Source organism: Streptomyces sp. NPDC007875 (assembly GCF_042868035.1).
Classification (GTDB): domain Bacteria; phylum Actinomycetota; class Actinomycetes; order Streptomycetales; family Streptomycetaceae; genus Streptomyces; species Streptomyces antimycoticus.
The window spans coordinates 113,326-169,660 of record NZ_JBIADZ010000016.1 but is presented as its reverse complement, the minus strand read 5'-3'; the positions used below and the strand labels follow the sequence as shown (position 1 = coordinate 169,660).

Annotated in this window: 50 protein-coding genes (2 of these 50 running past the window's edge); 24 read left to right on the top strand and 26 right to left on the bottom strand. The window is 71.9% G+C overall.

Annotated elements, in window-relative coordinates; translation table 11 throughout:
- The 3 genes from ACFYOY_RS29815 to ACFYOY_RS29805 form a co-directional block, all read right to left on the bottom strand.
- Positions 1-824 carry the 5' portion of a Rieske 2Fe-2S domain-containing protein gene (locus ACFYOY_RS29815; RefSeq protein ID WP_388590609.1) on the bottom strand. It extends 733 nt beyond the left edge of the window, so 824 of the gene's 1,557 nt are visible here — the first part of the coding sequence; it begins with the start codon at positions 822-824; its stop codon lies beyond the left edge, outside the window.
- Positions 825-949: 125 nt separating this feature from the next.
- Positions 950-1,726, bottom strand: coding sequence for a CbtA family protein (locus ACFYOY_RS29810; RefSeq protein WP_351885224.1), 777 nt, complete (start codon positions 1,724-1,726; stop codon positions 950-952).
- Positions 1,727-1,781: 55 nt separating this feature from the next.
- A complete protein-coding gene (locus tag ACFYOY_RS29805; protein WP_059148283.1) occupies positions 1,782-2,006 on the bottom strand; it encodes a CbtB-domain containing protein in 225 nt (74 codons plus the stop codon).
- 259 nt (positions 2,007-2,265) lie between these two features.
- Between ACFYOY_RS29805 and ACFYOY_RS29800 the strand changes: the two genes are divergently transcribed.
- The 5 genes from ACFYOY_RS29800 to ACFYOY_RS29780 all read left to right on the top strand — a co-directional run bounded on the left by ACFYOY_RS29800 (position 2,266) and on the right by ACFYOY_RS29780 (position 7,892).
- Positions 2,266-2,871, top strand: coding sequence for a histidine phosphatase family protein (locus tag ACFYOY_RS29800; protein ID WP_351885226.1), 606 nt, complete (start codon positions 2,266-2,268; stop codon positions 2,869-2,871).
- 158 nt (positions 2,872-3,029) lie between these two features.
- A complete protein-coding gene (locus ACFYOY_RS29795) occupies positions 3,030-4,544 on the top strand; it encodes an FG-GAP repeat domain-containing protein (protein WP_388590606.1) in 1,515 nt (504 codons plus the stop codon).
- Positions 4,545-4,649: 105 nt separating this feature from the next.
- The gene (locus ACFYOY_RS29790; protein WP_388590604.1) at positions 4,650-6,071 is read left to right on the top strand and encodes a protein kinase; all 1,422 of its coding nucleotides are present in this window, start codon (positions 4,650-4,652) and stop codon (positions 6,069-6,071) included.
- On the top strand, positions 6,068-6,430 hold the full coding sequence (locus tag ACFYOY_RS29785) for a hypothetical protein (protein ID WP_351885235.1): 363 nt from the start codon (positions 6,068-6,070) through the stop codon (positions 6,428-6,430). Before ACFYOY_RS29790 ends, ACFYOY_RS29785 begins: the two co-directional genes overlap by 4 nt.
- Before the next feature lie 139 nt (positions 6,431-6,569).
- A complete protein-coding gene (locus tag ACFYOY_RS29780; RefSeq protein ID WP_388590653.1) occupies positions 6,570-7,892 on the top strand; it encodes a S1 family peptidase in 1,323 nt (440 codons plus the stop codon).
- Between the two features lie 19 nt (positions 7,893-7,911).
- Here the strand turns inward: ACFYOY_RS29780 and ACFYOY_RS29775 are convergent, their stop codons facing one another.
- The 4 genes from ACFYOY_RS29775 to ACFYOY_RS29760 form a co-directional block, all read right to left on the bottom strand.
- Positions 7,912-11,022: a glycoside hydrolase family 2 TIM barrel-domain containing protein gene (locus ACFYOY_RS29775; RefSeq protein WP_388590602.1), complete on the bottom strand. Its 3,111-nt coding sequence runs from the start codon at positions 11,020-11,022 to the stop codon at positions 7,912-7,914.
- Between the two features lie 213 nt (positions 11,023-11,235).
- Complete coding sequence (locus ACFYOY_RS29770) at positions 11,236-11,475, bottom strand: hypothetical protein (RefSeq protein ID WP_351885244.1); 240 nt, start codon at positions 11,473-11,475, stop codon at positions 11,236-11,238.
- Positions 11,476-11,550: 75 nt separating this feature from the next.
- Entirely contained in the window at positions 11,551-12,720 is a 1,170-nt protein-coding gene (locus ACFYOY_RS29765) for a cation diffusion facilitator family transporter (protein ID WP_351885247.1), read from the bottom strand.
- A 208-nt stretch (positions 12,721-12,928) separates the two neighbouring features.
- Entirely contained in the window at positions 12,929-13,501 is a 573-nt protein-coding gene (locus tag ACFYOY_RS29760) for a hypothetical protein (RefSeq protein ID WP_351885250.1), read from the bottom strand.
- Positions 13,502-13,746: 245 nt separating this feature from the next.
- Here ACFYOY_RS29760 and ACFYOY_RS29755 point away from each other — a divergent pair, with 245 nt between their 5' ends.
- Positions 13,747-15,630, top strand: coding sequence for an amino acid transporter (locus ACFYOY_RS29755; protein WP_388590651.1), 1,884 nt, complete (start codon positions 13,747-13,749; stop codon positions 15,628-15,630).
- Between the two features lie 33 nt (positions 15,631-15,663).
- Here the strand turns inward: ACFYOY_RS29755 and ACFYOY_RS29750 are convergent, their stop codons facing one another.
- Entirely contained in the window at positions 15,664-17,001 is a 1,338-nt protein-coding gene (locus ACFYOY_RS29750) for a radical SAM protein (protein ID WP_351885601.1), read from the bottom strand.
- Between the two features lie 190 nt (positions 17,002-17,191).
- On the opposite strand from ACFYOY_RS29750, the gene ACFYOY_RS29745 reads away from it, so the two are divergent.
- Genes ACFYOY_RS29745 through ACFYOY_RS29730 form a run of 4 tightly spaced genes read left to right on the top strand, consistent with a single transcriptional unit; the run spans position 17,192 to position 22,024 of the window.
- Positions 17,192-18,283, top strand: coding sequence for an NAD(+)/NADH kinase (locus ACFYOY_RS29745; RefSeq protein WP_351885256.1), 1,092 nt, complete (start codon positions 17,192-17,194; stop codon positions 18,281-18,283).
- 8 nt (positions 18,284-18,291) lie between these two features.
- Positions 18,292-18,918: a 2Fe-2S iron-sulfur cluster-binding protein gene (locus ACFYOY_RS29740; protein ID WP_351885259.1), complete on the top strand. Its 627-nt coding sequence runs from the start codon at positions 18,292-18,294 to the stop codon at positions 18,916-18,918.
- Positions 18,915-19,913, top strand: a complete 999-nt coding sequence (locus ACFYOY_RS29735) for an FAD binding domain-containing protein (RefSeq protein WP_388590598.1) — start codon at positions 18,915-18,917, stop codon at positions 19,911-19,913. The genes ACFYOY_RS29740 and ACFYOY_RS29735 overlap by 4 nt, the downstream gene beginning before the upstream one ends.
- Complete coding sequence (locus tag ACFYOY_RS29730) at positions 19,910-22,024, top strand: xanthine dehydrogenase family protein molybdopterin-binding subunit (protein ID WP_351885265.1); 2,115 nt, start codon at positions 19,910-19,912, stop codon at positions 22,022-22,024. The genes ACFYOY_RS29735 and ACFYOY_RS29730 overlap by 4 nt, the downstream gene beginning before the upstream one ends.
- 88 nt (positions 22,025-22,112) lie before the next feature.
- Here the strand turns inward: ACFYOY_RS29730 and ACFYOY_RS29725 are convergent, their stop codons facing one another.
- From ACFYOY_RS29725 to ACFYOY_RS29685, 9 genes are all read right to left on the bottom strand, one after another.
- Positions 22,113-23,309, bottom strand: a complete 1,197-nt coding sequence (locus tag ACFYOY_RS29725) for a S1 family peptidase (RefSeq protein WP_351885268.1) — start codon at positions 23,307-23,309, stop codon at positions 22,113-22,115.
- A 110-nt stretch (positions 23,310-23,419) separates the two neighbouring features.
- Positions 23,420-24,550, bottom strand: coding sequence for an LLM class flavin-dependent oxidoreductase (locus ACFYOY_RS29720; protein WP_351885271.1), 1,131 nt, complete (start codon positions 24,548-24,550; stop codon positions 23,420-23,422).
- A 42-nt stretch (positions 24,551-24,592) separates the two neighbouring features.
- A complete protein-coding gene (locus ACFYOY_RS29715; RefSeq protein ID WP_388590595.1) occupies positions 24,593-25,645 on the bottom strand; it encodes an ABC transporter ATP-binding protein in 1,053 nt (350 codons plus the stop codon).
- Positions 25,642-26,709 (bottom strand): ABC transporter ATP-binding protein, encoded by a 1,068-nt coding sequence (locus tag ACFYOY_RS29710; protein WP_388590593.1) that lies wholly within the window; start codon positions 26,707-26,709, stop codon positions 25,642-25,644. The genes ACFYOY_RS29715 and ACFYOY_RS29710 overlap by 4 nt, the downstream gene beginning before the upstream one ends.
- On the bottom strand, positions 26,687-27,610 hold the full coding sequence (locus tag ACFYOY_RS29705; RefSeq protein ID WP_388590591.1) for an ABC transporter permease: 924 nt from the start codon (positions 27,608-27,610) through the stop codon (positions 26,687-26,689). Before ACFYOY_RS29705 ends, ACFYOY_RS29710 begins: the two co-directional genes overlap by 23 nt.
- Positions 27,607-28,626 (bottom strand): ABC transporter permease, encoded by a 1,020-nt coding sequence (locus ACFYOY_RS29700; RefSeq protein WP_388590589.1) that lies wholly within the window; start codon positions 28,624-28,626, stop codon positions 27,607-27,609. Before ACFYOY_RS29700 ends, ACFYOY_RS29705 begins: the two co-directional genes overlap by 4 nt.
- Positions 28,623-30,200, bottom strand: coding sequence for an ABC transporter substrate-binding protein (locus tag ACFYOY_RS29695; protein ID WP_351885285.1), 1,578 nt, complete (start codon positions 30,198-30,200; stop codon positions 28,623-28,625). Before ACFYOY_RS29695 ends, ACFYOY_RS29700 begins: the two co-directional genes overlap by 4 nt.
- A gap of 379 nt (positions 30,201-30,579) precedes the next feature.
- The gene (locus ACFYOY_RS29690) at positions 30,580-31,515 is read right to left on the bottom strand and encodes a DsbA family protein (RefSeq protein WP_388590587.1); all 936 of its coding nucleotides are present in this window, start codon (positions 31,513-31,515) and stop codon (positions 30,580-30,582) included.
- Positions 31,512-31,922, bottom strand: coding sequence for an Rrf2 family transcriptional regulator (locus ACFYOY_RS29685; protein ID WP_351885291.1), 411 nt, complete (start codon positions 31,920-31,922; stop codon positions 31,512-31,514). Before ACFYOY_RS29685 ends, ACFYOY_RS29690 begins: the two co-directional genes overlap by 4 nt.
- A 96-nt stretch (positions 31,923-32,018) precedes the next feature.
- Between ACFYOY_RS29685 and ACFYOY_RS29680 the strand changes: the two genes are divergently transcribed.
- Positions 32,019-32,534 carry a cupin domain-containing protein gene (locus ACFYOY_RS29680; RefSeq protein ID WP_388590585.1) on the top strand — a complete coding sequence of 172 codons (516 nt, stop codon included), beginning with the start codon at positions 32,019-32,021 and terminating at the stop codon, positions 32,532-32,534.
- Positions 32,535-32,665: 131 nt separating this feature from the next.
- On the top strand, positions 32,666-32,911 hold the full coding sequence (locus ACFYOY_RS29675; RefSeq protein WP_351885293.1) for a hypothetical protein: 246 nt from the start codon (positions 32,666-32,668) through the stop codon (positions 32,909-32,911).
- Between the two features lie 28 nt (positions 32,912-32,939).
- On the opposite strand, the gene ACFYOY_RS29670 is transcribed toward ACFYOY_RS29675, so the two are convergent.
- Positions 32,940-33,536, bottom strand: coding sequence for a helix-turn-helix transcriptional regulator (locus ACFYOY_RS29670; RefSeq protein WP_351885296.1), 597 nt, complete (start codon positions 33,534-33,536; stop codon positions 32,940-32,942).
- A gap of 90 nt (positions 33,537-33,626) precedes the next feature.
- On the opposite strand from ACFYOY_RS29670, the gene ACFYOY_RS29665 reads away from it, so the two are divergent.
- The gene (locus ACFYOY_RS29665) at positions 33,627-34,274 is read left to right on the top strand and encodes a methyltransferase domain-containing protein (protein ID WP_351885299.1); all 648 of its coding nucleotides are present in this window, start codon (positions 33,627-33,629) and stop codon (positions 34,272-34,274) included.
- A 109-nt stretch (positions 34,275-34,383) separates the two neighbouring features.
- Here the strand turns inward: ACFYOY_RS29665 and ACFYOY_RS29660 are convergent, their stop codons facing one another.
- The 3 genes from ACFYOY_RS29660 to ACFYOY_RS29650 form a co-directional block, all read right to left on the bottom strand.
- Positions 34,384-35,466, bottom strand: a complete 1,083-nt coding sequence (locus ACFYOY_RS29660; RefSeq protein WP_388590582.1) for an acyltransferase family protein — start codon at positions 35,464-35,466, stop codon at positions 34,384-34,386.
- Positions 35,467-35,636: 170 nt separating this feature from the next.
- Positions 35,637-36,338 (bottom strand): DAK2 domain-containing protein, encoded by a 702-nt coding sequence (locus ACFYOY_RS29655; protein WP_351885305.1) that lies wholly within the window; start codon positions 36,336-36,338, stop codon positions 35,637-35,639.
- A 65-nt stretch (positions 36,339-36,403) separates the two neighbouring features.
- Entirely contained in the window at positions 36,404-37,402 is a 999-nt protein-coding gene (locus ACFYOY_RS29650) for a dihydroxyacetone kinase subunit DhaK (protein ID WP_351885308.1), read from the bottom strand.
- Positions 37,403-37,698: 296 nt separating this feature from the next.
- Here ACFYOY_RS29650 and ACFYOY_RS29645 point away from each other — a divergent pair, with 296 nt between their 5' ends.
- From ACFYOY_RS29645 to ACFYOY_RS29630, 4 genes are all read left to right on the top strand, one after another.
- Positions 37,699-38,706: a 1-aminocyclopropane-1-carboxylate deaminase gene (locus tag ACFYOY_RS29645; RefSeq protein WP_388590579.1), complete on the top strand. Its 1,008-nt coding sequence runs from the start codon at positions 37,699-37,701 to the stop codon at positions 38,704-38,706.
- A gap of 177 nt (positions 38,707-38,883) precedes the next feature.
- The gene (locus ACFYOY_RS29640) at positions 38,884-39,681 is read left to right on the top strand and encodes an SDR family NAD(P)-dependent oxidoreductase (RefSeq protein ID WP_351885607.1); all 798 of its coding nucleotides are present in this window, start codon (positions 38,884-38,886) and stop codon (positions 39,679-39,681) included.
- A 210-nt stretch (positions 39,682-39,891) separates the two neighbouring features.
- Complete coding sequence (locus tag ACFYOY_RS29635) at positions 39,892-41,064, top strand: sialidase family protein (protein ID WP_351885314.1); 1,173 nt, start codon at positions 39,892-39,894, stop codon at positions 41,062-41,064.
- A 712-nt stretch (positions 41,065-41,776) separates the two neighbouring features.
- The gene (locus ACFYOY_RS29630) at positions 41,777-43,795 is read left to right on the top strand and encodes a spermidine synthase (RefSeq protein WP_388590577.1); all 2,019 of its coding nucleotides are present in this window, start codon (positions 41,777-41,779) and stop codon (positions 43,793-43,795) included.
- A gap of 73 nt (positions 43,796-43,868) precedes the next feature.
- Here ACFYOY_RS29630 and ACFYOY_RS29625 read toward each other — a convergent pair whose 3' ends face one another.
- On the bottom strand, positions 43,869-44,921 hold the full coding sequence (locus tag ACFYOY_RS29625; protein ID WP_351885319.1) for a hypothetical protein: 1,053 nt from the start codon (positions 44,919-44,921) through the stop codon (positions 43,869-43,871).
- A gap of 375 nt (positions 44,922-45,296) precedes the next feature.
- Positions 45,297-46,265 (bottom strand): D-2-hydroxyacid dehydrogenase family protein, encoded by a 969-nt coding sequence (locus tag ACFYOY_RS29620; protein ID WP_351885322.1) that lies wholly within the window; start codon positions 46,263-46,265, stop codon positions 45,297-45,299.
- Between the two features lie 297 nt (positions 46,266-46,562).
- Here ACFYOY_RS29620 and ACFYOY_RS29615 point away from each other — a divergent pair, with 297 nt between their 5' ends.
- The gene (locus ACFYOY_RS29615) at positions 46,563-47,390 is read left to right on the top strand and encodes a prephenate dehydrogenase (RefSeq protein ID WP_351885325.1); all 828 of its coding nucleotides are present in this window, start codon (positions 46,563-46,565) and stop codon (positions 47,388-47,390) included.
- 8 nt (positions 47,391-47,398) lie between these two features.
- On the opposite strand, the gene ACFYOY_RS29610 is transcribed toward ACFYOY_RS29615, so the two are convergent.
- Both ACFYOY_RS29610 and ACFYOY_RS29605 read right to left on the bottom strand, forming a co-directional pair.
- On the bottom strand, positions 47,399-48,091 hold the full coding sequence (locus ACFYOY_RS29610; protein ID WP_014058093.1) for a response regulator: 693 nt from the start codon (positions 48,089-48,091) through the stop codon (positions 47,399-47,401).
- On the bottom strand, positions 48,088-49,776 hold the full coding sequence (locus ACFYOY_RS29605) for a sensor histidine kinase (RefSeq protein WP_351885328.1): 1,689 nt from the start codon (positions 49,774-49,776) through the stop codon (positions 48,088-48,090). The genes ACFYOY_RS29610 and ACFYOY_RS29605 overlap by 4 nt, the downstream gene beginning before the upstream one ends.
- Before the next feature lie 251 nt (positions 49,777-50,027).
- On the opposite strand from ACFYOY_RS29605, the gene ACFYOY_RS29600 reads away from it, so the two are divergent.
- Genes ACFYOY_RS29600 through ACFYOY_RS29590 form a run of 3 tightly spaced genes read left to right on the top strand, consistent with a single transcriptional unit; the run spans position 50,028 to position 52,787 of the window.
- On the top strand, positions 50,028-50,840 hold the full coding sequence (locus tag ACFYOY_RS29600) for an ABC transporter ATP-binding protein (RefSeq protein WP_059148246.1): 813 nt from the start codon (positions 50,028-50,030) through the stop codon (positions 50,838-50,840).
- Complete coding sequence (locus tag ACFYOY_RS29595) at positions 50,833-51,705, top strand: ABC transporter permease (RefSeq protein WP_351885332.1); 873 nt, start codon at positions 50,833-50,835, stop codon at positions 51,703-51,705. The genes ACFYOY_RS29600 and ACFYOY_RS29595 overlap by 8 nt, the downstream gene beginning before the upstream one ends.
- Before the next feature lie 50 nt (positions 51,706-51,755).
- The gene (locus ACFYOY_RS29590) at positions 51,756-52,787 is read left to right on the top strand and encodes an ABC transporter substrate-binding protein (protein ID WP_351885335.1); all 1,032 of its coding nucleotides are present in this window, start codon (positions 51,756-51,758) and stop codon (positions 52,785-52,787) included.
- Positions 52,788-53,077: 290 nt separating this feature from the next.
- Here ACFYOY_RS29590 and ACFYOY_RS29585 read toward each other — a convergent pair whose 3' ends face one another.
- Positions 53,078-54,190: a galactosyldiacylglycerol synthase gene (locus ACFYOY_RS29585; RefSeq protein WP_388590572.1), complete on the bottom strand. Its 1,113-nt coding sequence runs from the start codon at positions 54,188-54,190 to the stop codon at positions 53,078-53,080.
- Between the two features lie 135 nt (positions 54,191-54,325).
- On the opposite strand from ACFYOY_RS29585, the gene ACFYOY_RS29580 reads away from it, so the two are divergent.
- The 3 genes in view from ACFYOY_RS29580 to ACFYOY_RS29570 are tightly spaced (at most 6 nt apart) and all read left to right on the top strand, a layout consistent with a single transcriptional unit that may run on beyond the window.
- Complete coding sequence (locus ACFYOY_RS29580) at positions 54,326-55,144, top strand: SDR family NAD(P)-dependent oxidoreductase (RefSeq protein ID WP_351885341.1); 819 nt, start codon at positions 54,326-54,328, stop codon at positions 55,142-55,144.
- Positions 55,145-55,150: 6 nt separating this feature from the next.
- Positions 55,151-56,107: a DMT family transporter gene (locus ACFYOY_RS29575; protein ID WP_351885344.1), complete on the top strand. Its 957-nt coding sequence runs from the start codon at positions 55,151-55,153 to the stop codon at positions 56,105-56,107.
- Positions 56,104-56,335, top strand: the beginning of a protein-coding gene (locus tag ACFYOY_RS29570) for a polysaccharide deacetylase family protein (RefSeq protein ID WP_351885347.1). It continues 500 nt past the right edge of the window; 232 of the gene's 732 nt are visible here — the first part of the coding sequence; it begins with the start codon at positions 56,104-56,106; its stop codon lies beyond the right edge, outside the window. The genes ACFYOY_RS29575 and ACFYOY_RS29570 overlap by 4 nt, the downstream gene beginning before the upstream one ends.

The window sequence follows — 56,335 nt, the reverse complement described above, 5'->3', positions numbered from 1 at the left end:
TCCGGCTCCGCCACCGTCCCCGGCAGCAGCAGACGCGCCCGCACCCCCGGGCGCGCCCGGCCCAGCTGGCGCAGAAACTCCAGTTGGTCCACGAAGATGCTTGTCCCGTCCCGGCCGGTGCCGTTGTGCTCGAAGAGCTCGTCGTCGAGGAAGCACGGCGGGCCCGCGTTGGGGAACACATGCGTGGCCTCCACCGCGTCGATATAGCGCAGCGCCCGGTCGAACTGCCCCTGCCGCTTGCGCGCGGCGAACTCCTTCTTGGCGGAGTCCGGCAGCTGGTACACCATCGGATACCAGATCGCTCCGGAGAACTGGACGAAGTACGCGTCCACCTCGCCGAACTCCCGGATCGCCGCGATGTCCAGCGGATGGGCGTCGTTCTGGTTGAGCAGCACCGTCTCGCCGTCGTCCAGCGAGAGTGCCGAGTCGCCGATGGGGCCGTCCCCGGGGCCGGTCAGCGCGGTGATCATGATGCGCAGGCCGTCGCGCTCGACCGGTGTGCCCGCCCGGGTGTGGAGGAAGTTCGTGAAGCCGAGCGCGCTCAGCTCGCGTTCCAGCTCATCGGTGGCGAAGGCCGGAAGCAGCACGGTGATGTCCTTGCGCACGTTCCGGCGCAGATTCTCCGCGTCGAAATGGTCGCGGTGCAGATGGGAGACGTACAGATAGTCCGCCGCGCGCCCATAGTGCGCCCAGTCCAGATCGGTGTTGTCCGGGAACGGAAACCACGAGCCGAAGAAGGCGGGATTCACCCATGGATCGCAGAGCACCGTCCCCGCCGCGGTTTCGATGAACAGCCCAGCATGCCCAAGTCCGGTCACGCGCATACCACAGCACCCCAACCCGGTCGGTGATGTCCGATGTCTCCACCGTGTGGGGTTTCGTGGTGATGTGCATCTGCGGCTGCGCTTGCCGGGTGGCGGGATCCGCCACCCGGGTCACGCCGGTGTGATCAGGGCCGTTCCGCCGTGGCCAGGCCGGTGGCGCCCGTGGCCGTCACCTGGTCCGTCGCCGTGGGCCGCGGCGAGAGCAGCCGCTCGGCCAGATGCCCGAAGACCAGGCCGAACGACGCCCACAGAGTGCACTGGACCGTCAGGGCGGCCAGCCGGAACTGCCACAGCACTGACGCCGGGAATCCCTCGGGCACCTCGTTGAACGACGGCAGGAAGGCGTACGCCAGACCCACCGCCACGATGAAGGCGACCGAAGCGGCCACCGTGGCGTTCCAGTTGCCCAGCCTCGGCGCGAGCCGCTTGCCGAGGATGACCGCTGCCACGGACAGCAGCACACTGAGCACCACCATCAGGAAGTACAGCGTGGTGCGCTGGTCGAGGGTGCTCGGATCGCCGACGGCCGGTGGATTGGCGGGGTATTTGAAGAACGGCACCAGGTAGCCGGCCACCAGCGCGCCGAGCGACACCAGCGCGGCGGTGGCGCGCGGCCCGAACCGGCCGATGCGGCCGAGGGCCACACACACCGCGAGGGCCGCGATGCCGCCGAAGGCGGCACCGTAGACCAGGACGCCGGTACTCAGCCCCGCGGTGGACTGCATGGTGCGGCTGACGAGCTCGGCGCCGCCGTGCTCATGGCTGTGCGCTTCCTCGAACGCGATGGCCGAGTCCACGCGCGGCTCGCCGAGCAGATAGGCCACGGCAAGCGCCGGCAGCGCGGCGACGAGGCCCGCGAGCATGCCCCGGACGAGCAACGCCCGGACGGATATGGAGTTCATGAACGTTTCGATTCCCCTGGGGACGGGCCCTGCGACGGAAAGCGGAGGTCGAAGGTCAGTGGCAGGGGAAGCCGAGCAGATGGCGTCCGTCGTGGACCCATTCGTGCACGCCCTCGCCGGAGACGACGGCGGTGGCGCCCTGCTCGGCGCCGATGAAATACAGGAGGATCAGCATGAGGAGGCCGAAGAAGAGCGCCCACGGGGCGATGGCCTTCAGCGAGATGGGGGTGATCTCCGGCACCGGCTGAGCGCTGGGTGCGGGAATGGCGGACTGTGCCATGGCGGAACCTCCAGGGGAACACGCGTCCCGGTCGTTGGTACTCATACGACGGCGCTGGGTCTGACTCGCCCGGCGGGCGGCCCGCGTACGGGTGCTCCGCCGGACACACAGTGGCGCGACCGTGCCGGAATCTCACCGGGCTTCCGTCACGCCGTCGTCTTGTCATGAGACCGTAGCGCGCGACGGTCGTCCTCCGCTACGGCGCGGATGCCGGAATGTGCGCTTCTACGTGGGCGAATGGTACGGGTGAGGGGGTTGGGTGGTGCGGATCACGTTGGTCGCGCCCGCCGTCAACGCGGCGCTGCGGCAGGTGCGGTTCGACGACGCCCCGCCGGACCCGGCCGGGGTGCACCGGGCCGAGGCGGCGGCCGCGGCGCTGCCCCACCACGACACCGCGTTCACCGCGCCCTCCGCGCGCTGCCGCGGTACCGCCCAGGCCCTGGGACTCGACGCCGCCGTGGCGCCTGAGCTGGGCGATCTCGACGTGGGCCGCTGGCGGGGCCGTTCGCTGGACGAGGTGGGGCAGGAGGCGCCGGAGGAGGTCGCCGCGTGGCTGTCCGATCCGGCCGCCGCGCCGCACGGCGGCGAGTCGCTGCTGGAGCTGGCGGAGCGGATCGGGGCCTGGCTGGAGGCGCACCGGGAAAGCCCGTCACCGGCGGTGCCGCCCGCCCCCGCCCGCGAGGAGCGGCTGCTCGCCGTCGTGGAACCGGCCGTGGTCCGGGCCGCGCTCGTCCACGCCCTCGGCCTTCCCGCGCCCGCGTTCTGGCGACTGGACGTCGCGCCGCTGACCGCGACGGAGCTCAGCGGCCGTGCGGGCCGGTGGAATCTGCGCTGCGGACACCCACTGGCGGGGAGCGTGTCGTAAGGCGCTCTGACGGGGCGCCTGCCGTAATGCGGGGGCGCGCCCTGACGGTGCGCCTGCGCCAACGGAGGCGCGCCCTGACGGTGCGCCTGCGCCAACGGGGGTGCGCCGTAGTGGACCGCTCCGTAATGTGGCTGTGCCGTAACGAAATGATCTCTCCGATGGCGCTGCTCCACCGGATGCGCTGTCGTGGCCTGATGGCATCCCCCACCAGGCTCCGCCCCGTCACCGCCACCCTCTGCGCCGCCGCGCTGGCGCTGCTCACCGCGTGCGGCGGTGGCGGTGGAGACGATGCGAAGAAGGGCGGCGACGGGGCCGGGAACAGCACGGCCTCACCCGTCGTCACCCCCACCGCGACCGCTCCCGTCGGCCGGGGCAAGGGCAGCGCGCTGCCGGACGACCTCAACGGCGATGGCCGCCCCGAGCTCAGAATCCCGCTCGCCTCCGACCAGGAACTCGGCAGCCTGCGCCGTATCGCCTACGTGTACGGCGCGGCGAAGGGCGTCGACCCCGCCGTCCGCACCGTGCTCGGCCGTGCGGACCTCGGCCTGCCCACGGGCGCCGGGTGGCAGGAGCGCAACGCGGGCGAGATGCACTCCGCGACCACCGCGGACCTCGACGGCGACGGCTTCGCCGATGTGATCGCCATCGCCACCAAGGAGCGCGATCCGGCCGGCAGCGAGCGCGTTCACATCACCACCCAGACGCTCCCCTACATCACCTGGGGCGGCCCCGAGGGGCCGCGCCGGGGAGCCCCCGCCACTCCGGTGCGGCTGGCCGACGGCGACGACGGCCTGGAGATCCCGCGGCCCCTGACGGCGGGTGACTTCAACGGGGACGGACACCACGATCTGGCCGCCGTGCGCCAGAGCGGCAAGGACTTCCACGTGATGTACGGCCCGTTCGGCCGCGACGGCAGGGCCGCCCGCACCGAGACGTACGCCAATCCGCTCGGACCCAGCGGCCAGATCGCGGAGCTGTACGCCGACGCCATCGACGGCGACCGGCCCACCGACCTGGTGGTGCACGCACAGGGCGACGACGACCAGATGGAGTCCGCGCTCCTCACGGCGGGCCCGGACGGCCTCGCCACCACCGGCCGCACCCTTCGCAAGGGCAATGCGATCGCCTTCGGCGACTTCGACGGCGACGGGAAGCGGGATGTCGCGGTCGCCGACACCGGTAGCCGTAACGACGAACCGGGCTATGGGACCGAGCCCGCGGACGTCAGCCAGTCGGTGAGCGTGTACACCGAGCGCGCGGCCGGATCGACGCCTTCGCCGGTCAAAATCCCCGCCCTGGGCGGCGATGTCCTCGCCGCGGCCGACACCGACGGAGACGGCACCGACGAACTGGCCGTTTCGCTGCGCACCGGCGGCACCGAACTGCTGACGATCCGCCCGGACGCCCCCGGAGAGATCGCCCACCGCCGCACCCTCGACCGCACCGTCCCGGCCCGCCTGGACGGCCGTAAGGTGCCGAAGAAGCAGCGCGCCGTCAGGCTCTTCGGCGCGGGGGACTTCGACCACGATGGCAAGGACGAGGTCGTGCTGGCCTGGGGACCGGACCCACTCTTCGCGCTCTACGGGGAGAAGCCGCAACGGTTCTGGGTGACCGACGGCACCCGTGACAAGGTGGTGTTCACCAGCGCGCCGTACGAGAAGGGCGCCTCCTGAGCCGCGGTGCGCCACCGCACTCGTGTCCGTGTGCGCGCGACCCTCTTCGCCGGGCCCGGCCGACGCCTTACTGTGGGCGTCAGTCGGCTGGTGAGGGGGTGGCGGATGGGGACGACCGGGGGAACCTCCGGCGACGATCGGCACGAGCACGGCCCAGAGCGGGGATCGCCCCACGGGAGCGTGCTCGGCGGCCGGTACGAGCTGCGCGGGCGCCTGGGCGCGGGCGGTATGAGCCTGGTCTGGGACGCCTACGACGTGGCGCGCGGTCGCCCCGTCGTCGTCAAGGAGCTGCGCCCGGGCGGCGATCCGGACCCGGAGGCGTACCGGCGGTGGCACGAACGGCTGCGCCGTGAGGTCCGCGTCCTCGCCGCGACGGTGAATCAGCATCTGGCCGCCATCTATGACCTGGGCGAGCGGGACGGCCGGGTCTGGATCGTCATGGAGCGCCTCGACCCGCGTTCGCTGGCGGACCGGATGCATGAGTGGGACGGACGGCCGTACGCGCCCGAGATCGCCCGGATCGGCCTGGAGGTGCTGCGCGGGTTACGGGCGCTGTACGCGGCGGGGGTCGCCCATCGGGACGTCAAACCGCGCAATATTCTCTTCCGCCCGGACGGCCCCGCCGTGCTCGTGGACCATCTCGGCCTGACCTTCGTGGACGAGGACACGGTGGTCGGAACGCCCCCCTACATGGCGCCGGAGCGTTTCACGCCCTCGCCCTGTCCGGCGACCGGGGAAGCGATGCTCAAGGCCGATCTGTGGTCCCTGGGTGTGACCCTGTACGAGGCCGTGGAAGGCGTCGTGCCGTTCCAGGGGGAGAGCGTGGGCGAGCTGATGAGCGCGGTGCTCAACGACCCGCCGCGGCCCATGAGATACGCGGGTCCGCTGCGGCCGCTGATCGAGGGTCTGCTGGTCAAGGACCCGGAACGGCGGCTGACGGCCGAGCAGGCCGAGGCGCTGCTGCGCACCGTGGCCCGGGAAGAGCCCTGGCCCGACCCACCGGCCCAGGCAAGGGGGGCCGCCCCGGTCTCCGTGGGGGCCGTGCGACCGGCCGCCCGGGCGAGCGCGGTGAGCGTCGGAGCCCTCGTCCCGATCGTCATCGTGCTGGGGATCCTCCTCGCCGTATCGGGGGCGGTGGCCCTGCCCTCGCTGCGCTCCGGCTCCCTGGACGACATTCCCGGATGGGTGGGGCTCGGGTGCCTCGGCCTGCTGTGGCTGGCGCTCGCGGCGCGCGGCTTCGCGTCGGCCAGACAGCGGGACCGGCGGGCCCGGTGGCTGGACGCCCTGCGCCCGGATGCCGGGGAGGCGGCCGCCCACCGGCCCGCCGGGCCCTGGCAGGCGCTGCGCGAGGGATATCTGGCGTCCCTGGCGATCGCTCAGCCCCCGGTGCGGCGGGCGCGACGTCCGGTGGAGCGAGAGATGGAGCGGGACATGGCCGACTTCCTCACCGCGCTCGGTCCGCCTCCGCCACGGTCCGCGGCCGTGGATCCTCCATCCCGTCCGGACCGTCCGGGGGAGGCGCCGTGACCGAGAACGTGAGTGAGAACCCCGCCCCGGGCAGCCCCCCGGAGACGGCGGTGCCCTGGGGTGACCGGCTGCCGGTGGAACAGGCCAAGGAGTGGGAGACGGTCAGGCCCGGCACGGTGGAGTGGATGCTCACCGAGCTCCAGCGGGAACGCGAGCACCGCCGCCGCATGGACTGGGTCCACACGGGACTGCAGGCATTCGGCTCACTGCTCGGCGCGGGCACGGTCGTGGCGTACATCTGGGTGGCCACGTACTTCCTCGCCCATGACGCGGCCACCCAGGGCGCGGCCATCCTCGGCGGCGGCACGGCCGCCCTGGTCGGGGGGTTCCTCGGCAAGCGCTACGGCGACCGGCGCTGATCCCCGGTTCCCGCAGGCCGCGGCAAGCCGTGGCCGCCGCTCCGTCCGGGGAGTGAGCAGGACGTCGCTTCCTTACGTATGAGGGGGAGGGCCTTCGCCGTCCGAGGCCCCGGCTGGATCGACGTAAGGAGACAGGGTGGTGAAGCACATGCGGCGAGGCGTGCGCCGGGTCGTGCGGTTCGCGGCTGTCGGGGCACTGGTCTGTGGCGGGGTGATGGTCTCGCAGGCCGTGCCGGGCGGATCGGCCCACGGGACGACCGGAAGCGACGGTTCGAGAGCTCTGACCGCGCGCCAGACGGACGATGTGGGCGGACGGCTGGTGTCCGCGCTCGGTACCTCCCGTACGGCGGGCAACTGGATCGGTGCTGACGGCCGTCCGGTGGTCGCGGTGACGGACGACACGGCGGCGGGCGAGGTCAGCCGGGCCGGGGCCACCGCCAAACGGGTGCGGTACAGCATGGAACAGCTGGACTCCGCGACCGAGAAGCTGCGCTCGGCGCCCCGGGTGGCGGGCACCGCGTGGATGGTGGACCCCAAGTCCAACCAGGTCGTGCTGGTCGGCGACAGCACCGTCTCCACCGCCCGCTGGTCGAGGATGAAGGACCTCGCCGCGCAGGTGGGCGACGAGGTGCGCACGCAGCGGACGACGGACTCCTTCACCACCAGAACCGCCGGTGCCTCCCCGATGTTCACCAACGGCAGCCGCTGCTCGGCCGGTTTCAATGTCACCAACGGCCAGACCGGCTTCATCCTGACGGCGGGGCACTGCGGCCCCACCGGCACCCCCTGGTTCACCGACGGCACCGGCCGCACCAGGATCGGCACCACGGTCCAGACCAGCTTCCCCGGCAATGACTTCTCGCTGGTGCGGTACGAGAACACCTCGCTGGACCAGAGCAGTGTGCTCAACGTCGGTGGCGGCCAGGTGGTGCGGGTCACCGGCGTCGCCGACCCCGTGGTGGGCCAGGAGGTGTTCCGCAGCGGCAGCACCACCGGGCTGCGCTCGGGCAAGGTGACCGGGCTCAACGCGACGGTCAACTACCCCGAGGGCACGGTCACCGGGCTGGTCCAGGCCACCGTGTGCGCAGAGCCCGGCGACAGCGGCGGGCCGCTCTTCGCCCAGGGCGTGGCGCTCGGCGTCACCTCCGGCGGCAGCGGCGACTGCACCAAGGGCGGAGTGACCTTCTTCCAGCCCGTGACCAAGGCGCTGACCGCGCTCAAGGTGAGCATCCCGGGCGCCAAGGCCCAGAGCGCCAACCCGTCCATCGCGTCCGGTGGCCAGACGGGCGCCGCGCCCGGCACCTCCGGGATCGACGACGGCGTCTCGACTCTCGACGACGTCGTGGCGTACGCCCAGAGCCTCGGCCCCGGCCTGGTGGTCGTCGTGGTGGGATTCGCCGGCCTGCTGTCCACGCTGGCCATCCGGCCCCGGAGCCGCCGCTACCCCGCCGGCTGGGGATGAGCCGGTGCGGTGGCGGCCATCACCGGGCCTCGAAGGCGACGATGCGCTGGGCGCCGTCGGCCGCGTCCGGATGACGGCTGGTGAGGTCCAGCCGGAGCCGGGAGGTGCGGACCGGGTCGAAGGTGATGACGGTCGGGGTGCCGGAGGCGGTGGCCCAGTCGACGGATGCCCCGCGCACCGGAGCGTAGGCGTGGCCGTTCCATGCGGAGACCTCGATCGAGGCGGGCAGGGTGTGCGTGGCGTCGACGGTGAAGGACACCTCGACGCGGCGCAGCCGCCGCCTCCCGTTCCAGGTCACCGAGACCCAGTCGGCCCTCCGGGCGCCGTCGAAGGCGGGAAGCAGCGCCGTGGCGGGCTTGTGGAAGGCGTTGGACCAGCCGGTGGCCGGATCGCCGTCCAGCATGGCCGCGGGCAGGGTGGTCGGCGCGCCCGAATAGCTGGCGTCGGCGTGTGGATCGTCCGCGGCGCCGGGGCCGGGGTCGGGTGCGAAGGACACCGGGCGGGTGACCGGTTCCGATGTCCCGCCGGTGGCGCGGACGGTGGTGGTCGCGGTGCGCAGCCCCGCCGAGCGGGCGGTGATGGTCAGCGGCCCGGCCCTGGTGCCGGATCGGACGATGGCCAGGGCCTTGCCGTGGAAGGCGGTGCGGGTGCTCGCCTGGTAGCGCTCGGCGCTCTCCTGGCGGCCGTTGTCGACCCCGGCCAGGGAGCCTCCGGTGACCTTGAAGGCGATCAGATGGTCCGCGTCGGGCACCACTACACCGTGGGCGTCGACGACTTCGGCGGTCACAAAGCACAGTGAGCGGCCGTCGGCGTCGATGCTCTCGCGGTCGGGGGTGAGCCGTACGGTGTGCGGACGTCCCGCCGTGCGCAGCACATCGGTGGCCACGACCCGGCCGCCGCGCCGGGCCACGGCCTTCAGCTCACCCGGTGCGAACGGCACCTTCCAGGTGAGGTGGAGCTTTCCGGCGCTGCCGCCCGGACTGGTGTAGCTGCCGGGGTAGGGGCCGGAGGTAACGGTCTTGTCGTCGCCGGTGGGCTCGGTGGTCTCCAGGTAGGCACGGCCGTCGGCGGTCTTCTTGGCGTCGAACTCGCGGACTCCCAGCGACCGGCCGCCCAGGAACAGCTCCACCGTGCCGACGTTGGAGTAGGCCCACACCTCCACGATCTCGCCCGGCCGGTGGCCGGTCCAGTCCATGGGGACCAGATGGACCATCGGTTCGCTGGTCCACTGGCTCTTGAAGAGGTAGTACATGTCCTTGGGGAAGCCCGCGGTGTCCACCGCGCCGAAGAACGACGCCTTCACCGGGAACACGTCATACGGCGTGGGCTCGCCGATGTAGTCGATGCCCGACCACAGGAACTGCCCGGCGAAGAACCTCCGGTCCCGGTCCTTCTTCAGCCCGTACTCGCCGCTCATCGTCCAGGAGGCGAGGTTGTTGTCATAACTGGAGGTCTCGCGCCTGCCGGGGGTGTGGTTCTGGCCCGTGTTGAGGTGCTCGGGCTCCTGATAGGCCCCGCGGGTGGAGGTCTCCGAGGAGGACTCGGACTCGAAGAGGAACAGCCGCGGATAGCGGGCGTGCAGGGCGTCCACCGAGGCGGCGGTGTTGTAGTTGAGGCCGAGCCCGTCCAGCTTGGCGAGCATCAGGTCGGCGGGGGAGCCCTCGGCGGGCAGACCGCGGTACTTGTCCGAGCCGATCACGACGGGTCTGGTGTCATCGGCCGCGCGGACGGCGTCGATGAGCCGCTGGGCCATGTCCAGCCCCGCGGCGCTGGTGGAGTCGGGGATCTCGTTGCCGATGGACCACATGACGACGGCGGGGGAGTTGCGGGCGGCGCGCACCATCTCGGTGATGTCCGCCTCGCAGTGCTCGTCGAAGAAGCGCCCGTAGTCGTAGGTGTTCTTGCCGGTGCGCCAGCAGTCGAACGCCTCCACCAGCATCACGATGCCGAGCCGCTCGCAGACCTCGATCAGCTCCGGTGAGGGCGGATTGTGGGAGGTGCGCAGGGCGTTGACCCCCATGCTCTTCATGATGGTCATCTGGCGCAGCACCGCGTCGGTGTTGACGGCGGCGCCGAGCGCGCCCAGGTCATGGTGGAGATCGACGCCCTGGAGCTTGGCGTACTCGCCGTTCAGCGAGAATCCGCGGTCGGGATCGAGGGTGACATGGCGGATCCCGAAGGGGGTGCGGTACCGGTCGGTGGTGTCCTGCCCGACCCGCAGTTCGGTCTCCAGGACATAGCGCTCCGGGGTGTCGAACGACCACAACCGCGGCCGGTCGATCCTGAGCTCCTGGGTGGCGGTACGGGTGTCACCCGCCCCGACGGTGACGGTGGAGTGCGCCTGGACCACCGTGCGCCCGTCGGGGTCCTTGACGGTGGAGACCACGGTCACCGGCCTCCGGCCGTCCGACGCGTTGACGACGAGGGTCCGCGCCCGCACCGTGGCCTGCCCGGCGCGCAGGGCGGTGGCCAGGCCGGGAGTGGTGATGTCCGTGCCCCACCGGGCCACATGGACCGGCTCGGTGACGACGAGCCGGGCGTGCCGGTAGATGCCGCTGCCCGAGTACCAGCGGCTGCTGGGAAGCCGGTTGCGCACCTTGACGGCGAGGACGTTGGGGGTGGCGCCGTCGGTGTGGGCCACCTCGGTGAGGTCGAGGGCGAAGCCGGTGTATCCGTAGGGGTGTTCACCGATGAGCCGTCCGTTGCAGTACACGGACGAGTCCATGTAGACGCCGTCGAATTCGACGGAGATCCGCTTGCCCTCAAGGGCGCGCGGCAGGGTGAAGGTGGTGCGGTACCAGCCGAGGCCGCCGGGCAGGAATCCGGTGCCGCCGTTGGTGCCGTGGTCGGTGGTGGGGGAGAGCTCGATGCTCCAGTCGTGCGGAACCGCGACCTCGCGCCAGGCCGAGTCGTCGTACGCCGGGTCATGGGCGGTCTCGTACGCACCGGTCGGGTCGGTGATCCCACCGGGGTTGACGAGGGCGAAACGCCAGCCGTCCGTGAGCGGGATCGTCCGTCCCCCCAGGGCGCGGGACGCGGTGGCGCCCTGAGCGGGATTGGCCGTGACAAGTGCCTCGGCCATCGGGGCGGCGGTGCCTGCGATCAATAACGATCTGCGCGTGACCGCCATCGCGATCCCCTTCTCTACGATTGTGTGGTGGAGAAGGGCACGTGACCGACCACAACAACCCTTCGCACACCAGATTCTGACAGTTTTAAACAGGCGGCTGTCAAGGGTCCCGCAAGGGGCTCAGCGCCGGTCCGCTCGGGGGAAGTCGTACGACGACGAGGTGGCCCCCGCCCGCGGCGGAGGCCACCTTGTCGGAAAGGGGCTGACCGGCACTCAGTAGTGGTGATGGTGCCGGTGGTGGTCGGACTCCTCGACCACGGGGGGCGTCACGGCCGTCGGTTCGACGACACGCCGGCGCTTGTAGACACTCACATACGCCGATGTGCCGATGATGCCGACGGCCATCAGGATCAGGCCGACCAATTGGACGTTGAAGCCGCTGGCGTTCCAGTCGGTGGCGAAGGTGAGAATCCCTCCCACCGCGATCATCAATATGCAACCGCCGAGGCCCATCAGTTCTGCCTCCGTACATGAGTTCGCTGTTGTGGGCTGGTCTTCACCGGGTACCCAGGCCCGCCGGTGCCAATCTCACGCCCCGCGGTCCTCCCGTTCCACGGCCGCCACCGTCTCATCGAGCGCCTGGCGGTCCTCGCGCGCCTTCGCCCGGTCCCTGGCCGAGGCGTCGGTGACATCGAGAAAGATCTGGTCGGCGTGCGGCCAGATCTCCGCCATCGCCGTCTTGACGCGGACCAGGACCTCCTCGACCTCCTCGCTGTCGAGACCGGGGAAGAGATCGACCCGGGCCGCCACCAGCGTCGAATCGTTGCCCAGACGCATCGTCAGCAGACTGGTCACGGTGTCGATCTCCGGCTGTCCCTCGAGGAACCGGCGGAGCTCCCGGCGCTGGACCGGGTCGATCGCCTCGCCGATGAGCTGCCCGCGCGACTCCCTGGCCAGCCGGTAGGCCACATAGACCAGCAGCGCCCCGATCAGGAAGGAGGCCGTGGCCTCGTAGACCACCTCGCCGGTGACCATGTGCAGCCACATGCCGAGCAGGGCGAACACCACACCGAGACAGGCGGTGGAGTCCTCGGCCAGGACGGTGCGCAGCGTGGGGTCCTCACCCCTGCGCAGTTCGGCCGCCATGCCACGGCCCGCTTCCCGGGCGTGCCCGCGGACCTGGAACAGCGCCCGGACCAGCGAGGAGCCCTCGGCGAGGAGCGCCAGGCCCAGGACCGCGAGGCCCACCAGATAGCCGCTGTGGTCCTCGGAACTGCCCGCGCTCAGCGCCTCGGCGCCCTGGAAGAAGGAGAAGCAGCCGCCCATGACGAAGATGCCGACGGCGGCCAGCAGCGCCCAGAAGTAGCGCTCCTTGCCGTAGCCGAAGGGGTGCTGTTCGTCGGGCGCCCGCTTGCTGCGTTTGAGGGAGGCGAGCAGAAACACCTCGTTGAGGCTGTCCGCGACCGAGTGAGCCGCCTCGGACAACAGCGCGGGGGAACCGGCGAAGACGCCGCCGATGGCCTTGGCCAGCGCGATGACCAGATTGGCGCCGAGCGCGACGTAGACGGTGACGGCGGTCCGGGCGTCCTGGCCCCCCTGTGCCTTGGGCCTGTCCGGCTCATGCCGGCTGTCCGGTGCGTCCGGCGTCTCCGGTGCGTGCGAGGTCTCCGGTGCGTGCGAGGTCTCCGGCGGGCCCGGCGTGTGAGGGGTGCGCGGTGTCCCGTGCCGGTCGGAGGGGGGCGTTGAGGAACGGCTCATCGGCGGGAAACTCCGTAGGCGGAAGTCCGTGCCGTCCTGGTGGCGCTCTCCGCCCGGGGGCGGCCGGACGGCCTGTCCCCCTCGCGGGTGTCCCGATGCCGGGACCTCAATCGTGACGTGCACATCGTGACACGCCCTGACGACTGAGCGCGCCCCGTGGGAGCCATCCGGACCACGGGGCGCGCTCGGATCGGGTCAGCCGGTCGGGTCAGCCGGCCGGAGCGTTCGGGGAGGCGGGCACCTTCGGCAGATCGCTGAAGATGTCGAGCCCCATGGCGGCCGCGATCAGCAGACCGATCACACCGAGCGCCACCGCTCCCCAGGCCACCGCGGTCACCCAGGGGGCCCCGGTCGTGACGGGCCGCCGCTGCCGCAGCAGCACCACACCGGCGATCACCACGGCGGCCAGCGCGAAGAGCCCGTTGACGAGGGCCGTGGTGTGCCACGGAGTGCCGTACACCGTGGCGATCTGATCGGCGGCCGCCCCGGACTGGGCCTTGATCTGGCCGGTCAGCTGCTTGCGCTCCTGCAGCATGGTGCCGAGCCAGGTACCGGAGAGCGAGGCGAGCCCGAGGCCGGCGCCGACGACCGCGGCGGCGCCGGGGACGACGCTCGGCGTGGTGGCCGGGGGAGGGGTTCCGAGGTCATCGGACGTTTCCCCGAGGTCCGGTGCTTCCTGCGGGTCCGCAACAGTGTTCTCGGCGCCCTCAGCCGTGGCTTCCTCGCCCTCTGCGGGCTGTGCTGCGGTGTCGGTCGGTTGGTCGGTCTTGGTGGTGTCCATGTGCCGCAACCGTACGGACCGAAGATGAAAACCCACTGAGAAAGCGATGTCCTTCGGCCGGCGGCACCGGCCGGGTGGTGGCCGGCCGGCCCGCATACGCTGACCGAAGGGTCTCACCGATGGCCGGGGACCCTTTCGCTGTACGACGGGAGTACCCCGTGGTCTCCTCCACCTCTGGCGGCGGCGCCTCCGACGGCGGGGCACGGCACCGGTTGCGCGGATGGCTGCTGGCGGGCCTGACCGACATGGCCAAGCGCCAGCCCGGCCCGTACGCCGAGCCGGAAAGCGCACACCACGGCCGGCCGTGGTGGCGGGTCATGTGCCTGACCGGTCTGGACTACTTCTCCACCCTCGGTTACCAGCCCGGTATCGCCGCCCTGGCGGCCGGGCTGCTCTCCCCGCTGGCCACCGTGGTGCTGGTGGTGGTGACCCTGGTCGGCGCGCTGCCGGTGTACCGCAGGGTGGCCGAGGAGAGTCCGCACGGCCAGGGGTCGATCGCGATGCTGGAGCGGCTGCTGACCTTCTGGAAGGGCAAGCTCTTCGTCCTCACCCTGCTGGGCTTCGCGGCCACCGACTTCCTCATCACCATCACCCTCTCCGCCGCCGACGCCACCGCCCACCTGGTGGAGAATCCGCATCTCACCGCGACCCTGAACGGTCATGAGGTGGCCGTCACCCTGATCCTGGTGGGATTGCTCGGCGCGGTGTTCCTCAAGGGGTTCACCGAGGCCATCGGGATCGCGGTGGTGCTCGTTGCGGCTTATCTGCTGCTCAACGCCGTCGTGGTGGCGGTCGGGCTGTGGCATATCTCCACCGCCCCGCATGTGATCCCCGACTGGTCCCAGGCGTTGGTCGCCGAGCGCGGCAGTCCCCTGGTGATGATCGGCGTGGCGCTGGTGATCTTCCCGAAGCTGGCCCTCGGCCTGTCCGGGTTCGAGACGGGCGTGGCCGTCATGCCGCATATCGAGGGCAAGCCGGGCGACACCCCGGAGCGCCCCGCCGGACGCATCCAGGGCGCCAGGAAGCTGCTGACCACCGCCGCGGTGATCATGAGTATCTTCCTCATCACCTCCAGCTTCATCACGACCCTGCTGATCCCGCAGCGGGAGTTCGAACCGGGCGGCGAGGCCAACGGGCGCGCCCTGGCCTATCTCGCCCATGAGTACCTGGGCTCGGCGTTCGGCAGCGTCTATGACGCCTCCACCATCGCCATCCTCTGGTTCGCCGGCGCCTCGGCCATGGCCGGACTCCTCAACCTGATGCCCCGCTATCTGCCGCGCTACGGCATGGCACCCCACTGGGCGCGTGCGGTCCGGCCGATGGTGCTGGTGTTCATCGCCGTCGCGTTCCTGGTGACCTGGCTCTTCAAGGCGGATGTGGACGCCCAGGGCGGCGCCTACGCCACCGGTGTGCTCGTGCTCATCACCTCCGCCGCCATCGCCGTCACCATCGCCGCCCGGCGCTCCCGGCAGCGCGGCTGGACCCTCGGCTTCGGCGTCATCGCGGTGATCTTCCTGTACACCACCGCGGTCAACGTCATCGAACGGCCCGACGGAGTCAAGATCGGCGCCTGCTTCATCGCCGGCATCCTGGCCGTATCGCTGCTGTCCCGGGTCGCCAGGGCGTTCGAGCTACGGGTCACCAGCGTGACGTTCGACCCCCTGGCCGAACGGTTCATCCGCGACACCGCCCACCGCAGGATCCGCTTCATCGCCAATAAGCCGGAACGCCGCGACCTGGCCGAATACCGGGAGAAGCAACACCAGATCCGCGCGGACAACGACATCCCGGCCGAGGACGACATCATCTTCGTCGAGGTCACCGTCGCCGACCCGTCCGAGTTCGAAAGCGAACTGCAGGTGTGCGGAGAGGTGGTCCACGCCCGCTACCGCGTGCTGACCCTGCAGAGCGCCACCATCCCCAACGCGCTGGCCGCGCTGCTGCTGTGGGTGCGGGACGCCACCGGACAGCGCCCGCACATCTACTTCGAGTGGACGGAGGGCCATCCGCTGGCCCACTTCCTGCGCTTCTTCCTCTTCGGCCAGGGAGAGGTCGCCCCCGTCACCCGTGAGGTCCTCCGCGAGGCCGAACCCGACCGCGGCCGCCGCCCCCACGTCCACGTCGGCTGAGGAGGGCCCCCGAGCCGGGGGCGGCCGTCGGCGTCAGGGTGCCACCGGCTCCTGCTCGGGCTCCGTGGCGGGCAGGCTGTCCATGAACGAGCTCACCGAGAACACCGCTCGCCCCGGCCCCGGCGGGCCGTATCCGGGCGGCGAGGCCAGCCCGAAGTCCTCGAGCGTCGCCCGGTAGGTCTCCAGCAGCCGGATGTGGTACTCCAGCGGGGCGCCCTGCGGATTGGCCTTGCCCAGTGGTGTCGTCGGCTCGGGGCACCAGGTGGTGAACCGGGGCACGACACCGTGCGACATGAAGAACCGCAGTCCCTCAGCGGTGGAGTCGATCGCCTCGGCCACGGAGGAGAAGCCGAACGGCTCGGCCATCTCCACGCCCGCGACGAAGTTGGGAATCACATTCCGCGCCCCGAACACCTCGGTCGAGTCCAGGATCCGGCGGTGCCACTCGTCGCGGCCGATGTAGCGCTCCTTGCCCGGGCAGTACAGCTCGAACAGCCGCCGGTCCCATACCTCGAAGTTGGGGTGGTAGATCCGCACCCCGTAGTCGTGGAACCGCTGGACGTCGTCCTTGGGCAGCGCCTGCGCCACCACCTTGCCGATCCACCGGCCCGGGAAGCGCTCCTCGATGGCCTTCGCGTACTGGCCGTAGAAGTCGGCCTCGTCCCGGCCGCCGATGTGCGAGGTGATCGCGCCGCCGGTGAGGGTGTACGCCTGGGAGGTGCGGGCGGTGTCATGGCGGTCGATGATCTCCAGCGCCTCCAGCACCTCCTCGACCGGCTTCACCCCGGTGTACGGGCGGCCCGCCGCCTTGTGCTGACGCCAGTTGTGGTTGATGTCGCAGTACTGGCACTCCTCCTTGGCGCCGAAGTACTGGCACACCCGGAAGACCGTCAGATAGACCAGATAGCCCCACTGGATGGTGGGCGCGACCTCCATCACCGACTTGCCGTTCGACAGGGTGTGGCGGTAGTAGTCCGGCATCGGGGGCAGCCCCACATCGGCGATGCGCGCACCGTCCAGATACAGGCCCAGCGCACCGTCCTCCCCGGCCCGGACCACATACGGCGACGTGGGGTTGACGCGGACGGACACCACGGTGCGGCGCAGCTCGTACGGCCCGCCGGTGAGCACGATCTCCTCGGGCGGCCGGTTGAGGGCCGCGGCGCCCAGCTCCGGCAGGGTGCGGTGGTCGAACGAGAAGATGAAATACGACTTCGGCTTGACGTCGCCGTCCTCGTTGCCGCTGAGCGCGGACTCGTCGAAGGCCATGCCGCCGCGCAGCAGGTCCTCCTTGATCACGGCTTCCCGGGGCACCTGGGGGAAGCTCGCCATCAGGCCCTCGACCAGCTCGGTTCGTCTCTGGCTCGCCATCTGCTGCCCCATCCCTGGCTCCGTGTGGATGCGGTGTGGTTTCCCCGCAGGCCATCTGCCGATCAACACCATAGATCAGCGTGGATGTTCAGCTCCAGGGTGCCCGCCCTCGCCACGCCCGGCCGGTCGCCAGCGCCGCGTGCCGGCCTGGCGGGCGCCTCGGGGCCGGCCGATCTACGGTGGAAGGGCCATGGCTGTCAACCGGCTCGGCATGGTCGTCCACCAGGCCCGCCCCACCGCTGTCGCGGCGGCCCGCACCGCCCGCGCATGGGCCGCTGCCCATGGCATCTCCTGCTACGAACTGGACGTCTGGCGTGGCGACCAGCCCCGGCGCAGCGCCAAGGAGGAGGCCGCGGCCGCGGGCCACCCCGACCTGATCGTCACCTTCGGCGGCGACGGCACCTTTCTGCGCGGCGCCCGGCTCGCCGCCGTGAACGGGGCCGCGGCGCTGGGGGTGAACGTGGGGCGGGTCGGCTTCCTCACCGAGATCACCGTCGATCAGGTGGAGGACGCGCTGGACGCCGTCCACGACGGCCGTGCCACGATCGAGGAGCGGATGCTGCTCACCCTGCGGGCGTCCCGGCCGCTGGAGATGCCCGAGGGCATGGAGGCGCTGCTGCGGTACGGGCGGGGCCCCGTGCCGCCCCCGCCCAAGGTCCGCCCAGGCCGTGGGCCCGAGGAGATCGGCTGGGGCATTCCGCTGGATGTCATCGCCGTCAACGACGTGGTCTTCGAAAAGCTCGCCCGCGACCGCCAGGCGGGACTGGGGGTGTATGTGTCCGGGCAGTTGCTCGCCTCGTACTCGGCCGACGCGATCATCGTGGCCACCCCGACCGGCTCCACCGCCTACAGCTTCGCCGCCGGCGGACCGGTGATCTCCCCGCACATGGACGCGGTGGTCTTCACCCCGGTCGCCCCGCACATCGCCTTCGACCGCACCGTGGTGGCCGCGGTCGACGAGGCCGTCGCCGTGCGGGTCCTGCCGACCTCGGGGCGGGTGGCGGTCAGCCTCGACGGGCAGTTGCGCGGGGTGCTGGATCCTGGCGACTGGGTGGCCGCCTACCGGGCACCGAATCGGCTGCGGCTGGTGCGGCTCGCGCCGACGCGGTTCTACCACCGGCTGCGGGACCGCTTCCGGCTGGCCGACTCGCCCGCCGCCGACGCGGCCCCGCCGTTCTACCACCCCCGCTCCCCGGTCCCCCCGGACCTGGCGCATCTGCGGCTGGCCTTCGATCCCGTGCCTTCGGAGCCCCTGCCCCCGGATCCCGAGCACGGGGAGTGACGCCGAAGATGCGGTGCGCCCACCCCGATGCCAGGCTGAGTGATGTGACAGCTCAAGCGTTTCACAGCGATCTCACGCTGCGTGTCAACGGTGCTGACCGCCCCCTCACCCTCGACCACCGGGTGACCCTGCTGGACGCCCTGCGCGAACACCTGGCGCTGACCGGGACGAAGAAGGGGTGCGACCACGGGCAGTGCGGGGCCTGCACCGTCCTGATCGACGGGGAGCGGGTCAACAGCTGCCTGGTGTTCGCCGTGGCCGCCCAGGGTTGCGACATCACCACCATCGAGGGCGTCGCGGGGCTCGCCGCCCCGGAGGAACTCCATCCGCTGCAGCGGGCGTTCCTGGAACACGACGGCTTCCAGTGCGGCTACTGCACACCGGGCCAGATCTGTTCCGCGATCGGCGCGCTCACCGAGGCCGCGCGCGGCTGGCCCAGCCATGTCTCCGAGGACATGGCGGCCGGGGCCGGTGCCCCGGGCGACCTGGACGCCGACGAGATCCGGGAGCGGATGAGCGGCAACCTGTGCCGCTGCGGGGCGTACCCCGGCATCGTGGCCGCCATCCGCGAGGTCGCCGGGGCCGATGGCGGCGGGTCCCCGGCCCGCGCCGGCGCGGCGGGAGGGGCGCGATGAAGCCGTTCGCCTACGAGCGCGCCACCGACCCCCAGGCCGCCGCCACGCTCGTGGCCGACTCCACCGAGACGGTGTATCTGGCCGGGGGCACCAACCTGGTGGACCTGATGAAGCTCGGGGTGACCGAGCCCGCCATGCTCGTCGACATCACCCAGCTCCCGTACGACACCATCGAGCACCGCCCCGACGGCGGTGTGCTCATCGGCGCGCTGGTCGCGGGCAGCCGGCTCGCCGGGGACCCGGGCGTCCGCGAGCGCTTCCCGGCACTGGCCGAATCGCTGCTGTCCGGGGCCTCCGGGCAGCTGCGGACCGTGGCCACCACCGGCGGCAATCTGCTGCAGCGCACCCGCTGTGTGTACTTCCAGGACGTCACCAAACCCTGCAACAAGCGGCAGCCGGAAACCGGCTGCTCGGCCATCCAGGGCCTCCACCGCGACCTGGCCGTGCTCGGCACCTCCGACTTCTGCGTGGCGAGCCACCCCTCGGACATGGCGGTGGCGATGGCCGCGCTCGACGCGGTCGTCCATCTGCGGCGGGTGAACGGCAGCCCCCGTGCGGTGCCGCTGAACGAGTTCTATCTGCTGCCCGGTGACACACCGGACCGCGAGACGGTGCTGCAACCGGGTGATCTGATCACCGGTGTCGAGCTGCCACCGCCCCCCGAGGGCGCCGTCATGTCCTACCGCAAGGTCCGCGACCGCTGGTCCTACGCGTTCGCGGTGGTGTCGGTGGCCGCCGTGGCCGCCGTGGCCGCCGACGGCACACTGCGGGAGATCCGGCTGGGGCTCGGCGGCGTGGGCACCCGCCCCTGGCGGGCCCGCGAGACCGAGCGGCTGCTCCTCGGCCGGCGGCCGACCGAGGAGACCCTGCGGGAGGCGGCACGGGCCGAGTTCGCCTCGGCGCGCCCGCTGCCACAGAACGCGTTCAAGATCGACCTCGCCGTGGATGTCATCACCTCGGCCGTGCGCGACCTCGTGGGAGGGCAGCGTCGATGACCACGCTCCAGCGGACCGTGGGTGCGGAGGTGACCCGTGTCGAAGGACGCGAGAAGGTCACCGGCACCGCGCTCTACGCCTATGAGTACCCAGTGCCGGACGCCCTGTACGCGTGGGCGGTGCAGTCCACCATCCCACGCGGCAGGGTGCGCGCCGTCGACGCCGGAGCGGCCCGGACCCTGCCCGGGGTGATCGCCGTGCTCGACAGCCGCAACGCGCCCCGGCTGCACCCCACCGACGATCCCGAACTCGCCGTTCTGCAATCCGCCGACGTCGCCTACCGGGGGCAGATCGTGGCGGCCGTGGTGGCGGACACCTTCGAGACGGCCCGTCAGGCCGCGGCGGCGGTGCGGATCGAGTACGACGTGGACGACCACGACTCCGAGCTGATGGACGGCGATCCGCGCATCGTCGTCCCCGACACGGTCAACGGCGGCTATCCGGGGCAGACCGAGACCGGCGATGTGGAGGCCGCCCTCGCCGCGGCGCCGGTCGTCCTCGACGCCACGTACACCACGCCCCCGGAGCACACCAGCGCGATGGAACCGCATGCCACCATCGCGGTCTGGGACGGGGACGCGCTCACCCTCTACAACGGCGACCAGGGTCCCTGGATGACGGCCGGCAGGCTGGCCGAACTGTTCGGCCTGCCCGAGGGCGCCGTCCGGATCGTCGCCGACCACACCGGCGGAGGCTTCGGCTCCAAGGCGCTTCCCCGCCCGCCCACAGTGCTCGCCGCGCTGGCCGCGCGCGCGGTGGGCCGCCCGGTCAAGGTGGCGGCCACCCGGCAGCAAACGTTCACCATGGTTTCGTACCGGACGCCCACCCTGCAGCGCGTCCGCCTCGGCGCCGAGCGGGACGGCCGGCTCACCGCCATCTGGCACGACGCGCTCCAACAGAGCTCCACGCTCACCCCGTACTGCGAGCAGACGGTCGCCGCGACCCGCACGATGTACGCCGCGCGCCACCGCCGCACCACCCATCGCCTGGCGCAGCTGGATGTGCCGACGCCCTCGTGGATGCGGGCCCCGGGCGAGGCGCCGGGGATGTTCGCGCTGGAGAGCGCGATGGACGAACTGGCCGTGGAGCTGGGCATGGACCCCATCGAACTGAGGGTGGTCAACGAGCCGTCGGTGGATCCGGAGTCCGGTCAGCCCTTCAGCAGCCGCAATCTGGTGGCATGTCTGCGGGAGGGCGCGGCGCGCTTCGGCTGGGCGGGCCGCGATCCCGCCCCGGGGCGCCGCCGGGAGGGGCGCTGGCTGGTCGGCACCGGCGTGGCGGCGGGCAGCTACCCCGCCATCACCTGGCCCGCCACCGCGACCGCCCGTGTCGAGCCCGACGGCGCGTTCACGGTACGGATCGCCGCGGCCGACATCGGCACCGGGGCCCGCACCGCGCTGACCCAGGTGGCGGCGGACGAACTCGGTGTGGAGATCGACCGGGTCACCCTCGACATCGGCCGCAGCGCCTACGGCCAGGCGCCGTTCGCGGGTGGCTCGATGGGCATGAGCTCCTGGGGATGGGCGGTGTCCAAGGCGTGCCGGGCGCTGGCCAAGCGGCTGGAGGAGTCCGCCGGCGCGATCCCACCCGGCGGCCTGGAGGAACGGGCGGACACCGCCGAGGACGTCGCGGCGCGCCGGGAGTTCTCGCGCCACGCCTACGGCGCCGAGTTCGCGGAAGTGCGGGTGGACGCCGTCACCGGTCAGGTGCGGGTCGACCGGCTGCTGGGGATGTTCGCCGCCGGACGCATCATCAATCCCCGGACGGCGGGTGCGCAGCTGCGCGGCGCCATGTGCATGGGGCTTTCGATGGCGCTGCTCGAAGGGCTCGAAGTGGATCCGCGGTTCGGCGACTTCGCCAACCACGACCTCGCCTCGTACCACATTGCCGCCCACGCCGATGTGCGGGACATCCAGGCGCACTGGATCGACGAGCATGATGACGAGCTCAACCCGATGGGCAGCAAGGGCGTCGGGGAGCTGGGCATCGTCGGCACGGCGGCGGCTGTCACCAACGCGGTGTACCACGCCACGGGGGTGCGGCTGCGCGATCTGCCGATCACGCTGGAGCGGGTGCGGGCGGGGATGTCGGTGAGCCCCTCCCTGCGCTGAGTGGCCGACTGTCCTGCCGGTTCCCGGAGTCGCGGGGCTCCCGGGGTGTCCCGCGGTGACGGCGCGGGACCCCCCGGGTCGCGTGGGGTCAGCCGTTCTCGGCAGCCCCACCGGCGCCGTCCGCGCCGTCCCCGGCGGCTCCGCCGTCCGCCGCGCCGCCGCCTCCGGCCGCGCCGCCGTCCCCGATCTGCGCACCGACCGCCTCCAGCGCGGTCGTCACCGGCTGGAAGAAGGTCTCACCGCCGGAGGTGCAGTCACCGCTGCCGCCGGAGGTCAGGCCGATGGCGTTGCCGTCCGCGCTGAACAGCGGGCCGCCGCTGTCGCCGGGCTCCGCGCAGACATCGGTCTGGATGAGCCCGCTGACCGTGCCCTCGGGGTAGTTGACCGTCGCGTCCAGACCGGTGACCGAGCCGTCGTTGAGCCCGGTGGTGCTGCCCATGCGCTGCACCTGCTGGCCCACCGTGGCCTCGGCGGCCCCGACGATATCCACGTTCTGGTCGCCGGTGTTCACCGCGGACGGTGCCTCGGTGTTGGCGTCGTCGTAGGTGACCAGCGCGAAGTCGCCGTCACCGGGGAAGGTGGCGTCCTGCACGGTGCCGATCGGCGCGCCGTTCTGGGAGTCCGACCACTGCTCGGCGGCGACGCCGCAGTGGCCGGCGGTGAGGAACGCCGGGGCGCCGCTGTCCGTGGTGACGTTGAAGCCGAGCGAGCAGCGCGCGCCGCCGCCGAAGATGGCGTCGCCGCCCGCGACGAAGGGCTTGAACTCGCCCGTGGACTTCTTGAGGGTGGCCATGCCGTCGCCCAGCGACTTCACGGTGGACTCGAGGGTGTCCCACTTCGCCCCGGTGACGGTGGAGTCAGCCGTGACCCGCAGCTCATTGGTCTTGGGGTCCACCGACCAGGCGGTGCCCGGGATGGTGGCCTTGGTCTTGAGCGTCTTCGCCGCGGTCTGCAGCGCCTTGGTGCTGTTCTCGACGCTTCTGGCCACCGCGCCGGCGCTCTTGACCTCGACGTTCACATTGTTGTTGTCGCCGACGACATTGACGATGACCTGCTGCTTGTCCTTGTCGTAGTAGGCCCCGCCGAACGCCTCGCCCAGCTGTGACGCGAGCTGGGCCGCGATGTCCGCCGCCGAGGCGGCGTCCACCTTCTTGGGCTGGGCGGCCTCGGTCTTGTCGTCCTGTGAGGCGTTGGCGTTGGGCAGCAGTATCGCGGCCGCCGCGACGGCGGCGGCCCCGGCCCCGGCGAATACGATCTTTCGCTTGGGTACGCGTTTATGGCTCAACTCATGACCTCCTGTTGGGGGGTTACGGGATCCGCTCATCCGTGACGAGCACGACCCGGCAGTGGATACGGGCGGCGCACGAGTTGCGTTCAGAGAGATTGAGGAGATCTTTACGAGGCGGCCCCACCGGCCCGGTGGGCCAGCTCCTGGCGGACCAGCGGCAGCAGCTCACGGCCGTAGCCGACGGCGTCGTCCAGCGGGTCGTAACCGCGGATCAGCAGGGTGGTGACACCGATGTCCACATAGTCCAGCAGCGCCTTCGCGACCGTCTCCGGGGTGCCGACCAGCGCCGTGGAGTTACCGGCGGCCCCGGTGGCGGCCGCGGTCGCCGTCCACAGCGCCCGGTCGTGGAGCTCACCCCGGGCGGCGGCGGCCAGCAGCCGCTGGGAGCCGACGTTCTGCGGATCGGTGCCCCCGGTCGTGGGTGAGCCGAGCGCCTCGCGGCCCCACCGGGAGGAGGTGAAGGAGCCCGCGGGGCCATGGGCCCTGATGGTGTCGAGGATCCGGTGTGCCCGCTGCCACGCCTGCTCCTCGGTGGCGCCGAGGATGGGCCGGAAGGACACGCTGATACCGGGCGGCTCGGTCCGGCCCGCGGCCTTGGCGGCCCGGTGCACGGAGGCGATCTGCTCCGCCGTCTCCGCCAGCGGTTCACCCCAGAGCGCGAAGGTGTCCGCATGCCTGCCGCCCACGGCGTACGCGGCCTCGGAGGAGCCTCCGAAGTACAGGGGGATGCGCGGCCGTTGATGGGGGCGGACCTCGGCGTGGAAGTCCTCGAAGCGGTAGAAGCGGCCGTCGTGTCCGAACGGCTCCTCATCCGTCCACGCTCGCTTCAGGATCTCCAGATACTCATCCGTGCGGGCGTAACGGTCGTCCTTGCCCAGATAGTCGCCGTCCCGCCGCTGCTCGGCGTCGCGCCCGCCGCTGATGATGTGCACGGCCACCCGCCCGCCGGAGAACTGGTCGAGGGTGGCGAACGTACGGGCGGCCAGGGTGGGGGCCACGAAGCCGGGCCGATGGGCCACCAGCAGCCCGAGCCGCTCGGTGCGCGCGGCGACATACGCGGCCACCTGGGCGCCGTCCGGGGTGGCGGAACCATAGCCGATCAGCACCCGGTCGAAGCCCGCGTCCTCATGGGCGCGGGCGAACCGCAGGGTGTACTCGGCGTCCACGACGGGGCCATGGGCCGGGTGGATCTCGGACACCTCATGGGTGCCGATCATTCCGATGAACTCGACGGACATCGTCAGCCTTTCTCCGAGGGGCGGGAAGTGGCCGGGGGATGGTCACCGCCCGGCTTCCTTGTCTGTTTCTCCGGCGGCCGCCACCAGCTCCGGCGGCCCTTTCGCGGTGACCGGGGGAGCCGCCCCGGTCACCAGCTCACGCCACTGGGGCACCCGGTGGCAGGCGGCGGTGCGCCCCTGGCCCACCGGGGCCGGCGCGGGCGCGGTGCGGCAGGAGCCGATGACGAACGGGCAGCGGTGGCCGAAGACACAGCCCTCCCGCGCCGTCCACGCGGGGGGTTCGGCCGACGGGCGCAGCGCCGCCGCGCCCGGCCCGCCCTGGGCCCGTACGCTCGGCGCGGAGGCGATGAGCAGCGCGGTGTACGGATGCAGCGGCCGTCCGAACACCTCCCGTACGGGCCCCTGTTCCACCACCCGGCCGCGGTAGAGCACCGCCACCCGGTCGGCGATGCCCGCCAGCGAGCTGAGGTCGTGCGAGATGACGACGACGGCCATCCCGCGCTCGGTGCGCAGCCGGTCCAGCAGCCGCAGCACCCGGTTGCGGTTGGAGGCGTCCAGGGCGCTCACCGGCTCATCGGCGATCAGCAGCCGGGGCCGGGTGACGATCGCCCGCGCGAGCAGCACCCGCTGGCGCTGACCGCCGGAGATCGCGCCCGGCAGCCGATCGCCGAGGCGCGCCGGGTCCAGGCCGACCGTCTCCAGCGCCTCGTCCACCCGTGCGGCGATCTCCGTGTCGCCGAGATCCCCCGCGACGGCGAGCGGCTCGGCCACCGCCCGCCGGACCGTCAGCTCCGGGTCCAGGGCCCGCAGCGGATCCTGGAACGCGTAACTCAGCCGCCCCGAACGGCGGAAGGCCCGCAGCGCGCGCCCCCGCAGCCCGGAGATCTCGCGCCCGTCGAAGACCACCCGGCCCGAGCGCGGAGGGACCAGGCCCACGGCCGTACGGGCCAGCGTGGTCTTGCCGGAGCCGGTCTCCCCGATGACCCCGACGATCTCCCCCTCGCCCACGGACAGCTCCACCTCGTCCAGCACCGGCCGCGCGTCCTGCCGGCCGAAGGCCACGGTCAGGCCGGAGATCTCCAGCAGCCCGCTCATACCGCCACCTCCCGGGTGCCGAGCGCACCGGCCCGCGACCGTTCGATCTCCTCGCCGCGGACGCACCGCACCCGCCGCCCGTCGGCCGTCTCCCGCAGCGGCACCGGACCGCTGAGGCACTCGGGCGCGGCGAACGCGCAGCGGTCGGCGAACCGGCAGCCCGGCAGCCGCGCGCCCGTCTCGGGCGGCGCGCCGGGGATCACCTCCAGCTCCCGCCGCTCCCAGTCGCCGACCGTGGCCACGCGCAACAGCGCCTCGGTGTAAGGATGCAGGGGGTCCTTCAGCACCCGCTCGGCCGGGCCGTCCTCGACCAGCTCCCCGGCGTACGCCACCAGGATCCGGTCGCACACCTCGGCGATCACCGCCAGATCGTGGCTGACCAGCAGCAGCGCCAGATCCTGCTCGGCGCGCATCCGGGCCAGCAGCTCCAGGACCTCGGCCTGGACCACCACATCCAGCGCGGTGGTCGCCTCGTCGGCCACCAGCAGATCCGGGGCGCAGGCTACCGCGACGGCGATCAGCACACGCTGCAGCATCCCGCCGGACAGCTCGTGCGGATGGCGCCGGGCGACCTCGGCGGGGTCGTGCAACCCGACGGCGGCGAACAGCTCGACGGCCCGCTCACCGGCCCGCGCACGGTCCAGCCCCAGCTTCACCCGCAGCACCTCGGTCAGCTGACGCCCCACGGTCAGCGCGGGATTGAGATACGAGGCGGGGTCCTGGAAGACGGCGCCCACCCGGGTGCCCCGTATGCGGTCCCACTCCCGGCGCGACAGCCCGGTCAGCGCCTCACCGGACAGGGCGATCTCGCCCTCGGACACCGCGCAGCCCGGCGGCAGCAGTCCGAGCACCGACCGGCAGATGAGGGTCTTGCCGCTGCCGGACTCGCCGACCAGGCCGACGGCCTCACCGCGGCCCACGGTGAACGACACATCGCGTACGGCCGTCAGCCGTCCGGACGCGACGGTGACGCCGAGCCCCTCGACCGTCAGCGCGGCGGGCCGTTGGCCCAGGGCGCCGGGGCCGCCGGGCGTGGCGGGGTCAGGCGACGGGGAGTGCGGCATCGGCCTGCTCCTTGGTGGTGTCGGGGGTGTCGGCGGTGGCGCCCAGGGAGCCGGTGGCCGGATCCGGTGCGCCGCCGGGCAGCAACTCGTCCGCCCCGGCGTCCCGTACGGCATCGGCCAGCAGGTTGAGCGCACCGGCGGTGACGACGATCAGCGCGGCCGGGAACACCGGTGCCCAGATCTGCTGGGTGAGGAAGCCCAGGTCGGTGGCGAGCATGCCGCCCCAGGTGGCGGCGGGGGGTTGCACGCCGACCCCGAGGAAGGTCAGCGAGGAGACCACCAGCAGACAGGTGGCCAGCGCGTGAGCGGCGGTGACGATGACCGTCGGCAGGACCTTGCTCCAGATGTGGGTGCGCAGCACCCGCCCGACCGAGGCGCCGAACAGCTCGGCCGACTCCACGTACTGGGCGTGCCGCAGGCTCAGCGCGGCAGCGCGGGTCATCCGGAAGAACAGCGGGGCGTACAGCACCCCGAGCGCCAGCATGGCCTGGTGCATCCCGTTGCCGAGCGCGCCCACGACCGCGATGGCGAACACGGTGAACGGCAGCGTCATCAGCGCGTCGACGGCGCGCTGTGCGATCCACTCGCCCACGCGCCCCATCCACAGCGAGGCCAGTCCGGTCGGCACGCCCACCGCCATCGCGGCGGCCACCGCCTCCACGGCGCCCGCCACCGAGCGGCCACTGCCCTCCAGCAGCCGGCTGAGCACATCGCGGCCCAGATAGTCGGTGCCCAGAAGATGGCCGGGGCCGGGGCCGCGCAGCATGTTCCGGGGGTGCTGGGCCAGCGGGTCATGCGGCGCGAGCCGGCCGCCGAACGCCGCCAGCAGCGCGATGGCCAGCAGCACCAGCAGCGCCACCTTGGCGGACGGATGTCCCCATGCCCGTCGCAACGTCCTCATCGGGGCGTCACCTCCCGGCGCCGGGCGGCCGGATTCAGCGCGAGTAGCGCCGCGTTGACGGCCACGTTGACGACCAGGACCACCGCGATGGTCACCAGCAGCGTCCCCTGGATGACCGGGATGTCGTGCTGCTCGGCCGATTGCAGGGTGAGCTGAGCGAGACCGGGCAGCGCGAAGATCTGCTGGGTGACCACCGCACCGCCGAGCAGCATCGGCACGCTCATCCCGAGCGCCGTCAGGGCCGGTCCGGCCGCGTTGCGCAGGGCGTGGCCGAACACCACGCGCCGGGCGGGCAGTCCGCGCATCACCGCACCGGTCACATAGTTCTCCCGCAACGTACCCACCAGCGAGGTGCGCAGCTGACGGGCGATGGCGGCAGCGGCCTCCAGGCTCAGCGCGAGCGCGGGCATCACGGTGTACCGCAGCCACTGCCCGGGGTCCATGTCCAGCGGCACATAGCCACCGGACGGCAGCCATCCCAGCTTCAGCGAGAACACCGTGACCAGGGCGATGGCCACGACGAAACCGGGCAGGGTGCCGAGCAGCGCGCACAGCGCGGTGACGGTGCGGTCCAGCCGCCCGCCGGCCCGGAGCGCGGCGGCGACACCGGCGGCTCCGCCCAGCACCACGGCCATCAGCAGCGCGAGCCCGGCGATGGACAGATCCACCGGCATCGCCTGCCGGATGCTGTCGGCCACCGGGACCGTGGTGAACCACGAGCGGCCCAGGTCCCCGGTGAAGGCATGCCCCAGCCACGACACGTACTGCTCCCACAGCGGCCGGTCGAGGCCGAACTGGTGGTTCATCCGGGCGATGTCGGCGGGGGTCGCCGTCTCGCCGAGCACCGCCGCCGCCGGATTGGCCCCGGAGAGCGCGCCGAGACCGAAGGTGAGCGCGGAGGACAGCAGGAAGACGGTGCCCGCCGTGGCCAGGACACGGCCGAGCGAGCGCGGGAGACGGGCCGCCCGTACGGGCTTGCGCCGCGTGCCCGCGAGGTGCGGAGCGAGCGCGGTCATCCGGCCGTCACCCCCTCGAACCGCTGCACCACCGGGAGCGAGGGGATGGCGGAGACGGAGGACGTACGGGCGAGGGCGCGCGGCACCGTGTAGAGGAACACATTCGGCATCGTGCGCACCGCCACCGCGGTGGCCGCCCGCAGCACCTGCGGATAGCGCGGCGACTCCAGCGGGGTGCGGCGCACCGCGGCCACGGCCGCGTCCAGTTCGGGTGTCGTACGGCGGGAGGGGTTCATCAGCCCCTCCGCGCCGAAGAGCACCTGCATCGCCTGCACCGGCGACTCCCGCCCGGCGAACTGGTCGAGGTACAGCGCGCGGGAGTGCTGGACGTACACCACCTGGGACGCCCGCGCCTCTGGGATGACCTCGATCCGGGCCCGGAACCCGGCCCGGTTCAGCTGTGCCTGCAACTGCTCGGGCGCGCCCTGCGGCTGGGCTGTGGTGATGGTCACCTCGACACCCTTGTGGTATCCGGCCTCCCGCAGCAGTGCGCGCGCCCGCTCCGGGTCGTGCCGGTACACCGCGCCGAGCGCCGGGTCGAAGCCCGTATAGCCGGGCGGGAAGGGCTGGTGATCCACCTCACCATGGCCGAACTGCTCGCTGTCCAGCAGGGCTTGGCGGTCCACGGCGTACTTCAGGGCCTCGAGGACGGTGGGGTCGTCGAAGGGCCTCATGGCGGTGTTCACATCCAGGACGCGCACCACCATCGACGGGATGAGCTGCACCGTGAAACCGGCCTCGCGTGCCGCCTCGACCTGGCTGAACGGGATCTGGGCCACATTGAGCCGCCCGGACTGGAGCGCGGCGAGCGCCGTGGTCTCATCGGGCTTCGGATACGCCTCGAAGCGCTCGACGGCGATGTGTTCGGCGTTCCAGTAGCCGGGGTCGCGGCGCAGGCTCGCCATCGAGTTCTGGGTGTAGGACACCAGCCGGAACGGGCCGTGGCCGACCGGCCTGGTGGCCAGCCGCGCCTCGTCCTTCCCGAACGCGGTGGGGCTGACTACCATGCCGGTCTTCCCGGCCAGGAGTGCGGGCAACTGGTAGTCGGCCTCGGTGAGTTCGAGGACCACGGTGTGCGCCTCGGGGGCCCGTACCGTGTCGATGCTGGTCAGTTGGGAGGCGATCAGGGACTTGGGGTGGTTCTTGCCACGCTCGAGGCTCTTCTTGACAGCCACGGCGTTCACCGGGGTGCCGTCGGCGAACCGCAGGCCCCGGCGGAGGGTGAAGGTGAGGCGCCGACCGTCGTGGGAGTAGCGCCAGGAGGAGGCGAGCGCGGGCTTGGCGCCGCCCTTGGCGTCGAGTTGGGTCAGCCCGGAGTAGACGAGCGACAGCAGATGGACATCCCAGCCCTTGGAGGAGAACACCGGGTCCCAGCTGGAGGGCAGATCCCAGCCCCAGCGCAGGGTTTCGCCCCCGCCGCCCGCCCCGGTCGTCGCCACCCCGCCACAGGCGGCCAGCAGCAGCGAGCCGCCCGCCCCCAGAGCGAGCCCGAGCACGGAGCGCCGGTCCGGAGCGGGGCGCGGTGGCGGATCGGGCGGACGGCGGACGGGAAGGGGCGGGGCGGCGGAAGTCATGACGGGACGTCGCCTTTCGTGGTGTCAACTGCCCCCGGACGGCCGTGAGCACATGACCGCACACGTCCGCACACGACAGCGAGGGCACGCGGACGGGCGACGGTCATGAGGGCCGGAGGCGGTGGGGCCCGGGGAGGAAAGCGAGCGGAACGAGCGGAACGAGGCGCTCGGGACGTGGCGGATCGCGTCAGCGGATCGCGTCAGCGAAAGAGGGCGATCAGCGACAGATGGCGCTGGCGGTGCGCCGGAAGTCCACGTATCGGCACACCACACCGGGGTGCGTCGTCAGCATGTGCCCATGGTGCGGGGCGAAGGTCGGCGAAGTCAATGGACACCTTTAGGTGTCTCATGAGGTAAGACGGCTACGACCTGGTGCTTTTCAGCTCTGACGGGCGGCAAGCGCCGGATGGGTGGCGGCCTCGTCCGGGTGCAGCCACAGCGGCCCGCCCGCCGTCTCCACCCGCACGGCCGCGGGCGGGGGAGTGGCCCGGCCCGTCCGCAGTGACAGGTCGGGGCCGGTCAGGCTGCGGTGCTCCGCCAGGGCCTCCTCGGGGCCGATGAGGGCCGCCTGCCAGAGATGACCGGGAGCCACCGTGCGCAGCGCCGCCGTGTACTCGGCCACGCTCCGCCACCCCGGCGCGGCCACGCGCCCGCCGGGGCCGGAGAACACCAGCGTGGGCAGCGCGTAGCGCATCCCGTCGTCGGTTTCCTTGACGCCCGTGCCATGCGGCCCCGGGGCGCGGAAGGCATACGCCTCCGGGATCGGGTCGCGGGTCTCGGCGTGGTCCTGCCGGACGGCCGCCACCACCGACGGATCGCCCATCTCCGCGCCCAGCCGCCCCACATCGACACCGTCGAGTCCCGCCAGGGCGTCGAGCACCCGCTCCGGCGTATCGGCCGGCGTGCCCAGTACGAACGTGGTCTCGCGCAGCCGCCGCAGCACCCGCTCCGCGGCGAACGCGCCCTGCCGCTCGGCCGCCTTCGCGGCGAGCGAGGCCGGCCGGGTGGTGGCCGCCACCCATCGCAGCCGATGAGCGTAGGGCGCCCGCGTATGGCGGGCGATATCGGCGATATAGCGGCTGTACCAGGCGGTCTCGGCCGCGGGATCCGGTGCCGGATCCTCGCCGTCGTCGAAGAGGATGCCGAACACCCGCCGCCAGCGGGCCCGCCCCGCGGTGAGGGCCCGCAGGTGGCGGAACGCGGGCTCGGAACCCCACGCCCACGGGCAGGCCGGATCGGTGTACTCCACGATCTCGACGGCCCCGTCGCCGTCCGCCCCGGTGCTCCGGGGCCGGTCCGGGCTCGCGGGTGTCATGCCGCCAGCCGCTCGCGGACCAGATCGCTCAGGGCGGTGGCGGTCAGCACCTGGCGCACATGGTCCTCCACCCCGCGCCACACCCCGGGCAGTCCGGCCGCCGGGCCGTGGTAGCCGAGGTCGTCCAGCCGCTCACCGCGCAGCGTCAGGAACGCCCCGTCCACGGCGAGCACGATGTCCGCGAGGGTCATCTCGGCGGGGTCGCGAGCCAGCCAGTAGCCACCCTCGCAGCCGCGCTGACTGCGCACCAGGCCGGCCTGGCGCAGATCACGGAAGACCGCCTTGAGAAACCGGAAGGGGATGTCCTGGGAGGTGGCTATCGCCTCACAGGTGAGTGGCCTGCCCGCGTCCGCGGCCAGCTCCGCCAGCGCCCGGACCGCGTAGTCCGCCTTCGCCGAGATCTGCATACGCCCATTATGCAGCGTGGATTTCACGGTGTTGTGCCTGGTGGGAGAAAGGACACCTGTTGACATCCATTACCCGGGCTTTCTACGGTCGGTGTCATGACGACGCCCGGCGGCGACCCCGCGCAGCACCATGACGCGTTCCATCCGCATCTGAAGGATCTGAAGGCCACCGCCCCCGACAGTCCCTTGCGGATGCGTCTGCACCACATCCGCACCGAGGACGTCGACCCCGGCACCGCCCAGACCGAGGGGATGCGGCGGTTCGCCGCGATCAGCGGCCAGTCGGTGGGATCCGAGCGGCTCTGGATGGGCCAGACCCATGTGGCGCCGGACACCGCCTCCGCCAACCACCACCACGGCGAGTCCGAGACGGCCATCTTCGTGGTGCGGGGCCACCCCGAGTTCGTCTTCGCCGAGGAGCGGGACGGACATGTCGAGGAGGTCCGGCTGCGCACCCGCCCGGGTGACTACATCTTCGTTCCGCCGTTTGTGCCGCACCGGGAGGAGAACCCGGACCCCGACGACGAGGCGGTGGTGGTCATCGCCCGCAGCACCCAGGAGGCCATTGTGGTCAACCTGCCGGAGCTGTATGTACTGGAGCCGGGAGAGTAGCCGACCGTGCGGACACGTGGCGTACAGGTGGGCGCATTCGACCGGCGCTGACCATGCATTCCGCCGACGCTCGCGGGTATTCGCCTCTGCTGTGCCCCCTCCATCGACGAATCGACGAAAGGAGCGGCATCGTGAGCGACGACCGGCGACCGGAGGAAGAAGAGGAACGCGAGGACCGGGGCCAGATCCCCAGGGACCTCCCCGACCAGCAGGCGCAGGACGGCCCCGACCACCTGGACGTGGCGGGGGCCGGCCAGGAGCCGGATCTCGGGGACGACGTTCCCGAGACGGACGAGTCCGGCACGGGACGGCTGGGGAAACCGCAGACCGGAAGCGTGCACCCCGAGCGGCCCGTCCCGGACGAGCCCTCGGGATGAACCGCCCCCGGAGTGAGACGGGGGCGGGTCAGGTACCGGCAGGGCGGGCGCGGACATGGATGCGCTCGCCCTGCGCCCCGAACAGGGAGAGGAACTCCACCGGCTGGTCCCCGGCGTTGGCGAAGCCATGGGGCGTACGGGTGTCGAATTCGGCGGCCTCACCGGCCGTGAGCACCAGGTCGTGCTCGCCCAGCGCCAGCCGTAGTCGCCCCGAGAGCACATAGAGCCACTCATAGCCCTCGTGCACCCGCTGCTCCAGCGGTTCGTCGCGCCCGCCCGGCGGCCGGGGCGGCATGATCTGCTTGTAGGCGTGCAGCCCGCCCAGATAGCGGGTCAGCGGAACAAACGTCTGGCCGTGCCGGGTGAACGGCCGCGGATGGACCCGGGGATCCCCGGTGGCCGGCGCCCCCACCAGCTCGTCCAATTGCACTCCGTATGCCTTGGCCAGCGGCAGCAGCAGCTCCAGGGTCGGCTTGCGCTGCCCCGACTCCAGTCGCGACAGGGTGCTCAGCGAGATCCCGGTCGTCTCGCTGAGCTGGGACAGTGTGGTGCCACGGGTGCGCCGCAACGCCCGCAGCCGGGGTCCTACGGCGGTCAGTACCTCGCTGAGGTCTTCGTCAGCCATACCGTTCATTTGCTACCCCGGCAAAGAAGTTTGTCAAGTGGTCGCGGCCGTGTGCACTCTCTTGTCCGGAACGAAGGGAGCGCATCTGACATGACCACCGACCCGCACACCATCTCGCCCGACACCTCGCCCGAGGAGTTCTGGGACACCTTCTACAGCGCCGAGGACCGCGTCTGGAGCGGCAGGCCCAACGCCGCTCTGGTGCGCGAGAGCACCGGGCTGGCCCCTGGCAGCGCGCTGGACCTCGGCTGCGGTGAGGGCGGCGACGCGATCTGGCTCGCCCGGCAGGGCTGGCGGGTCACCGCCGTCGACGTCTCACAGGTCGCCCTGGACCGCGCCGCCGGACACGCGGTGTCGGAAGGTGTCGGCGACGACATCGAGTGGCAGCGGCACGACCTGTCCGTGTCCTTCCCGGCCGGCACCTTCGACCTCGTCTCCGCGCACTTCTTCCACTCCCGGCTGGAACTGCCCCGGGACCAGATCCTGCGTACCGCGGCGGCGGCCGTCGCACCGGGCGGAGTGCTGCTGATCACTGGACATGCCGCGTTCCCGTCCTGGGCGCCGGACCCCGGTCCGGAGTTCCACTTCCCCACGCCCGAGGAGGTGCTCGCCGGGCTCGACCTCGCGGACGGGGAGTGGGACGTCCTCGTCAGCGAGGTCCATGTGGAGAACATGACCGCTCCCGACGGGCAGCCGGCCACCCGCACCGACAACACCCTCAAGGTCCGCCGCCGCTGACCGCGGCCCCGCGGCCCACTCAGGAACCGATCCGCCCTCAGGAACCGATCCGCCCTCAGGAACCGATCCGCCCTCAGGAACCGATCCGCCCTCAGGAACCGGTCCGACCTCAGGAACCGGTGCGCCGGAACGCCCAGTCCATGCGTGGCTCCAGCAGCGAGCGCAGGACCCGTCGCACCGGTCCCGTGCACAGCACGGTGATCATGAGCACCGCGGCCGCGGTGACGGCGAGCTCCCCGAGCGGGGTGTGCAGCCACGGATGGTCGTACCAGTCCCAGAAACGGGACGACTTGATGATGAAGCCGTGCAGCAGATAGCCGTACAGCGTCCCCGAACCGAGCGCGGTGAACCAGGTCCGGCGCCCCGGCACCCAGGCCAGGAAGCAGGCCGTCAGCACCAGCGCCAGGCCGAAGAGGGCGGGCGTGGTGAGCAGCCCGGCCCAGGACGGTACGCCGTCCAGTGCCGCCACGCTCTTGCGGTGGTAGAACCACTCCGCGTCCAGCCAGGGCGCCACCGCGTACGCCGTGCACAGGGCGAAGGCCGCCACCGGAAGGGCGATCAGCCGGGCCCGCCGGGTCCGCAGCCGGGTGAAGTGGTCCGGTCGCAGGGTGAGTCCGACCACGAAGAACGGGAGGAACGCCAGCACCCGCTGCAGGCCGAGATCCCCTCCGGCCTCGGGCGAAAGGGAAGCCAGCGCGGCCACCGCCAGCGCGACCGGCACCGGATGGCGCAGCGCGAGCCACAGCGGGGTGGTGATCCGCCAGATGAACAGCGCGGCCAGGAACCACATCACATACCAGGGGTCGAGCAGGCTGATCGGATAGCCCGGATCGTCCTGTGCCCAGCGATAGAAGAGCGTGTACGCGACCTCGAAGACCACATACGGCACGACGACACCCGTGAGCAGCCGTTTCACCCGGCCCGGCGCCATGTCGAAACTCCGCGAGAAGTAGCCCGATATGAGGGCGAACGCGGGCATGTGGAACGCGTACACCAGCAGGTAGATCGCGGTGGCCGCCCGGCTGCCGTAGGTGAGCGGCTCCCATGCATGGCCACATGCCACCAGCACGATGGTGAGGTACTTCGCGTTGTCGAAATACGGGTCGCGCGTCCGGCCGCCCGACGCGCCGCCCTCGCGCGGTCGTGGGACGGCCGGGGGTGTGGTCACACGGGTGGAGGTCTCCTGCTGCACAGCTTCTCCCGGACCCCTTCGATCGAGCCGACAGTCGAATCCTGGTCGCCTGCCCCGCTCTGCCCGTCCCATGCGGGCTCAGGACTCGGATCCCAGTACGTGCGGCCCGGCCGCGGCGTTCACCGGCGGGCGGCACGTCCGGGGTCCGCTCATGAACTCGGCCTTCCTCCTCAGGACACGGGGAGCCGGCTCAGCGACGTCAGCTCGGCGTGTGCGGACGCGAACAGCAGGGCGACGGCCAGGGCGCCCGGGTCCGGGACGCCGCGGGCGTGGTCGCCGGTATAGCTGGCACGCCCGCGCCGGGCACGTAGATCGGTCGTGGAGCGGGCGCCCCGATGGGCCGCCACCGCGGCCATATGGAGCGCGTACGCGGGGTCGGCGGTGGGTTCACAGGAGGCGAGGGCCCGCGCGGCGGGGACGAGGGCGTCCACCATCGTCTTGTCGCCCACCTCGGCCTCGCCGACCCGCTGGATCGCGGCCGCGCCCGCGGCGGTGCCCAGGGCCAGCGCGGCGGTCCCGGGCGGGGCGGCGGCCATCCCCAGCGCGTCGGCGAGTTCCTGGAAGAGCAGCCCGAACAGGGGACCGCTGGTGCCGCCGACATCGTCGAGGAAGACCCGCGCGGCGGCGTCGAGCGGCGCGTCCGGGCCCCTCCGGTCCCTCTCGCCGTTCCCCGCGCCCGCCGCCAGGGCGTCCAGCGCACGGCGGACACCGTCCATCCCGGTGACCAGATTGGCGCCGAAGTCCCCGTCGCCCGCCTTCTGGTCGAGCGCGGTGAGCTCGGGTTCCACGGAGCGTACGGTGGCGGCGAACCGCGTCAGCCAGTCCATGACGGCAGCGTGCGTGAGGCCCTTCGGGCCGGGCTGATCGGACATGAGCGGGGCAACTCCTCGGTGCGGTGGCGGGGGCGATGGGGCCGGACGGGGCCAAAGAGGCGGGGTCACAGGGGCCAGGCGGGGGTGCGGGCAGGGGCGTCCCACAGCCGCAGCGCCTCCGCGTCGGTGGCGAACAGGGTCAGCGAGAAGCCCCGCATGTCCAGGGCGCTCACGAAGGTGCCGGTCAGGGACCTGTCGAGGCCGACACCGCGGTCGTCGAGGGCCTTGGCCACGGCGTGGCGGATGCCGTACAGCTCCAGCGAGGTGATCGATCCCAGCCCGTTGACCAGGGCGAGGACCCGTGTCCCGGCGGTGTCGGGCAGCGCGGCCAGCAGCTGGTCCGTCATGGTCTCGACCAGCTTGCCGAGCGGTGCGTGCGGAGTGGTCCCCTCGGCCCGCTCGCCGTGGATGCCGACCCCGAACTCCAGGATGTTGTCGGGCAGGGCGAAGGCCGGTGCCCCGGAGGCGGGCGTGTTGTGGGCGGCCGAGGCGACGGCGAGGCTGCGGGCCCGCCGGGTCACATCGGTGCCGAGGGCGACCAGGTCCTCCAGGTCGCGCCCCTCGTCGGCGGCGGCGCCGAGGATCTTCTCGATGATCAGGGTGGCGCCGGTGCCGCGCCGGCCGACCGCGATGTCATCGGAGTCGCTGGCGATGTCGTCGTCGATGAGGACCCGTGCGCAGCGGATGCCCTCGTGGGCGAGGCGCTCGGCGGCGATGCTGAAGTTGATGCGGTCACCGGTGTAGTTCTTGACGATGTGCAGCACACCATCGGGCCGGGCGACGGCCCGGCTGGCCTCGAAGATCTGCCGGTTGTGGGGCGAGGCGAAGATCCGCCCGGGGCAGGAGGCGTCCAGCATCCCCGTACCGAGGAAGCCGGAGTGCAGGGGTTCATGGCCGGAACCGCCTCCTGAGACCAGCCCGACGCGGCGGGTGGGTGCGCAGTGGCGGGTGCGGAAGTATCCGTGGTCGGGGTGGTAGGCGACGAGATCGGCATGGGCGGCGGCGAAGCCCGCGAGCGCGTCGGGAACGAGAGACTCGGGCGAGTCGCGGAAGTACTGGGGCATGAACTCGGCTCCCTGGGCGAGTGGGGCGGACGGGGTGGACTCGGCGGTCGAGCGTCGTCTCGGCGGCAGCGGTATCAGGGCTCAGGGACAGATCGTCTCCGCGACCCGGCGGAAGGGTGCTCAGGCTGGACAGCAGCGGGACCCCAACGGCCTACAGGCATAGGCCGGTCGTGTGCCCAAGGGGAGGCATTGGGGAGGTTCCGGCTCGTGTGCCGGCGGGGAGCGGCGGGGTAGGGATCGGCGGACATCCGGCACCACCCATGCGGGCATCCGGCACCACCCATGAGGAGTCACCCATGTCCCTCGATGACTTCGAGCGCCACCCCCTGCTGTTCGGTCCCAGCCCCATCCACCCCCTGGACCGGCTGAGCGAGCGTCTCGGCGGGGCGCGCATCTGGGCCAAGCGCGAGGACTGCAACAGCGGGCTGGCCTTCGGCGGCAACAAGACCCGCAAGCTGGAATACCTCGTCCCCGACGCGCTCCAAAAGGGCGCGGACACCCTGGTGAGCATCGGCGGTGTGCAGTCCAACCACACCCGCCAGGTCGCCGCGGTGGCGGCGAAGCTGGGGCTGAAGGCCGTCCTGGTGCAGGAGAGCTGGGTGGACTGGCCCGACTCCGTCAACGACAAGGTGGGCAACATCCTGCTCTCACGGATCATGGGCGCGCGGGTGCAACTGGTCGACGCCGGGTTCGGCATCGGCTTCAAGGACAGCTGGGCCCGCGCCCTGGAGGACGTCCGCGCCGCGGGCGGCACGCCGTATCCGATCCCCGCCGGGGCCTCCGACCATCCGCTGGGTGGCCTGGGCTTCGCCAACTGGGCGCGCGAGGTCCAGGCGCAGGAGCGGGAACTGGGCGTCTTCTTCGACACCATCGTGGTGTGCAGCGTCACCGGCTCCACCCAGGCGGGCATGATCGCGGGCTTCGCGGGCCAGGACCGCCCCCGCCGGGTCCTGGGCATCGACGCCTCCGCCAAGGTGGCCGAGACCCATGCCCAGGTGGCGAAGATCGCACGCGAGACCGCCGCTCTGATCGGCCTCGGCCGGGAGCTGCGCGATGAGGAGATCACCGTGCTGAAGGGCTGGGCCGGGGACCTCTACGGTGTCCCGATCGACTCCACCCTCGACGCGATCCGGCTCACCGGAAGCCTCGAAGGGGTGATCCTCGACCCGGTCTACGAGGGCAAGTCCATGGCCGGGCTCATCGACCTGGTCCGCGACGGCGACATACCCAAGGACTCCAACGTGCTCTACGCCCACCTCGGCGGCCAGCCCGCGCTCAACGCCTACAGCGGCGCCTTCCGCTGACGCTGCGCCCTGCGCCTCTGGTCCGTCCCCTGTCCCTCCCCCTGGTCCGAAAGGAGGCATGGAAGGAGGAACGCGAGGCGATGGTCGGGCCCCCACCGGGGTACCCGACACGCGGCCCGGGCCACGCGGCCCCGTGGCCTCCCCACCTCGCCAGACCAGGGAGCCAGGGTGACGGACATGAACACCGGGAACGACCGGCAGGCCGGGAGCGCCACGCCCCCCGATGGCCCGCTGTCGGGCTGCGCGGCGCTGGTGACCGGCGCGTCCAGCGGCATCGGAGCGGCCACCGCCCTGGCGCTGGCCCGGGAGGGAGCCGATCTCGCACTGGTGGCCCGCCGCACCGAACGGCTGGAGGACCTGGCCGCCACCCTCCGCAAGGAGGGCCGCTCCTGCGCCGTCCTCACGGCAGACCTGCAGAGCGCGGCGCAGGCCCGTCAGTGCGTCGAGGACGCGGCGGAGCAGTGCGGACGGCTTGATGTGCTGGTGAACAACGCCGGTTATGTGGCCACCGGCACGGTCGAGGAGAGCGACCCCGAGACCTGGGAGCGGATGATCGACCTCAACGTCGAGGCCGTCCTGCACACCTCCCGGCAGGCGCTGCCGCATCTGCTGCGGACGGCGTCCGAGGGCCCGCGCGGGGTGGCGGACCTGGTGAACGTCGGCTCGGTGGGCGGCCGGGTGGCGCGGCCCGGCAACAGCGTCTACTCGGCGACCAAACACGCGGTGGGCGCCTTCAGCGAGGCCATGCGCCAGGAGGTGACCGCCCGCGGTGTCCGGGTGGGGCTGGTCGAGCCGGGCATGACCGTCACCGAGATGACGACCGGGGACGGGACGGCCTCCGTGGCACGCGGCATGGCGCGCGAGTCCTGGCTGCAGCCCGAGGACATCGCCCGGGCGATCGCCTTCATGGTCGTCCAGCCCGCGCGTGCCGCCGTCAACGAGATCATGGTGCGCCCCACCGCCCAGGAGCACTGACCCGCCTGCCCCAATCGCCCCGTTACGCCTCGGCGTAACGGGGCGCAAGCGCGTGCCGACCTCGACCCGGCTTGGCTCTCATCCGGCCCCGCTCGGCCCTCGCGGAAGCGTGCGCGAGGGATTTACAACGTTGGAAATTCTCTTTAACGTTGCGCCACGCACAGCCCGGGCCGCTCTTCCCCCTCCACCACTCCTCCCGAGGGAGCGTGCATGACCACGCCGTACCGAAGACACCTCCTGCCCGCTCTGCTGACCCTCCTGGCCGTCCTGGGCTCGCTCCTGGCCGTCCAGGCGCCCCCGGCCGCGGCCGCCTCCGGCACCCTGCTGCGCGACGGCACCGGCCTCTACCCCCGCGCCCTGCGGCTCGCGCACAACGGCACCGCCAACGGCCGCGTCCTCGCTTCGGTGGTCACCTTCCGCGGCTCGGACGGGGTCGGCGCCATCTACGAGAGCACCGACGACGGCGCCACCTTCCGCCAGGTGGGCGAGGTGGCCGACCCCGAGGCGTCGGGTGGACAGGGCGAATGCTGCGCCACCCTGTACGAACTGCCGCAGGCTGTTGGCGGCATGCCCGCCGGGACCCTGCTGTGGTCCGCCTCCATCGGCCAGGACGAGCCGGACCGCCGGATGGCCATCCGGGTCTTCCGCAGCAACGACCAGGGCCGCACCTGGTCCTATCTGTCCACCGTGGCCACCGCCCCCAGCACCAAGGGGCTGTGGGAGCCGGAGTTCTCCATCGATTCCAGCGGGCGCCTGGTGGCCCACTACTCGGACGAGACCGACCCCGCCCACAGCCAGAAGCTGATCGCCGCCCGCAGCGCGGACGGGATCACCTGGGAGGGCCACCACGCCACCGTCGCCAGCAAGCTCGCCTCCGACCGGCCCGGTATGCCCATCGTGCGCAAGCTGCCCGACGGCCAGTACTTCATGGCGTACGAGATCTGCGCCGCCCAGGGGCAGTACTCATGTGTGGTCCACTACCGGACCTCGAAGGACGGCTGGAACTGGGGCGACCCCGCTCACCTCGGCTACCGTCCCGAAACCGCCGACGGCAAGTACTTCACCCACACACCGAACCTCGCCTGGGCCCCCGAGGCCGGCAACCCCCGGGGCAAGCTGTTCCTCATCGGCCAGGTCCTGAACAACGCCGACGGCAGCACCGCCGCCGGCAGCGGTGCCACCGTGTGGACCAACAGCAATGGCGGCACCGGAGCGTGGCGTTCGATCCCCGCACCGGTGCGGGTGGACTCCAAGGTGGTCGACTGGTGCCCCAACTACAGCTCGGCGCTGCTGCCCTCGGCGGACGGCAGCCGTGTGCTGGAGATCGCCACGGACTACGTGGGCACCGTGTGCAAGCCCTACTTCGCCACCGGGGGGAGCTGACCGTGTGCAAGCCCTACTTCACCACCGGGGGGAGCTGACCGTGTGCAAGCCCTACTTCGCCACCGGGGGGAGCTGACCGTGTGCAAGCCCTACTTCGCCACCGGGGGGAGCTGACCGTGTGCAAGCCCTACTTCACCACCGGGGGGAGCTGACCGGGTGAACGCCCGCTGACCGAAGCGGTGTTTTCCCTGCCCGGATCCCCGTCCAGCCGTTCGGGGCCGGTGCCCGGCGTGGTGCGTACGACCGTCTCCACCAGGGCACCGGCCTCGGCGCAGGTCCGTGTGCCGCGCCGTTCGCCGGGCAGCAGCGTGCTCGGTCCGCGAAGGACACGAACACCGACTCGGGCTCCGCCTCCTCCGCGCGGGCGTCCGGCGTTGGCCCGGGCAGGTGACGGACACCGGTCGGGCCATGACCCGAACGCAGTACGGCGGTGACCCGGGCAGCGGGCCCGTGCCGCGTGCCGCGGCATGGCCACCACACGCCGCGCGGCCGGTGCACCGCACCCCATGCCGCGTGGCTGACCTGCGCGAATGGCCTCGGCAGGGGAGGGGAGGTGAGGCGTCGCGCGGATGGAGAGCGAGTGGCCGGGGCCGCTTCCCGATGCTCCGGACGCCCGCCATCCGGCCGACGGCACGGGCCGTGTGGGTGCTCGACCTGCCCCGTCCCGGATGACAGCGTGGCCGGCATGGAGCACAGCCCAGGACCGCAAAACGTGCGCGCGAGGCTGCTGCTGGCCAGCGCCACCATGCTCTTCGTCGAGCTCGCGCTGATCCGGTGGACCGGCGCCAATATCGTCCATCTGAGCTATTTCTCGAACTTCATCCTCTTGGGCTCGTTCCTCGGGATCGGCCTGGGATTCCTCATGCCCGCCGGGCGTGGGCAGTGGCTCACCCGCTGGGCGCCCATCCCGCTCGCCGTTCTCGTCGTCTTGGTGCGCGAGTTCCCCGTGCAGGTGCGGCAGACCAGCGGCGAGGTCATCTACTTCACCGCCGTGAAGACCACCGGTCTGCCCCAGTGGGTGACCCTGCCGGTGCTCTTCGGGCTGACCGCGCTGATCATGATGGCGATCGGGAAGATGACGGCCGATCAGTTCCGTCAGCTGCCCTCGCTGGAGGCGTACCGCTACGACCTGCTGGGCTCGCTCACCGGTTCGGTGTCCTTCGCGCTGCTGTCCTGGCTGCGCGCACCGTCGGTGGTGTGGGGCGTGCTCGCCGCCGCGGCCTTGCTGACCCTCGGCGGCCGCCGCAACAGCATCCGGTATGCGGTCCCGCTCGCCTTGATGGTGGCCGTCCTGGCGCTGGAGACGGCGGCCAGCGGCATCTCCTGGTCCCCGTACTACAAGATCGAGGTGACCAGACCGACCACCGGCAGCCGGGACTACAAGATCTCCGCCAATGGCGTACCGCACCAGTCCATCGCCCCGCTGAAGGTGCTCGGACGCCCGGGCTCCCCGTACGAGCAGCCCTACCGTGAAACCCCGAGGAACTCCCACCGCCGGGTGCTGGTCATCGGCGCCGGCAACGGCAACGACGTGGCGATGGCGCTGGCCAACGGCGCCCAGCGGGTGGACGCGGTGGAGATCGACCCCCGGCTGCAGGAGATCGGTGCGTCACTGCATCCGGCCCGGCCCTACGCCAACCCCCGGGTGCACGTGCACATCAACGACGGCCGGGCCTTCCTCGAACGCACCAAGACCCGCTACGACCTGGTCGTCCTCGCCCTGCCCGACTCCCTGACCCTGGTGTCGGGCGCGAGCAACCTGCGCCTGGAGAGCTATCTGTTCACCCGGCAGGCATTCGAGGCGGCACACCGCCACCTGGCGCCCGGCGGCGCGTTCGCCATGTACAACTACTACCGGCAGAACTGGCTCATCGACCGGTTCGGCTCCACGCTCACCTCCGTCTTCGGACACGCCCCCTGCATCACTCACTACGGAGGCAAGAAGGCGGCCATCCTGGTGGCCGGTGTCACCTCCAGCGACCAGTCCTGCACCGCCTCCGCCTGGCGCCCCTCGGGCCCGGTGCCCTCGGCCGCCAGTGACGACCATCCGTTCCCGTATCTGCTGCACCGCACCATCCCCACCCTCTACATCGGGGTCCTGGGAGCGATCCTGCTGGTGACTTTGGCGTCGGTACGGCTGACCGGGGTCCGGCTGCGGCGTACCGCCCGCTATGTGGACATGTTCCTGCTCGGTGCGGCGTTCATGCTGCTGGAGACCAAGAACGTGATCGGCTTCGCCCTCTACTTCGGCACCACCTGGCTGGTCAACGCCATGGTCTTCGCGGGGGTGCTGGTCGCCGTGCTGTGCGCGGTGGAGGTGCGGCGCAGGCTGCGCCGGGTCAATCAGCTCGTGCTGCAACTGATGCTCTTCGCCAGCCTCGCGATCGCCTGGCTGATCCCGTCCCATCTGGTGCTGGGACTGCCCTTCGCCCCTCGACTGGCCGCCGCGATCGCGCTGGCCTTCGCCCCCATCTTCTGCGCCAACCTCATCTTCTCCGACCGGCTGGCGGCGGCCTCCGACCCCACGGCGGCCTTCGGCGCCAACCTGCTGGGCTCCCTGTTCGGCGGCACCCTGGAGTATCTCGCCCTGCTCACGGGCTATCAGGCGCTGCTGCTGGTCGTGGCGGTGCTGTACGCGGGCGCCTGTATCGCCATGCGCTTCACCCGCCGCGGCTCCGGCGACGTCAGCAGCCATGAACCACTCACCGTGCAGACGGCGCCACGCCCCTGAGCTCGACTCTCCCAGCCGCCCCCGGCCGCCTTCCGGCCGGGGGCGGCCGCGTCGGTGGCGCGCGCCGCCGCTCTCACTCGAACATGACGTAATCCGGGCGCGGCCGCAGGGCCAGCACCTCTTCCGGGGTCATCAGCCGGCTCCCCTCGGCGTCCTCCTCGTAGAAGAGCTTGAAGCCGGTGCGCACGCCCTCGGGCTGGCCCCTGACCAACTGCCGCCAGGTGTCCCGCTTCATCCCCGGCGATCCGATGCCGTCCGCGCTCTTGATGACCACCACGCCGGGCTGCGGGCGCAGCGCGGACTGTTCGCTGACGACGGACACGGCCACCTGGTGGAAGACGAGCGGCTTCTGCGGCAGATCGTGTTCGGCGACGATCCCGGAGAGATAGCGGGCCACATCGGTGAGCTCCTTGCCGCTGGTGTGGCCGTAGGTGTCCCCCGGCACCTCGCCCGGACCCATCTCCCACTCAGGGTCCAGGGCTATGCCGACATCGGGATGGACCAGCCATTCGCGCAACGCCTTGACCTCGCCGAGGACCGATGCCCGGCCCGGCTGGATGTTCAGCAGCAGCAGGGCGCGATGGCGCTTGGCCGCGTCGTGGAAGCGGCGGATCGTGTCGGGGGAGGTGCGTGAGCGGTAGGTGCCGTCGGGGCCCGCGCTGCTGTTGGCGACGGTCGCGAGGAGTTCGAGCACCGGCTGCGGTTCGCGGTCCGCCGCGTAGGCGCGGGCGGTCTTCTCGATCTGGCGCACCTGGTCGTCGAGGTCCCCGATGCCGAGCCGGCCGAGCGCGGCGGCCCCGGGCAGTCCGCAGTAGCCCACCAGGCGGTAGCGGGACAGATCCCGTCCGCCCCGGGGCAGCTCCGGCGGCGGCTTCGGGGTGGGGGAGGGGGAACTCTTGGACGGAGTGGCGGACGGGGAGCGCTCCGCCTTGCCGGAGCCTTGCGGGCCCGCTCCGGAGGGCGAACCGGCCGACTCCTCGCCGCAGCCGGCGAGCAGGCCGATCCCGGCCGCCGCGGCCACCGAGAGCAGGCCGCGCCGGGTCGGTGGCGGTGTCCCCGATCCTCCGCCGCCGTCGCCGTGCCGCAGGGCGTCCTGCCCCGCCGATGCCCTGTCGGCTGCCGTCATTCGCGGTGCGCTGTGAGTCACGTTCCCTCCGTCCGCGGTGCCGGGTCGGTGGACCGGGCACCGGTCTGTTGTGCGGGCCGATGGGTTGTCCGTGCCAGGCAGCCTGTCCGGTATGACGAAGGCGAAACGGAATAGTGTCCACCGGGCGGAGGGCATGCGTCGCTTTCAGCCCGGGAAGACGACCGGTGGCTGGGTGCGGGATGTTCGAACGGGGCGGCCGGGCCCTCGATGGGCCCAACGCGCCCTGGAATGGGACCTCTTGATGCCCCTCGCGGTCGAATCTCGCCCTGGCCCGGCCACCGCTCCCCGCCGTTGCCCGGTGTTGCGGCCGCCACCTCGCGGGCGCCGGAGCCGTAGGAGGCCGCTCGGGGGCGGTCAGGCGGGCGGGCTCAGCCGGCGGATCGGCGCCCCGTCCAGATAGGCGCGGATGTCCTCCACCACATCGCCGTAGAACCGCTCGTAGTTGCCCCGGGTGACATAGCCGAGGTGCGGGGTGGCCAACAGATTCGGCAGGGTACGGAACGGATCGCCCGGCGGCAGCGGCTCCCGTTCGAACACATCGACCCCCGCGCCCGCGATCCAGCCGTCCCGCAGCGCCTCCACGAGCGCCGCCTGGTCCACGATCGCCGCGCGGGAGGTGTTCACCAGAAACGCCGTGGGACGCATCCGCCGCAGCTCCGCCGCGCCCAGCAGCCCCCGGGTGCGGTCGCTGAGCACCAGATGCACCGAGACGATGTCGCTGGTCTCCAGCAGCTCCTCCTTGGAGCCGGCCGGCCGCACCTCCTCCGCCTCCGCGCGCTCGGCCGTGAGATTCTCGCTCCAGGCGGCCACCTCCATGCCGAAGGCCCGGCCGACTCGCGCCACCTGGGTGCCGATCCGTCCCAGCCCCAGCAACCCCAGACGGCGGCCGTGCAGATCGGTGCCGACGGTGCTCTGCCACGGCCCGCCGTCCCGCAGCGCCGTGCTCTCCGGCACCACATGGCGGGCGAGCCCCAGGATCAGCGCCCAGGTGAGCTCGGTGGTCGGTTGCGAGCCGCCGCCCGTGCCGCACACGGTGACGCCGTGGCGGGCGGCGGCCTCCAGGTCGACCGACGCGTTGCGCATCCCCGTGGTCACCAGCAGCTTCAACCGTGGCAGCCGCGCGAACAGCGATGCGGGGAAGGGCGTGCGCTCCCGCATGATGACCACGATCTCGCAGTCCCCGATCGCCTCGGCCACCGCGTCCTCACCGGCGATGTGCTCATGGAGCGGCACCACGTCCACCGCGTCGAGCACACCGGACCAATCGGCCGCCGACAGCGCCACGTCCTGGTAGTCGTCGAGCACGGCGCAGCGCAGCTTCATGGGACTACCTCTGTTTCCTCGGACGGGTACGGTGTTTCTACCACCCGTGTGAAGCCACCCCGAAAACCGGGGCCTGACAAGTCGTCACCGCGTTTGCGGCGCCACCCTTCCGGATGACATCGGCCGTGCGGTCGCGGTGTGACTGGCGTGTGTTTTCACCGAAAGTTGGCTTCTCAAGGGGTGCTGAGACACGTGTGGTTGTTTTGCGCAGTGGCACACAGGGCACCGCACCGTCTGAACAGCAGGCATAATCACAGCTGCGATGGGCGCAGACGCCCAGAAAGGGGACGAAGTGAAGTGAACGCGTTGAGCGCGGACAGCAGTGTGGGTTCGACCATTGAGGTACTGGAGGCCGAACTCCCCCAACTGCAGAAGCAACAGGAGGCACTCAAGGGTGATTTGGAGGCCGTCACCAAGCGGCTGGAGGCGGTCAGCACTGCCCTGAGCAGCCTGCAGACGCTCTCCATCGCCACGGCTTCGGAGCAGGTCGTGGACGGCGCCCCGGTGGCGGTGGCGAAGCCCGTGGCCGAGGCCACCCCGGCCGAGCCGGCCGCGGAGCCGGCCACCGAGGCCACGGCCGGGACCGGGCCGGAGTCCGCCGAGGACACGGGATCCACCGGCCGTACCTCCGCCGCCACGCGCAAGGCGGCCATCGGCCGTCAGCGCAGCAGGGGCAAGGCGGCCAAGGCGCCCGCCACCGGACGGGCCACCAAGACGGCGGGCAAGAAGACCGCCGCCGCCAAGAAGACCGCCGCGAAGGCCGCGGCGAAGGCTCCCAAGGCCACCAAGGCCGCGGTGAAGGCCACTACCAAGGCCACCACCAAGGCCACCGCGAAGGCCGCGAAGCCCGCCAAGGCCACCAAGGCCGCCGAGAAGCCGGCGGAGAAGGCCACCAAGGAGACGGCCACCACCTCCGAGCGCTCCACAGGGCTCGCCGACAGCGTGCTGGCCGCGCTGCGCAAGGCCGGCCGTCCCATGCGGGCCTCCGAGGTCAACAATGCCCTGGGCCGCGACGAGACCCGCACCAATGTGAACTCGGTGCGCAACACCCTCGAGCGGCTGCGCTCCTCGGACCGGGCCCAGCGTTCCGGCCGTGGCCTGTACGAGGCCTCGGCCACCAGCTGAGGATGCCGTCAGTTCACCGCCACCCATGTGTAGCGGTGTTCGGGACGGCCGGTGTCCCCGTACTTGAGGGTGAGGCTGATGCGGCCCGCATGTTCGAGGTACTTCAGATAGCGCTGGGCCGTGGAGCGGCTGATACCGGTGCGCTCCGCCACTTCGTGGGCGGAGAGCGGCTGGTCGGCCTGGTCCAGGACCCGCCGTATGAGGTCGACGGTGGGCGCGGAGTGGCCTTTGGGGAGGGCGGGGCCGGAAGTGTCGGCGGCTGCGAAGGCGCCGAAGATCCGGTCCACCCTCTCCTGGCCGGTCTCGCCGCGCCCGCCGACGCCCTCGAGGGTGCGGCGCAGCCCCGCGTAGCCGTCCAGCTTGGCCCGCAGTCCGGCGAAGCTGAACGGCTTGACCAGGTACTGCAGTGCGCCATGGCGCATGGCGGCCTGGACGGTGGCCACATCACAGGCGGCCGTCACCATGATGACGTCGGCGTGGTGGCCGAGCTGGCGCATCCGCCGCACCAGGGTCAGCCCGGTCTCGTCCGGCAGATAGTGGTCGAGCAGGACGAGGTCGACCGGGGTGCGTTCGAGGGTCGCGAGGGCCTGGGCGGCGGTATGGGCGCGGGCGGTGACCCGGTAGCCCGGCACCTGGGCCACATACGCGGCGTTGATCTCGGCGACGTGGAAGTCGTCGTCCACGACAAGAACGTCAATCATCGTGACTCTCCTGCTGCGGTGAACTCATGAGTGGGTGTGTCGTCCCCGGTGAGGGCCTCGGGCAGGACGACGGTGAACACCGCCCCGCCACCCGCCCGGGCGGTGACCCGGGCCATGCCCCCGTATCGCTCGGCCAGCCGCCGTACCAGGGCCAGTCCGATGCCCCGGCCGCGCGGCGACACCGTGGCGAACTCCGCGTGGCCATCGGGTCCGGCGTCCGGGGAGCCGGTGCGGGCGGGCCGCTTGGTGGACCAGCCCTCGGTGAAGATCTGTTCGCGCATCCCCGGTGGCACCCCCGGGCCGGTGTCGCTCACCCGCAGCACGGCGGTGGTGCCCTCGGCCCTCAACTCGACCTCGATGAACGGGGCGGGGGAGGGGTGTGCGGCCACCGCGTCCAGCGCGTTGTCTATGAGGTTGCCGAGCACGGTCACCAGATCGCGCGGGTCGACCACCCGCCCGGGCAGCAGGGTCGCGGACGAGATGCGCAGGGCCACTCCGCGCTCGGCCACGATGGCCGACTTGCCGACCAGCAGCGCCGACAGCAGCGGATCGTGCACTCGTTCGGAGATCTGCTCGGCCGAGGCACGCCGGGCATTGGTGAGCTCGGCCACGAACTGTGCCGCGCGCTCGTGCAGTCCCAGCTCCAGCAGCCCCAGCAGGGTGTGCAGCCGGTTGGCGTGTTCGTGGTCCTGGGCGCGCAGCGCGTCCAGCAGCCCGCGGGTGCTGTCCAGCTCGCGGCCCAGCAACTCCAGCTCGGTGCGGTCGCGCAGGGTGGCCACCGCCCCGCCGTCCTCGGTCGGCATGCGGTTGGCCACCAGCACCCGGGCGCCGCTGACCGTCAGCAGATCCGCCCCGTCCACCCGCCCCGCCAGCACATCGGTGGTACGGCCCGGTGGCAGTGACTCCTCCAGCGTGCGCCCGGTGGCGTCCGGGCGGATCCCGAGCAGCCGCCCGGCCTCGTCGTTGATCAGGCGGATCCGGCCGTGCCGGTCGAAGGCCACCACGCCTTCGCGGATGCCGTGCAGCATCGCCTCCCGCTCGTCCAGCAGCGCCGAGATGTCGGCGAACGCGACACCGTGCGTACGGCGGCGCAGTTGGCGCGAGACGGCGATCGCCGCCAGGACGCCCACCCCGAGCGCCGCCCCCGCGTACAGCAGCAGCCGGGGCACCGCCGCCAGCAGCTGGTCGCGCACGCTGCCGTAGCCGATGCCCACCGATACCGCCCCGACGAGCCGTCCGTCCCCCGAGCGCAGCGGCACCTTGGCGCGGGCCGAGCGGCCGAGCGTGCCCACGTCGATCTGCAGGACCTCCCGCCCCGAGAGCGCCTCGCCCGGATCGGTGGAGACGTGTTGCCCGATCCGGGCGGTGGTGGTGTGCGACCAGCGCACCCCCCGGGAGTCCATCACCACGATGTACAGCGCCCCGGTGGCCCGGCGGATCCGTTCGGCCGCCCGCTGCACCGGACCCGAGGGGGTGGGATCGGTGGCGGTGAGGTCCCGCGCGATGTCCGGATCGGCCGCGGTGGTCTGGGCGATGGCGAGCGCCTGGTGCATCGCCTGGTCGTCGATCTCGGAGCTGAGCGGGGCCAGGAACAGCGCGGTCGCCAGCACCATCACCCCGGCGGTGATGAACAGCTGCGCGGCGAGCACCTGGCCGGAGACACGCCGGGGCCATCGGATGCGCATGATGGGCCCCCTGTCTCCCGCCTCGCTCATCCTGTGTGGTCCCATGTGGTCCCGTGTGCGAGCGGTAGTACTTCGTCCGTTTATGGTGCTGTGAACGCACCGTAAAGGCGCCCGGGGCGTATGCCCAGTCTCCGTGGCCTTTTCGTTGCCAGGGCGCGAGCAAAACGAGCAGAACGCGGTTTGTGAGCGCAACGGCGGGTTGTGCCCAGAAGACTGCCGCTGTGGCCCGGGTCACTTCTAGCCTCCCGGCCATGAGCAGCCACACCAGCCCCGCCATCGAGCTGCGGGGAACGAGCAAGGCGTTCCGGACACCGTCCGGGGCCCTCCACACCGCGGTCAGGGATCTCGACCTGACCGTCGGGCACGGTGAGTTCGTCGCCGTCGTCGGGCCCACCGGTTGCGGAAAGTCCACGACACTGACGCTGGTCAGCGGGTTGGAGGAGCCCACCGAGGGCGAGGTGCTGGTGGCCGGTGAGCCGGTCCGCGGCATCGCCTCCAACGTCGGCTTCGTCTTCCAGCAGGACGCGGTGTTCCCCTGGCGCAGTGTGCTGTCGAATGTGATGGCCGGCCCGCGGTTTCGCGGTGTGCCCAAGCCGGAGGCGAAGGAGCGGGCCCGCGAATGGCTGGCCCGGGTCGGCCTCTCCTCCTTCGAGGACCGCTATCCACATCAGCTCTCGGGCGGTCAGCGCAAGCGCGTGGCGCTCGCGTCGACCTTCGTCAACGACCCCGAGATCCTGCTCATGGACGAGCCGTTCTCGGCGCTCGATGTGCAGACCCGCGCGCTGATGTCGGACGAACTGCTGGAGCTGTGGGCGGGGACCGGCGCCTGCGTCGTCTTCGTCACCCACGACCTGGAGGAGTCCATCGCCCTGGCCGACAAGGTCGTCGTGATGACGGCCGGACCGGCCACCGTCAAGGAGGTCTTCGAGATCGATCTGCCCCGGCCCCGCAAGGTCGAGTCGGTGCGGCTGGAGCCGCGGTTCGTGGAGATCTACCGGGAGATCTGGTCCTCGCTCGGCGAAGAGGTCCGCATCACCCGTGAGAGGGGTGCCGTCGATGCCTGAGACCCTGTCCGCCACGGCCGTCCCCGCCCTCGACAAGACACCCGGTACGCGCTCCAAGGCCCGGGCACGCGCCGCCCGCAACCGCGCGATCCTCGTCCAGACCAGCCGCGCCCTGGTGCTCCTCGGCGTCATCGGGCTGTGGGAATGGCTGGCCCGGGCCGCCGTCATCGACCCGTTCAACTTCTCGATGCCCTCCAAGATCTGGGCCCAGCTCAAGCAGTGGGCGCTGCACGGCACCGCGCAGGGTTCGCTGTGGGAGCAGATCTGGTACACGCTCTACGAGGCGCTCCTGGGCTGGGGCATCGGCGTCGTCGCCGGTGTGGTCCTGGGGATCGCGTTCGGCCGGATCGCCTTCCTCGCCGATGTGCTCGGTCCGTACATCAAGGTGCTCAACGCGCTGCCGCGCATCGTCCTCGCGCCCATCTTCCTGATCTGGTTCGGCCTCGGCCCGGCCTCGAAGGTCGCCTCGGCCGTCGTCCTGGTCTTCTTCCCCGTCTTCTTCAACGCCTTCCAGGGCGCCCGGGAGGTCGACCGCAACCTGGTGGCCAACTCCCGGATCCTCGGCGCGAGCAACCGCCAGGTCACCCTCCAGGTGGTGATCCCCTCCGCCACCTCGTGGATCTTCACCAGCCTCCATGTCAGCTTCGGCTTCGCCCTCATCGGCGCCATCGTCGGCGAGTACATCGGCGCCACCAAGGGGCTCGGCCTGCTGGTGTCCTCCTCGCAGGGCACCTTCAACGCCGCCGGTGTGTACGCCGCGATGGTGATCCTCGCCGTGGTGGCCCTGCTCGCCGAGGGGCTGCTGACCTTCCTGGAGAAGCGGCTCTTCCGCTGGAAGCCCGCCCAGCCCGGCGAAGACCGCTGAGCCCCCGCCTTCTTCCTCCCCGCTCATCACCGCTCACAAGGACGTGACCCATGCGCAGCTGTGCCAAGTTCTCCGCGGCCGCGGTCGCCGCGGCGCTCGCTCTGACCACCCTCACCGCCTGCGGCGGTGACTCCAGCGCCTCCGGCGGCGAGAACGGCAATGTCAAGATCATGGTGGGTGGCCTGGACAAGGTCATCTACATGCCCGCGATGCTCACCCAGCGGCTCGGCTACTTCAAGGCGGAGGGCCTCAAGGTCCAGCTGCTCACCGAGCCGGCCGGGGTGCAGGCCACCACCTCGCTGATCGCGGGCGATGTCCAGGGTGTCGTCGGCTTCTACGACCACACCCTCGATCTGCAGGTCAAGGGCAAGCAGGTGGAGTCCGTCGTCCAGCTCGCCCAGGCCCCCGGTGAGGTCGAGGTGGTCTCCAACAAGGCGGCGGACGAGATGGCATCCCCCAAGGACTTCAAGGGCAAGAAGCTCGGTGTCACCGGTCTGGGCTCCTCCACGGACTTCCTGACCAAGTACCTCGCGGTCGACAGCGGAGTGAAGACCAGCGAGTTCACCCCGGTGGCGGTCGGCGCGGGCCAGACCTTCATCTCGGCCCTCAAGCAGGGCTCCATCCAGGGCGGTATGACGACCGATCCCACGGTCGCCCAGATCGTGGACCAGAAAATCGGCAAGGTCCTGATCGACATGCGCACGCCCGAGGGATCCAAGCAGGCGCTCGGCGGTCTGTACCCCTCCTCCTCGCTCTACATGAACACCGACTGGGTGAACGGCCACAAGGACACGGTGCAGAAGCTGGCCAACGCCTTCGTGAAGACCCTGAAGTGGATGTCCACCCACTCGGCCGAGGACATCGCCGCCAAGATGCCGAGCGACTACGCGCAGGGCGGTGCGAAGCTCTACGTGGAGGCCATCAAGAGCACCCTGCCGATGTTCACCAAGGACGGGGTGATGCCGGCGGACGGCCCTGCGACGGTCGAGCGCGTCCTCAAGGCGTTCAACCCCAACCTGAAGAACGCCACGGTGGACCTGAAGAAGACCTACACCACCGAGTTCGTCAAGAAGGCGGGCTAGGGGGTCTCCGCGGATCCTGACGCCTGCGGCGGGCTGCTCCCCTCCCCGTCCCTTCTCGCGGCATCGAATTGCGGCTCCGCCGCGTGGCGGGGCTCTGCCCCAGGCCCCAGGCCCCAGGCCCCAGGCCCCAGGCCCCAGGCCTCAGGCCTCAGGCCCCGGGGTCCAGGGGCGGAGCCCCTGGTATCGGGAAGGGGCGAGGAGGGGAAAGGTCCGCCGGACACCCCGTCAAATCCACGGAGGTTGGAGCCCCCGAAGGACAGAGCTCCTGGTGGGCAGAGCCTTCGAAGCGCTCAGCCCGACGCCGCCGTCCGCGCGACCACCCCGGTCAGCCGGACGGCGGCGTCGTCGGCGAACAGCCGGCGGCCCGCCGCGATACGGCGCTCCCGCCACGCGGAGGGCTCGGTGAGCGCATCGAGCAGCCGCACCAGCTCCCACGAGTCCCGCGCATGGTCCGAGAGCCCCAGCGCGGCCATCCGCCGCACCCCCTCGCGGCCATGGCCCGGGATGGGGCGATAGCCGATCACGGGCACCCCGGTGGCCAGCGCCTCCAGCGCGGTCTGACCGGCCGCGTTGTCCACCATGGCCCGCACTGCGGCCAGCAGACCGGGCATGTCCCGCTCCCAGCCGAAGGCCGCCACATCCGGTTGGCGCGACAGCTCGACGCGCAGCCGTTCGTCCCGGCCGCACAGCACCACCGGCAGATACCCCGCCCCGGACACCAGCCGCGCCGTGTCCACCACCCGTGTCCCGGCGCCCCACGCCCCCACGGACAGCAGCACCGGCGGCCTCCCGGGCGCGAGCGCACACAAGTGCCGCCGCCACCGGGCCGCCCCCGGCGCCGGGGCGAAGAAGCGCGACGCCACCACGGGTCCGGTGGCCACCGAAGGACGGCCCAGCGCCCGGCGTACCGTGTCCGCGGCCTCCGGGGTGACACACAGATGCAGATCGTTGCCCGGGTGCAGCCACTGGCGGTGCACCGCGAAATCGGTCACCACGACCGCGCTGGGCACCCCCAGGGCGCCGCGCGCCCGGAGCCTGCCGGTCAGCTGCGCGGCCAGATGGAACACCGGGACGACCACGTCCGGCCGCTCCCGCTCCACCAGGGCCAGCAGCCGGTCCTCGGCCAGCGCGGCCAGCGGGGCACTGCCCGGCCGGGGGCCCCTGCCGGGGCGGAAGAACGCCTGGTAGATGCCCTCGTACACGAGCGGGGCACGGCGGATGGTCGTCCGATAGAACGAACGCAGCCCCGCTCCGATCCCACGCGGCAGCAACTCCAGCACATCCACCCGGCCGGCCCCCTGGCCCAGGTCCTCCAGCCTGCGTACCAGCTCGGCGGCGACCGCGTCGTGTCCGGCCCCCATCCCGGCGCTCACAACGAGAAAACGTGCCGACGGCTGGTGCATGACCACCTCCGATGGTGCGAGGCGCGGCTCCTCATGGCTCACTGGAGGTATCCGCTCCGCACGCCGTCAAACCGCGCGCTCGACGGCCGGTGACCCAGGGCCAGCGGCCGGTCGGCGGCGAGACAGGGAGATGCCATGATCCGCCCCCTCCCGGACGCACCCCTCGATCGCGGCCACGTGCGGGACACCGGGTACGCCGACACCACCGGGACCAGGGTCGCGCTGGTGACCGGTGCCTCCTCGGGCATCGGCGCCGCCATCGCCGACCGGATCGCGGCCGAGGGCGGCTGGCGGCTGCTGGTCAGCGGCCGCCACCGGGAACGGCTCGACCGCGTGGCCGCCAGGACATCGGCCCTCGCCTTCCCCGTCGACCTGGCAGCGCCGGAGGGCCCGGAGGCGCTCGTCCAGGACGCCCTCCGTGCCGCCGGACGGGTGGATCTGCTGGTCGCGGGGGCGGGCGTGGGCTGGGCCGGCCCCTTCGCCACCATGCCGCCCGCCGCCATCGACCAGGTGGTCCGCGTCGATCTGCTCGCCGCGATGCGCCTGGTGCGCATGGTCGTCCCCCGGATGGAGGCCGAGCGGCGGGGACACATCGTGCTGATCGGCTCGGTGGCCGGGACCGTCGGGGTGCGCGGCGAGGCGGTGTACTCCGCGGCCAAGGCGGCGCTCGGCGTCTTCGCCGACGCCCTGCGCTACGAGCTGGGCCGGGCCGGGGTGCGTGTCACCCATGTGGTCCCCGGTGTGGTGGACACCCCGTTCTTCGCCCGGCGCGGCGCCCCGTACGCCCGTCGGCTGCCCCGTCCGCTGCCGCCCGAGCGGGTCGCCGACGCGGTCTGGGACGCCGTCGAGCGCGGGCGGGACGAGGTGTACGCACCGGCCTGGATGCGGCTGCCCGCGGTGGCCCGCGCCGTGGCCCCCGGCCTGTATCACCGGTTGGCCTCACGCTTTGGGTGACCCCCGGTGAGCGTCGTGGCGGTGTTGCTGGCCCTGCTGTCCGCCCTGGGCAACGGCATGGCCTCGGTACTGCAGCGGCGGGCCGCGATGGACCAGGTCCGGGAGGAACGGGGCGCCCCGGGTCCGAAGCGGAACCTGCTGCGGCTGGCGCGTCTGCTGCGCCGCCGGTACTGGCTGGCCGGGCTGGCCGCGATGATGGTGTCGGCGGCGGCGCAGGTAGGCGCGCTGGCGGTCGGCCGGCTCTCCGTGGTTCAGCCGCTGTTGGTCAGCGAGCTGCTGTTCACCCTGGTGGTCGGCAGTCTGGTCTTCCGACACCGCCCGGACGGCCGGACCTGGCGGTCGTTCGTGATGCTCGCCGCCGGGCTCGCGCTCTTCCTGGTGGCGGCCGATCCCTCCCATGGCGAGACCACGGCGCAGAACGGCGAGTGGCTGCCCGTGGGCGTGGTGGTGGCCCTCGCCGTGGGCGCCCTGATCGCGGTGGCCCGTGCGCTGCGCGGGCCCGCGCGCGCCGTCGCCCTCGGAAGCGCCACCGCCGCCTGTTTCGCCTGCACGGCGGCGCTGATCAAGGAGTTGACCGGGCGGTTCGCCGGTGGAGTGGTGGCGGCCTTCACCGACTGGCCGCTGTACGCGGTGTGCGTCGTAGGGCTGCTGAGCTTCCTGCTGCTGCAGAGCACCCTGCGCGCGGGCACCCTGGCCGCCTCGCAGCCCGCGCTCACCCTCGGCGACGCCCTGGTCAGCATCGCGCTGGGCTGGGTGCTGTTCGGCGAGCGCATCGAGCTGGGGCTGCGCATCGTGCCCGAGGTGGCCGGCATCCTGCTGATGGCGGCCGGCATCGTGGGGCTGACCCGCTCGCCCGCCATGTGCGGCGGCTGGGACCAGGCCGTCCCCGAGCCACCGCGGCAGGCCGGGACACCGCTCCCCGGAGGGCGGAGGAGCCCGGACGGCGGTGAGGGAACACCATGAGCGCCCGCCACCGCTCCGGTGTCCTGGTGCGCAACGCGGCGCTACTGGCGGCGGCCGCGCATATCGCCCCGGCCGGCACCTGGCTGCCCGGGCCCCGGCGCGCCCTCTTCCCCGCCCTGGCGGGCCGGGGACGCTGCGACCATGTGGCCCTCACCTTCGACGACGGACCCGATCCGCGCACCACACCGCGCTTCCTCCGGGTGCTGGACGAGCTGGGTGTCCGGGCCA

Excerpts from the sequence above, each read along its gene's own strand:
- ACFYOY_RS29810 (WP_351885224.1), bottom strand. The coding sequence starts at position 1,726 with ATGAACTCCATATCCGTCCGGGCGTTGCTCGTCCGGGGCATGCTCGCG.
- ACFYOY_RS29805 (WP_059148283.1), bottom strand. The coding sequence starts at position 2,006 with ATGGCACAGTCCGCCATTCCCGCACCCAGCGCTCAGCCGGTGCCGGAG.
- ACFYOY_RS29795 (WP_388590606.1), top strand. The coding sequence starts at position 3,030 with ATGGCGCTGCTCCACCGGATGCGCTGTCGTGGCCTGATGGCATCCCCC.
- ACFYOY_RS29790 (WP_388590604.1), top strand. The coding sequence starts at position 4,650 with ATGGGGACGACCGGGGGAACCTCCGGCGACGATCGGCACGAGCACGGC.
- ACFYOY_RS29775 (WP_388590602.1), bottom strand. The coding sequence starts at position 11,022 with ATGGCGGTCACGCGCAGATCGTTATTGATCGCAGGCACCGCCGCCCCG.
- ACFYOY_RS29770 (WP_351885244.1), bottom strand. The coding sequence starts at position 11,475 with ATGGGCCTCGGCGGTTGCATATTGATGATCGCGGTGGGAGGGATTCTC.
- ACFYOY_RS29765 (WP_351885247.1), bottom strand. The coding sequence starts at position 12,720 with ATGAGCCGTTCCTCAACGCCCCCCTCCGACCGGCACGGGACACCGCGC.
- ACFYOY_RS29760 (WP_351885250.1), bottom strand. The coding sequence starts at position 13,501 with ATGGACACCACCAAGACCGACCAACCGACCGACACCGCAGCACAGCCC.
- ACFYOY_RS29755 (WP_388590651.1), top strand. The coding sequence starts at position 13,747 with ATGGCCAAGCGCCAGCCCGGCCCGTACGCCGAGCCGGAAAGCGCACAC.
- ACFYOY_RS29750 (WP_351885601.1), bottom strand. The coding sequence starts at position 17,001 with ATGGCGAGCCAGAGACGAACCGAGCTGGTCGAGGGCCTGATGGCGAGC.
- ACFYOY_RS29745 (WP_351885256.1), top strand. The coding sequence starts at position 17,192 with ATGGCTGTCAACCGGCTCGGCATGGTCGTCCACCAGGCCCGCCCCACC.
- ACFYOY_RS29740 (WP_351885259.1), top strand. The coding sequence starts at position 18,292 with ATGCGGTGCGCCCACCCCGATGCCAGGCTGAGTGATGTGACAGCTCAA.
- ACFYOY_RS29735 (WP_388590598.1), top strand. The coding sequence starts at position 18,915 with ATGAAGCCGTTCGCCTACGAGCGCGCCACCGACCCCCAGGCCGCCGCC.
- ACFYOY_RS29730 (WP_351885265.1), top strand. The coding sequence starts at position 19,910 with ATGACCACGCTCCAGCGGACCGTGGGTGCGGAGGTGACCCGTGTCGAA.
- ACFYOY_RS29720 (WP_351885271.1), bottom strand. The coding sequence starts at position 24,550 with ATGTCCGTCGAGTTCATCGGAATGATCGGCACCCATGAGGTGTCCGAG.
- ACFYOY_RS29715 (WP_388590595.1), bottom strand. The coding sequence starts at position 25,645 with ATGAGCGGGCTGCTGGAGATCTCCGGCCTGACCGTGGCCTTCGGCCGG.
- ACFYOY_RS29710 (WP_388590593.1), bottom strand. The coding sequence starts at position 26,709 with ATGCCGCACTCCCCGTCGCCTGACCCCGCCACGCCCGGCGGCCCCGGC.
- ACFYOY_RS29705 (WP_388590591.1), bottom strand. The coding sequence starts at position 27,610 with ATGAGGACGTTGCGACGGGCATGGGGACATCCGTCCGCCAAGGTGGCG.
- ACFYOY_RS29700 (WP_388590589.1), bottom strand. The coding sequence starts at position 28,626 with ATGACCGCGCTCGCTCCGCACCTCGCGGGCACGCGGCGCAAGCCCGTA.
- ACFYOY_RS29695 (WP_351885285.1), bottom strand. The coding sequence starts at position 30,200 with ATGACTTCCGCCGCCCCGCCCCTTCCCGTCCGCCGTCCGCCCGATCCG.
- ACFYOY_RS29690 (WP_388590587.1), bottom strand. The coding sequence starts at position 31,515 with ATGACACCCGCGAGCCCGGACCGGCCCCGGAGCACCGGGGCGGACGGC.
- ACFYOY_RS29685 (WP_351885291.1), bottom strand. The coding sequence starts at position 31,922 with ATGCAGATCTCGGCGAAGGCGGACTACGCGGTCCGGGCGCTGGCGGAG.
- ACFYOY_RS29680 (WP_388590585.1), top strand. The coding sequence starts at position 32,019 with ATGACGACGCCCGGCGGCGACCCCGCGCAGCACCATGACGCGTTCCAT.
- ACFYOY_RS29670 (WP_351885296.1), bottom strand. The coding sequence starts at position 33,536 with ATGGCTGACGAAGACCTCAGCGAGGTACTGACCGCCGTAGGACCCCGG.
- ACFYOY_RS29665 (WP_351885299.1), top strand. The coding sequence starts at position 33,627 with ATGACCACCGACCCGCACACCATCTCGCCCGACACCTCGCCCGAGGAG.
- ACFYOY_RS29655 (WP_351885305.1), bottom strand. The coding sequence starts at position 36,338 with ATGTCCGATCAGCCCGGCCCGAAGGGCCTCACGCACGCTGCCGTCATG.
- ACFYOY_RS29650 (WP_351885308.1), bottom strand. The coding sequence starts at position 37,402 with ATGCCCCAGTACTTCCGCGACTCGCCCGAGTCTCTCGTTCCCGACGCG.
- ACFYOY_RS29645 (WP_388590579.1), top strand. The coding sequence starts at position 37,699 with ATGTCCCTCGATGACTTCGAGCGCCACCCCCTGCTGTTCGGTCCCAGC.
- ACFYOY_RS29640 (WP_351885607.1), top strand. The coding sequence starts at position 38,884 with ATGAACACCGGGAACGACCGGCAGGCCGGGAGCGCCACGCCCCCCGAT.
- ACFYOY_RS29635 (WP_351885314.1), top strand. The coding sequence starts at position 39,892 with ATGACCACGCCGTACCGAAGACACCTCCTGCCCGCTCTGCTGACCCTC.
- ACFYOY_RS29625 (WP_351885319.1), bottom strand. The coding sequence starts at position 44,921 with ATGACGGCAGCCGACAGGGCATCGGCGGGGCAGGACGCCCTGCGGCAC.
- ACFYOY_RS29620 (WP_351885322.1), bottom strand. The coding sequence starts at position 46,265 with ATGAAGCTGCGCTGCGCCGTGCTCGACGACTACCAGGACGTGGCGCTG.
- ACFYOY_RS29610 (WP_014058093.1), bottom strand. The coding sequence starts at position 48,091 with ATGATTGACGTTCTTGTCGTGGACGACGACTTCCACGTCGCCGAGATC.
- ACFYOY_RS29605 (WP_351885328.1), bottom strand. The coding sequence starts at position 49,776 with ATGCGCATCCGATGGCCCCGGCGTGTCTCCGGCCAGGTGCTCGCCGCG.
- ACFYOY_RS29600 (WP_059148246.1), top strand. The coding sequence starts at position 50,028 with ATGAGCAGCCACACCAGCCCCGCCATCGAGCTGCGGGGAACGAGCAAG.
- ACFYOY_RS29595 (WP_351885332.1), top strand. The coding sequence starts at position 50,833 with ATGCCTGAGACCCTGTCCGCCACGGCCGTCCCCGCCCTCGACAAGACA.
- ACFYOY_RS29590 (WP_351885335.1), top strand. The coding sequence starts at position 51,756 with ATGCGCAGCTGTGCCAAGTTCTCCGCGGCCGCGGTCGCCGCGGCGCTC.
- ACFYOY_RS29585 (WP_388590572.1), bottom strand. The coding sequence starts at position 54,190 with ATGCACCAGCCGTCGGCACGTTTTCTCGTTGTGAGCGCCGGGATGGGG.
- ACFYOY_RS29580 (WP_351885341.1), top strand. The coding sequence starts at position 54,326 with ATGATCCGCCCCCTCCCGGACGCACCCCTCGATCGCGGCCACGTGCGG.